The organism is Micromonospora sp. LOL_013 (assembly GCF_048060315.1).
Lineage (GTDB): Bacteria > Actinomycetota > Actinomycetes > Mycobacteriales > Micromonosporaceae > Micromonospora_E.
Map to the genome: position 1 here is coordinate 1 of NZ_JBHMIQ010000033.1, position 57,671 is coordinate 57,671.

General features: G+C 70.5%; 47 protein-coding genes (1 of these 47 running past the window's edge). 26 read left to right on the plus strand and 21 right to left on the minus strand.

Annotated elements, in window-relative coordinates; genetic code table 11:
- Positions 1 to 577: 577 nt before the first annotated feature.
- Both ACFHWS_RS20980 and ACFHWS_RS20985 read right to left on the minus strand, forming a co-directional pair.
- On the minus strand, positions 578 to 1,186 hold the full coding sequence (locus tag ACFHWS_RS20980) for a hypothetical protein (protein WP_416556626.1): 609 nt from the start codon (positions 1,184 to 1,186) through the stop codon (positions 578 to 580).
- Positions 1,183 to 2,100, minus strand: coding sequence for a type 1 glutamine amidotransferase (locus ACFHWS_RS20985; RefSeq protein ID WP_416568849.1), 918 nt, complete (start codon positions 2,098 to 2,100; stop codon positions 1,183 to 1,185). The genes ACFHWS_RS20980 and ACFHWS_RS20985 overlap by 4 nt, the downstream gene beginning before the upstream one ends.
- A 104-nt stretch (positions 2,101 to 2,204) precedes the next feature.
- On the opposite strand from ACFHWS_RS20985, the gene ACFHWS_RS20990 reads away from it, so the two are divergent.
- The 9 genes from ACFHWS_RS20990 (at position 2,205) to ACFHWS_RS21030 (ending at position 12,640) form a co-directional block, all read left to right on the plus strand.
- Positions 2,205 to 3,563 carry a condensation domain-containing protein gene (locus ACFHWS_RS20990; protein WP_416556628.1) on the plus strand — a complete coding sequence of 453 codons (1,359 nt, stop codon included), beginning with the start codon at positions 2,205 to 2,207 and terminating at the stop codon, positions 3,561 to 3,563.
- Between the two features lie 75 nt (positions 3,564 to 3,638).
- Complete coding sequence (locus ACFHWS_RS20995; RefSeq protein WP_416568850.1) at positions 3,639 to 4,766, plus strand: LLM class flavin-dependent oxidoreductase; 1,128 nt, start codon at positions 3,639 to 3,641, stop codon at positions 4,764 to 4,766.
- Between the two features lie 5 nt (positions 4,767 to 4,771).
- Positions 4,772 to 5,437, plus strand: coding sequence for an FMN reductase (locus tag ACFHWS_RS21000; RefSeq protein ID WP_416568851.1), 666 nt, complete (start codon positions 4,772 to 4,774; stop codon positions 5,435 to 5,437).
- Between the two features lie 96 nt (positions 5,438 to 5,533).
- A complete protein-coding gene (locus tag ACFHWS_RS21005) occupies positions 5,534 to 7,150 on the plus strand; it encodes a peptidase (RefSeq protein ID WP_416568852.1) in 1,617 nt (538 codons plus the stop codon).
- A gap of 474 nt (positions 7,151 to 7,624) precedes the next feature.
- Positions 7,625 to 8,257, plus strand: coding sequence for an ABC transporter ATP-binding protein (locus ACFHWS_RS21010; RefSeq protein WP_416568879.1), 633 nt, complete (start codon positions 7,625 to 7,627; stop codon positions 8,255 to 8,257).
- 1 nt (position 8,258) lies between these two features.
- Complete coding sequence (locus ACFHWS_RS21015; RefSeq protein ID WP_416556632.1) at positions 8,259 to 9,794, plus strand: DUF6297 family protein; 1,536 nt, start codon at positions 8,259 to 8,261, stop codon at positions 9,792 to 9,794.
- A gap of 199 nt (positions 9,795 to 9,993) precedes the next feature.
- Positions 9,994 to 10,404 carry an ArsR/SmtB family transcription factor gene (locus ACFHWS_RS21020; RefSeq protein WP_416556633.1) on the plus strand — a complete coding sequence of 137 codons (411 nt, stop codon included), beginning with the start codon at positions 9,994 to 9,996 and terminating at the stop codon, positions 10,402 to 10,404.
- A 298-nt stretch (positions 10,405 to 10,702) separates the two neighbouring features.
- Entirely contained in the window at positions 10,703 to 11,200 is a 498-nt protein-coding gene (locus tag ACFHWS_RS21025; protein ID WP_416556634.1) for a hypothetical protein, read from the plus strand.
- A gap of 144 nt (positions 11,201 to 11,344) precedes the next feature.
- Complete coding sequence (locus ACFHWS_RS21030) at positions 11,345 to 12,640, plus strand: serine hydrolase domain-containing protein (protein WP_416556635.1); 1,296 nt, start codon at positions 11,345 to 11,347, stop codon at positions 12,638 to 12,640.
- Between the two features lie 101 nt (positions 12,641 to 12,741).
- On the opposite strand, the gene ACFHWS_RS21035 is transcribed toward ACFHWS_RS21030, so the two are convergent.
- The 7 genes from ACFHWS_RS21035 to ACFHWS_RS21065 all read right to left on the minus strand — a co-directional run bounded on the left by ACFHWS_RS21035 (position 12,742) and on the right by ACFHWS_RS21065 (position 21,277).
- Positions 12,742 to 13,431 (minus strand): class I SAM-dependent methyltransferase, encoded by a 690-nt coding sequence (locus ACFHWS_RS21035; RefSeq protein ID WP_416556680.1) that lies wholly within the window; start codon positions 13,429 to 13,431, stop codon positions 12,742 to 12,744.
- A gap of 53 nt (positions 13,432 to 13,484) precedes the next feature.
- Positions 13,485 to 13,688 carry a cold-shock protein gene (locus ACFHWS_RS21040; protein ID WP_123604240.1) on the minus strand — a complete coding sequence of 68 codons (204 nt, stop codon included), beginning with the start codon at positions 13,686 to 13,688 and terminating at the stop codon, positions 13,485 to 13,487.
- A 241-nt stretch (positions 13,689 to 13,929) separates the two neighbouring features.
- Positions 13,930 to 16,887 (minus strand): DUF5682 family protein, encoded by a 2,958-nt coding sequence (locus ACFHWS_RS21045; RefSeq protein WP_416568880.1) that lies wholly within the window; start codon positions 16,885 to 16,887, stop codon positions 13,930 to 13,932.
- A gap of 11 nt (positions 16,888 to 16,898) precedes the next feature.
- Positions 16,899 to 18,014 (minus strand): ATP-binding protein, encoded by a 1,116-nt coding sequence (locus ACFHWS_RS21050; protein WP_281552650.1) that lies wholly within the window; start codon positions 18,012 to 18,014, stop codon positions 16,899 to 16,901.
- 52 nt (positions 18,015 to 18,066) lie between these two features.
- Positions 18,067 to 19,377 (minus strand): vWA domain-containing protein, encoded by a 1,311-nt coding sequence (locus tag ACFHWS_RS21055; protein ID WP_416568853.1) that lies wholly within the window; start codon positions 19,375 to 19,377, stop codon positions 18,067 to 18,069.
- Positions 19,374 to 20,798, minus strand: a complete 1,425-nt coding sequence (locus ACFHWS_RS21060; protein ID WP_416556638.1) for a hypothetical protein — start codon at positions 20,796 to 20,798, stop codon at positions 19,374 to 19,376. Before ACFHWS_RS21060 ends, ACFHWS_RS21055 begins: the two co-directional genes overlap by 4 nt.
- Positions 20,798 to 21,277, minus strand: a complete 480-nt coding sequence (locus tag ACFHWS_RS21065) for a hypothetical protein (RefSeq protein WP_416568881.1) — start codon at positions 21,275 to 21,277, stop codon at positions 20,798 to 20,800. The genes ACFHWS_RS21060 and ACFHWS_RS21065 overlap by 1 nt, the downstream gene beginning before the upstream one ends.
- 247 nt (positions 21,278 to 21,524) lie before the next feature.
- On the opposite strand from ACFHWS_RS21065, the gene ACFHWS_RS21070 reads away from it, so the two are divergent.
- The 3 genes from ACFHWS_RS21070 to ACFHWS_RS21080 all read left to right on the plus strand — a co-directional run bounded on the left by ACFHWS_RS21070 (position 21,525) and on the right by ACFHWS_RS21080 (position 23,461).
- Positions 21,525 to 22,010 (plus strand): helix-turn-helix domain-containing protein, encoded by a 486-nt coding sequence (locus ACFHWS_RS21070; RefSeq protein WP_282232730.1) that lies wholly within the window; start codon positions 21,525 to 21,527, stop codon positions 22,008 to 22,010.
- Positions 22,003 to 22,362, plus strand: coding sequence for a DUF4180 domain-containing protein (locus tag ACFHWS_RS21075; protein WP_416568854.1), 360 nt, complete (start codon positions 22,003 to 22,005; stop codon positions 22,360 to 22,362). Before ACFHWS_RS21070 ends, ACFHWS_RS21075 begins: the two co-directional genes overlap by 8 nt.
- Positions 22,363 to 23,095: 733 nt before the next feature.
- The gene (locus ACFHWS_RS21080; RefSeq protein ID WP_416556639.1) at positions 23,096 to 23,461 is read left to right on the plus strand and encodes a hypothetical protein; all 366 of its coding nucleotides are present in this window, start codon (positions 23,096 to 23,098) and stop codon (positions 23,459 to 23,461) included.
- 660 nt (positions 23,462 to 24,121) lie between these two features.
- Here the strand turns inward: ACFHWS_RS21080 and ACFHWS_RS21085 are convergent.
- Entirely contained in the window at positions 24,122 to 25,378 is a 1,257-nt protein-coding gene (locus ACFHWS_RS21085) for an XRE family transcriptional regulator (protein WP_416556640.1), read from the minus strand.
- Between the two features lie 347 nt (positions 25,379 to 25,725).
- Here ACFHWS_RS21085 and ACFHWS_RS21090 point away from each other — a divergent pair, with 347 nt between their 5' ends.
- From ACFHWS_RS21090 to ACFHWS_RS21100, 3 genes are all read left to right on the plus strand, one after another.
- Complete coding sequence (locus ACFHWS_RS21090; protein ID WP_282232507.1) at positions 25,726 to 25,983, plus strand: hypothetical protein; 258 nt, start codon at positions 25,726 to 25,728, stop codon at positions 25,981 to 25,983.
- A gap of 85 nt (positions 25,984 to 26,068) precedes the next feature.
- On the plus strand, positions 26,069 to 26,482 hold the full coding sequence (locus ACFHWS_RS21095) for a DivIVA domain-containing protein (protein ID WP_416568855.1): 414 nt from the start codon (positions 26,069 to 26,071) through the stop codon (positions 26,480 to 26,482).
- A complete protein-coding gene (locus tag ACFHWS_RS21100) occupies positions 26,479 to 28,257 on the plus strand; it encodes a hypothetical protein (protein ID WP_416568856.1) in 1,779 nt (592 codons plus the stop codon). Before ACFHWS_RS21095 ends, ACFHWS_RS21100 begins: the two co-directional genes overlap by 4 nt.
- Positions 28,258 to 28,297: 40 nt before the next feature.
- Here ACFHWS_RS21100 and ACFHWS_RS21105 read toward each other — a convergent pair whose 3' ends face one another.
- A complete protein-coding gene (locus ACFHWS_RS21105; protein ID WP_416568857.1) occupies positions 28,298 to 29,038 on the minus strand; it encodes a VIT1/CCC1 transporter family protein in 741 nt (246 codons plus the stop codon).
- A gap of 178 nt (positions 29,039 to 29,216) precedes the next feature.
- Between ACFHWS_RS21105 and ACFHWS_RS21110 the strand changes: the two genes are divergently transcribed.
- On the plus strand, positions 29,217 to 29,672 hold the full coding sequence (locus tag ACFHWS_RS21110; protein WP_281552660.1) for a hypothetical protein: 456 nt from the start codon (positions 29,217 to 29,219) through the stop codon (positions 29,670 to 29,672).
- Between the two features lie 48 nt (positions 29,673 to 29,720).
- On the opposite strand, the gene ACFHWS_RS21115 is transcribed toward ACFHWS_RS21110, so the two are convergent.
- Positions 29,721 to 31,487, minus strand: coding sequence for a glycoside hydrolase family 3 N-terminal domain-containing protein (locus tag ACFHWS_RS21115; RefSeq protein ID WP_416568858.1), 1,767 nt, complete (start codon positions 31,485 to 31,487; stop codon positions 29,721 to 29,723).
- Between the two features lie 93 nt (positions 31,488 to 31,580).
- Here ACFHWS_RS21115 and ACFHWS_RS21120 point away from each other — a divergent pair, with 93 nt between their 5' ends.
- Positions 31,581 to 32,888, plus strand: coding sequence for a glycosyltransferase (locus ACFHWS_RS21120; RefSeq protein WP_282232718.1), 1,308 nt, complete (start codon positions 31,581 to 31,583; stop codon positions 32,886 to 32,888).
- On the opposite strand, the gene ACFHWS_RS21125 is transcribed toward ACFHWS_RS21120, so the two are convergent.
- Both ACFHWS_RS21125 and ACFHWS_RS21130 read right to left on the minus strand, forming a co-directional pair.
- Entirely contained in the window at positions 32,821 to 34,635 is a 1,815-nt protein-coding gene (locus tag ACFHWS_RS21125) for a glycoside hydrolase family 15 protein (protein ID WP_416568859.1), read from the minus strand. The genes ACFHWS_RS21120 and ACFHWS_RS21125 overlap by 68 nt on opposite strands.
- Before the next feature lie 65 nt (positions 34,636 to 34,700).
- The gene (locus ACFHWS_RS21130) at positions 34,701 to 36,347 is read right to left on the minus strand and encodes an RNA polymerase sigma factor (protein WP_416568860.1); all 1,647 of its coding nucleotides are present in this window, start codon (positions 36,345 to 36,347) and stop codon (positions 34,701 to 34,703) included.
- A 387-nt stretch (positions 36,348 to 36,734) separates the two neighbouring features.
- On the opposite strand from ACFHWS_RS21130, the gene ACFHWS_RS21135 reads away from it, so the two are divergent.
- On the plus strand, positions 36,735 to 37,280 hold the full coding sequence (locus ACFHWS_RS21135) for a peptidase inhibitor family I36 protein (protein WP_416568861.1): 546 nt from the start codon (positions 36,735 to 36,737) through the stop codon (positions 37,278 to 37,280).
- Between the two features lie 205 nt (positions 37,281 to 37,485).
- Positions 37,486 to 38,265, plus strand: a complete 780-nt coding sequence (locus ACFHWS_RS21140; RefSeq protein WP_416568862.1) for a S1 family peptidase — start codon at positions 37,486 to 37,488, stop codon at positions 38,263 to 38,265.
- A gap of 59 nt (positions 38,266 to 38,324) precedes the next feature.
- Here the strand turns inward: ACFHWS_RS21140 and ACFHWS_RS21145 are convergent, their stop codons facing one another.
- The 4 genes from ACFHWS_RS21145 to ACFHWS_RS21160 all read right to left on the minus strand — a co-directional run bounded on the left by ACFHWS_RS21145 (position 38,325) and on the right by ACFHWS_RS21160 (position 42,789).
- Positions 38,325 to 40,877, minus strand: coding sequence for a SpoIIE family protein phosphatase (locus ACFHWS_RS21145; RefSeq protein WP_416556650.1), 2,553 nt, complete (start codon positions 40,875 to 40,877; stop codon positions 38,325 to 38,327).
- A gap of 84 nt (positions 40,878 to 40,961) precedes the next feature.
- The gene (locus ACFHWS_RS21150) at positions 40,962 to 42,272 is read right to left on the minus strand and encodes a low temperature requirement protein A (RefSeq protein ID WP_416568863.1); all 1,311 of its coding nucleotides are present in this window, start codon (positions 42,270 to 42,272) and stop codon (positions 40,962 to 40,964) included.
- 50 nt (positions 42,273 to 42,322) lie between these two features.
- Entirely contained in the window at positions 42,323 to 42,523 is a 201-nt protein-coding gene (locus ACFHWS_RS21155) for a phosphatidylethanolamine-binding protein (protein ID WP_282232710.1), read from the minus strand.
- Positions 42,524 to 42,621: 98 nt separating this feature from the next.
- Positions 42,622 to 42,789: a hypothetical protein gene (locus ACFHWS_RS21160; RefSeq protein WP_416556686.1), complete on the minus strand. Its 168-nt coding sequence runs from the start codon at positions 42,787 to 42,789 to the stop codon at positions 42,622 to 42,624.
- A gap of 194 nt (positions 42,790 to 42,983) precedes the next feature.
- Between ACFHWS_RS21160 and ACFHWS_RS21165 the strand changes: the two genes are divergently transcribed.
- Entirely contained in the window at positions 42,984 to 43,193 is a 210-nt protein-coding gene (locus ACFHWS_RS21165) for a heavy-metal-associated domain-containing protein (RefSeq protein ID WP_416556652.1), read from the plus strand.
- On the opposite strand, the gene ACFHWS_RS21170 is transcribed toward ACFHWS_RS21165, so the two are convergent.
- Both ACFHWS_RS21170 and ACFHWS_RS21175 read right to left on the minus strand, forming a co-directional pair.
- On the minus strand, positions 43,183 to 45,474 hold the full coding sequence (locus ACFHWS_RS21170; RefSeq protein ID WP_416556653.1) for a heavy metal translocating P-type ATPase: 2,292 nt from the start codon (positions 45,472 to 45,474) through the stop codon (positions 43,183 to 43,185). The genes ACFHWS_RS21165 and ACFHWS_RS21170 overlap by 11 nt on opposite strands.
- Positions 45,475 to 45,561: 87 nt before the next feature.
- On the minus strand, positions 45,562 to 45,855 hold the full coding sequence (locus ACFHWS_RS21175) for a metal-sensitive transcriptional regulator (RefSeq protein ID WP_278172303.1): 294 nt from the start codon (positions 45,853 to 45,855) through the stop codon (positions 45,562 to 45,564).
- Positions 45,856 to 45,960: 105 nt separating this feature from the next.
- On the opposite strand from ACFHWS_RS21175, the gene ACFHWS_RS21180 reads away from it, so the two are divergent.
- Both ACFHWS_RS21180 and ACFHWS_RS21185 read left to right on the plus strand, forming a co-directional pair.
- On the plus strand, positions 45,961 to 46,560 hold the full coding sequence (locus tag ACFHWS_RS21180) for a redoxin domain-containing protein (RefSeq protein ID WP_416556654.1): 600 nt from the start codon (positions 45,961 to 45,963) through the stop codon (positions 46,558 to 46,560).
- Between the two features lie 22 nt (positions 46,561 to 46,582).
- Positions 46,583 to 47,443 carry a cytochrome c biogenesis protein CcdA gene (locus tag ACFHWS_RS21185; RefSeq protein WP_416556655.1) on the plus strand — a complete coding sequence of 287 codons (861 nt, stop codon included), beginning with the start codon at positions 46,583 to 46,585 and terminating at the stop codon, positions 47,441 to 47,443.
- A gap of 35 nt (positions 47,444 to 47,478) precedes the next feature.
- Here ACFHWS_RS21185 and ACFHWS_RS21190 read toward each other — a convergent pair whose 3' ends face one another.
- Positions 47,479 to 48,261: an AfsR/SARP family transcriptional regulator gene (locus ACFHWS_RS21190; protein WP_416568864.1), complete on the minus strand. Its 783-nt coding sequence runs from the start codon at positions 48,259 to 48,261 to the stop codon at positions 47,479 to 47,481.
- A 595-nt stretch (positions 48,262 to 48,856) separates the two neighbouring features.
- Here ACFHWS_RS21190 and ACFHWS_RS21195 point away from each other — a divergent pair.
- The 4 genes in view from ACFHWS_RS21195 to ACFHWS_RS21210 are tightly spaced (at most 59 nt apart) and all read left to right on the plus strand, a layout consistent with a single transcriptional unit that may run on beyond the window.
- On the plus strand, positions 48,857 to 49,729 hold the full coding sequence (locus ACFHWS_RS21195) for a TauD/TfdA dioxygenase family protein (RefSeq protein WP_416568865.1): 873 nt from the start codon (positions 48,857 to 48,859) through the stop codon (positions 49,727 to 49,729).
- 59 nt (positions 49,730 to 49,788) lie between these two features.
- Complete coding sequence (locus ACFHWS_RS21200) at positions 49,789 to 50,988, plus strand: cytochrome P450 family protein (protein ID WP_416568866.1); 1,200 nt, start codon at positions 49,789 to 49,791, stop codon at positions 50,986 to 50,988.
- A gap of 27 nt (positions 50,989 to 51,015) precedes the next feature.
- Positions 51,016 to 51,585 (plus strand): FcoT family thioesterase, encoded by a 570-nt coding sequence (locus ACFHWS_RS21205; RefSeq protein ID WP_416568867.1) that lies wholly within the window; start codon positions 51,016 to 51,018, stop codon positions 51,583 to 51,585.
- 14 nt (positions 51,586 to 51,599) lie between these two features.
- Positions 51,600 to 57,671, plus strand: the 5' portion of a protein-coding gene (locus tag ACFHWS_RS21210; RefSeq protein ID WP_416568868.1) for an SDR family NAD(P)-dependent oxidoreductase. It continues 726 nt past the right edge of the window; the window shows 6,072 of its 6,798 coding nt (coding positions 1-6,072); the start codon lies at positions 51,600 to 51,602; the stop codon falls past the right edge of the window.

The window sequence follows — 57,671 nt, forward strand, 5'->3', positions numbered from 1 at the left end:
GGGCCGTCTCATTTATCGGGGGGTCCACTGTGGGTTATCGGGGCCCTGCTGAATAAGCCTCAGTGGTGGCGCTTACGGTGGCGGACGACGTGTAGCTCACCGATGCGGTGATGCTGGCGACCTTCTCGACTGACCTGGTTTGGCTACCTGAGCCACCTGTCGGAATCGAGAAGTATTGGGCGTGCGTCACGGTGCGGGTCGAGGATGTTGACGTGAAACTTACGTCGTAAGAGTATGGACTGCATTCCGTCGGGACCAACTCGGTGTCGATGTCTGACGAATAGGCCTGGGTGGGACTGGATGGACCCGCTAATGCTGTGGCGGCTGTCAGTGTGAGGGCTGCTGAGAATGCGACCAACCTTTTGCCTGCTGACACGCTGCCTCCAGCTGGGTGGGGTGATGCAGAAGATGTGCTCGTGGGTTTATTTTAAGTCATCTGGGATGCGTTGTCGAGTTCATAGTAAATTAACATTCACGTTCATGGTCGTCCTGATCTGATTTCCCAAGAGAAGACCGGCCGCCGACCAGCAGAGCCCGGCGGTTGAGCCGAACTGCGCCAGCCTTCCACCACTCATGATCAGCGTCGGTTGACCTGCAGGAGGGCGGTGTAGGTGTCGCGGAGGGCGGTGAGGCGGTCGCGGCGGAACCGGCCCGGTTCGCGTCGTCGCATCCGTCGTCCGGTGTCGCTGGTGATGGCGTCGGCCGGCACCTCGTCGACGTCGGCCGGGATGAACTTCAGCACCTCGTCGAGCGCGGCGATCGCCCGGGACAGGGCAGCCGTGGCACGCCGCCGCTGAGCGGGGTCGAGCGTGACCGGGTCGGCAGCAGCAGGCCCGGCAACAGCAGGCCCGGCGGTGGCGAAGTCGGCGGGGACCAGGGCGGCGTACCGGTCGGCGACGGCAAGCCACTCGCCGGGGTCGATGAGCTGCGACGGCTCCGGGCCACCGTACGAGAAAGCAGCGCCGGCCGGCGGGCGCACCGGCTCGGCGGGCAGCCGGAACAGGAACTCCCGTGCGGTGGCACAGCCGGCACAGCTGCGGTGGTAGCGGGTGGCCAGGTCGCCGTCGGTGAGCGCGACGACCTCGACCTGCGGCTCGAACTGCGTTTCACCGCAGTCGCACGAACGCAGCTCGACGTAGAGGCGTGCTTCGGCGCTGCTGCGCGCCGCCGGCAGAATGACGCTCACAGCACACCGCCGACCGCTGCCGGCACCCCGCCCTGAGCACCAACATCAACACTGGCAACTACACCGGCATCGGTGGACGGCGTACCGGTCGAAGCGGTGTCAGGCCGGACACCCGGGCGGACGTGGTACCGCAGCCAGTTGGCGACCAGCCGCCGCGAGGTCGCGACGATCTGCGCCTCACGGGCGTACAGGGTGGCGGTGAAGGCGTCAAGGTCGGCGTCGTCCGGGCCGATCCAGCCTTCGCGTACCAGCGCGCCGCGTCGGCTGCGGGCCAGCGCCGAAATGATGCTCGCGGTGATCTCGGGGTGGGCCTGGATCGTCCGTACGGTTGGACCGATGGCCAGCGCCTCGTTGCGGTAGGCCCGGCTGTACGCCAACTCGACGACCGCCCCTTCGGGGGCCCGCGCCGGCACCTGCTCGACCACGTCGACGTGCGAGGTGAACAGGTTGAACTCGTCGGGCAGCCCGGTGAACAGCGGCTCACCCCGGCCGGCCGGGGTGAGCCGTACCGTGTCGACGCCGAACCGGCGGCCGTGCCCGCCGATCGCCGCCCGCCCGCCGACCGACTCGGCGCGGGCCTGATGCGACCAGCAGATGTGCAGCTCGGGTACGCCGGCCCGAGCGGCGGCGCGGAAGAACTCCTTGGTCCGGGTGATCCACGGCAGCTTCTCGTACGCGGAGTGCCCGGAGCCGCCGCCGATGACCGCGTCGGCCTCGATGGTGTCGGGCAGTGGCTGACCGTCGGCGACGTCGACGGTGACGATCTGCGCCGGATCCAGCCCGGTGGCGGCGGCTATCCACTGGGGATAGCCGGGGAGGCCGAGGGCGGTCAGTGCAGCGTGTTCCTGGGTGTTGACGAAGAGCAGGCGGATCCGGTCCCGGACCCGGTGGGCGGTGCGTGCGTGGTGGGGCACCTGCCGGAGACTACCGCCCAGGCGGAGATCATCGGCCGATCGGTCGAAGGAAAGCGCTTCCTCGACCCTGTCGGGAAACGGCACACTCGCTGATACTGGTCGACGTGGTGACCGAACTGTCGACCGTGGGCCGGCGTACCGTGTCGTTCGTCGCGCCGGATCCGGCGCGCACCGCCCCGATCACCTGGGGCCAGCGGGCACTGTGGATGGCGCTCCGGCGGCACGGCACCAGCCAGACGATGTTCGCCCTGAAACGGCACGTCCCCGTGCCCCGCCGGGTACGCTCCGACCCCGAGCGGGTGTACGCGGCGATCGCCGCCCTGATGGTGCGGCACACCTCGCTGCGTACCCGGCTGGAGCTGGCCGGCGACGACCCTCGCCAGCTGGTCGCCGGCCGGGGAGACCTACCGGTGCTGGTGGTGCCGGCCGGATCGGCGGAACCGGTGGCGGTGGCACAGCGGGTCGCCGACGAGTTGGCGGCGGAGCCGTTCGCACACGCCGACGACTGGCCGCAGCGCGTCGCCGTGGTGACCCGCGACGGCGTACCGCACCAGGTGGTGGTGGTGTTCAGCCACACCACGGTCGACTTCCGGGCGGCCGAGCTGGTGCTGCGTGACCTGCGGCTGCTGCTGGCCCGGGGCCGGATCGACAACGCACCCGGCCCGCAGTCGGCGGACGTCGCCGACCTGGAGCAGCGGGAAAGCCACCGGCGGCGGTCGGCGCGGGCGGCGGCGTACTGGGTGGAGGTGACCCGCCGGTTGTCGCGTGACACCCGGATGCCGCAGCGGGTGCCGGCCACCCCGCGTTTCCGGCGGGGCGTGCTGACGTCGGCGGCGGCGGACACCGCGACCAGGATGCTCGCCGTACGGCATCGGACGACCACCTCGACGGTGCTGCTCGCGGCGGCGGCGCTGGTGGTCGGCGAATGCTCCGGCAACGACCTGGTCGGCATGCACACGATGGTCAACAACCGGATGCTGGACGGCTATCCGGAGGCGATCGCCAAGCTCAACCAGCTGGCCCTGGTGCCGGTCGACCTGACCGGCGACCGCCGGATGGCGTACCTGCTGCCCCGGGTGTGGCGGGCGGCGCTCGACGGGTACCGGCACGCCTACTACGACCCGCAGACGTTGAGTGACGCGTTCGGCGCGGCTGGTCTGCCGTACGCGACCGGGGTGAGCCCGCACTGCTATCTGAACGACATCCGGCTGTCGGCGGACAGCGACCTGTTCGGCCGCGACGTCGACGAGGCGACGGTACGCGGCGCGATGGCCGGCACCACGTTCCGGCTGGCCGAGCGGATCGAGCGGTTCACCTGGCGGACCCGGATCGAGATCGTCGACCGGCCGGACGGGCTGGGGCTGGGGCTGACCGCCGACACCACCTACTTCTCGACCGACGACATCGAGCGGTTCCTGCGGGCGCTGGAGGCCCACCTCATCGACGGCGCGTTCGCGGAATAGTTGACGCAGCAACTATGTTTGGCCGGGTAGTCCGAGGGAATTCCAACCGGCCCTCGCCGCGAGGAGGAGCAGACCATGCAGTTCGGCGTCTTCAGCGTCGGTGACGTCACCGTCGACCCGACCAACGGTCGGGAGCCGACCGAGCGTGAGCGGATCAAGGCCATGGTCGCCATCGCGCTCAAGGCCGAAGAGGTCGGCCTGGACGTCTTCGCCACCGGCGAGCACCACAACCCGCCGTTCGTGCCGTCGTCGCCGACCACCATGCTCGGCTACGTCGCGGCGAAGACCGAGCGGCTGCTGCTGTCCACCGCGACCACGCTGATCACCACCAACGACCCGGTGAAGATCGCCGAGGACTACGCGATGCTGCAGCACCTCGCCGACGGCCGGGTCGACCTGATGATGGGGCGCGGCAACACCGGCCCCGTCTACCCGTGGTTCGGCCAGGACATCCGCAACGGTATCCCGCTGACCATCGAGAACTACGACCTGCTGCGCCGGCTGTGGCGCGAGGACGTCGTCAACTGGCAGGGCAAGTTCCGTACCCCGCTGCAGAGTTTCACCTCGACGCCGCGCCCGCTCGACGGCGTACCGCCGTTCGTCTGGCACGGCTCGATCCGCAGCCCGGAGGTCGCCGAGCAGGCCGCCTACTACGGCGACGGCTTCTTCGCCAACCACATCTTCTGGCCGAAGGAGCACACCCAGCGGATGGTCGGGCTCTACCGGGAGCGGTTCGCCCATTACGGCCACGGCTCCGCCGACCAGGCGATCGTTGGCCTCGGCGGGCAGGTGTTCATGCGCCGCAACTCGCAGGACGCGGTGCGCGAGTTCCGGCCGTACTTCGACAACGCCCCGGTGTACGGGCACGGTCCGTCGTTGGAGGACTTCAGCTCGCAGACGCCGCTGACCGTCGGCAGCCCGCAGCAGGTCATCGACCGTACGCTGACCTTCCGCGAGTACGTCGGCGACTACCAGCGGCAGCTGTTCCTGGTCGATCACGCCGGTCTGCCGTTGAAGACGGTGCTGGAGCAGTTGGACATGCTCGGCGAGGAGGTCGTGCCGGTGCTGCGGCGCGAGTTCGCGGTGGGCCGGCCGGCACACGTGCCGGACGCACCCACCCACGCCTCCCTGGTCGCCGCCGCGGACGGCAGCACAGCAGACAGTACGGCTGACGCGGACTCGGCCGCGCCGGCTTCGGTGTGACGGCGATGACCACGAGCACCGGCCGCCGTCGGCTGGCGGTCGTCACCGCCGGCGTACGGCAGCCGTCGACCAGCCGGCTGCTCGCCGACCAGCTCGCCGCGGCGGTCCGCGACGAGCTGGCCGGCCTCGGCGGGCAGCTGGAGACGACGGTGATCGAGGTACGCGACCATGCCCACGAGGTGGTCGACAACACGCTGACCGGTTTCCCGGCACCGACGTTGAAGCAGGCGTTGGACGCGGTGGCGGCCGCCGACGGACTGGTCGCGGTCAGTCCGGTGTTCAACGCCGCGTACAGCGGGCTGTTCAAGGCCTTCTTCGACGTACTGCCGGAGGGTGCGCTGCTCGACAAGCCGGTCCTGATCGGTGCCACCGGCGGCACCGCCCGGCATTCGCTCACGTTGGAGCATGCCCTGCGGCCGATGTTCGCCTACCTGCGTGCGGTGGTGCTGCCGACCGCCGTCTTCGCCGGCCCCGAGGACTGGGCCGGGGAGAAGGTCGGCGACCAGGCCGCAGACAGCGGTGGCCAGGTCGGGGCGCTGCGCGGGCGGATCTCCCGGGCCGGTCGGGAGCTCGCCGCCGAGATGCACCGCCGGGAGCCGGTACGGGTGGCCGATCCGTTCGCGTTGACCACCGATTTCGAGCAGCTGCGGATGAACTCGAAGCGCGGGTGAAATCTCGGCCGCAATTGGTCCCGGTGGTGTGATTGGGGTGGCGGACTTCGTGGACTGTCGATAGAGTCCGGCTCCTGCCACGTCCACAGGAGAATCATGATGCTGAACGCAGCCGGCTGGCGCCGGTTCGGAGCCGGCACCCTGCTCGCCGGTGCCCTCGTCGTTGCCGCGGCCGCTCCGGCCGCTGCCCAGAATCCGGGGCCGGACCTGTTCGTCTCGTTCGACCGGGAGCCGGTCGCCGAGGTGGACCACTCCGGCGTCACCCTCGGCATGTACGTCTACAACTACGGCGATGCGCCGGCGAGCGACGTGACCATCGTCGTCGACGCCACCGGCGTCGACGACGCGGTGCAGCTGGCCGAGGGCTACCACCCCGGCTGCGAGATCGCCGACCGGGTCGTCAGCTGCGCGTACGGTGCCCTCGCCGTCGGACTGACCGACCACCTCTACCCGGTGCGGCTGGTCAGCCGGGCCGGTGCCCCGCCGGGTGACGCCGGCACAATGACCGTCACCATCAGCTCGGTCGAGCAGGACGCCAACCCGGCCGACAACACCGAGACCTTCCCGGTGACCGTACTGGCCTCCGGCCCTGACCTGGTCGCCATGGTCGACGACATCAACAGCGCAGCGGATCCGGTCGGGCCGGGCGACACCGCCCCGCTGTACGCTGCGGTGCTCAACGAGGGTGACAGCACCGCCGACAGCTACACGATCGGGCTGGGCCTGCCGACCGGAGTCGGCTTCGTCGACCAGTACACCGACTGTGACTACACCTCCTACTGGCCGAACGACCAGCAGGTGGAGGGGTACGCGTACGGCCCGAGTCGGGTCATCTGCGCACTGACCATCCCGCTGGCGCCGGGGGAGACCCTGTTCCTCGTCGACGAGCAGGGCGAGTCGCTGTTCGACCTGTACTTCGGCAACAACCTGGCCGGTCCGGGTGAGACGAGTGGGTCGTTCGAGGCGCGGCTCGGCGGTGGCGGCGGGTCGCCGATGCGGGCGTCGACGGCAGGCGGGAAGTCGATCAACGAGGCGCTGGCGAAGGCCCAGGCGTCGGCCGGCTCTTCGGCGGCGGCGCTGCTCGAGGAGATTGACACTGAGGACAACGTCGACTACTTCGCCGTACACACCAAGCCGAACACGTTCGACATCGCGGTGACGGCCGAGCCGGTGACCGGTGCGCCGGGCGAGACCGTCGACCTGACCTTCACCGTCGTCAACAACGGGCCGTCCGACGGCGGCGGTCCGGGTGTGACCGTCACCGCGCCGTCGGGCACCGTCCTGCTGCCGTCCGACTGGTGCTACACCGAGGGCGAGCCGGGCACCCGACTGCCCGAGTCACCGGCGCTGCGGTGCAACTTCGAGAGCCTCTTCCCGGCCACCGCGTCCGGCGGCGGGCGGATCACCCACACCCTCCAACTCAAGATCAAATCAACGCCGGGTACGGACGGGACGATCGTCGCCGAGAGCGTCGGTCCGTCGACCGAGTCCGACCCGTCGAACAACACCGTCGCCATCGTCTTCACCGGTGCGGGCGACGGCCCGGACGATGGTCCGGGCGGCGGCGGGGCCGGTAGCGGCGACGAACTGCCGATCACCGGCGCCTCGACCGGGATTATCGCGGCCGTCGGCGGCGCGGTGGTGCTGTTCGGTCTGCTGCTCTTCGCCGCTGGGCGACAGCGCGCGACAGTCACCGTCTCCTCCGCAGAATGACGCCGCATCGTCCGACGGTAGCTGGCTGGGTCGTCCGCAAGTGGGATCTCCCGCGCCTGAGTAAGATCCGTCTGGCTGGACCGGCCGGGAAATCTAGAGCCTCGTAAACAGGGCAGTCTGGCACCCCAGCATGTGATCGAACATCATCGGTGTATAGCCTCCCCTGTTCAGAGGGGATTTGACTGATCGAGGCGATGAAAGAAAGGTGCACCCGAACTGCGAGGATGTGGGTGTTGAGTCCATGTCCACAGCAGAGTCGGGTGCACCTTTCCGGTGAGTAAGATTAGCGGGTGGGATCAGCGGCTGGTCGTCGACTCGGGCGGGAAGGGCCTGGTCGGTCACGCGGGTGCGGTCCTGCTGCGCAGATGCGCTGATCGGACCAGTCTGACCAGCGGGTTGAACAAGGCCCTGCCGCGGGCGATGCGATGCGAATTCTACGGCGGAATGCGGAGTCCTGATCTTGAGATTGCTGCGATGACCTCGGCTGTGAACATCCGGCAGGTGACTGTCACCTACGGCTCGACGCTGGTGCTGGACGGTATCGACCTACGGGTTCCCGAGGGCGCCGCCGTCGCGCTTGTCGGTGAGAACGGTGCCGGCAAGTCCACCCTGCTGCGCTGCATCACCGGCCTTCAGGAGCCGTCCGCCGGCGACATCTCCGTCTTCGAAGCAGCGCCCGGACGCGGCGCGGACTTCTGGCGGCAGGTCGCCACCACGGTGGAGTCGCACAGCTGGTATCAGGGCCTGACCGTGCGCGAGCACCTCGACCTGGTCCGGGTGGTGAACGGCGGCGACCCTGGTGACGGGCACATCGACGAACTCTGCACGACCCTCGGCCTGACCGGGCTCTGCGACAGCCTGCCCATCACGCTCTCCTCCGGCCAGCGCCAGCGTTTCCTGCTTGCCGCGACGCTCGTACGGCCCAGCCGGCTGCTCGTCCTCGACGAGCCCGAGCAGCGTCTCGACACACGGATCAAGCGTGCGATCGCTACGCACCTGCGGTCGTACGTAAGGGCTGGCGGCACGCTGATCATGGCGAGCCACGACGACGGGTTCCGGGTTGGCGTCGGCGCGGACGAAATCGTGCTTACCCGCCCGGAGAGCTGAGGTGACCGCGATCGAGGCCCCGGTCCGGCGCGGCGCCCCCGCTGCCGTCGATGCCCGCCGCTGGATTCGCCGCCGCCGCATCGCCGCCGAGGGCCGCGCAGACATCGGCACGGTCTACGCGGTGGCCCTCGCTCTACTGATGGCCGTCGTGCTCCTTGGACAGCCGTTAGTTCGCGTCGTATGGCCGTTGGACGCGCCCGACAGGGACTTGGCGCTGACTCCGATCCTCGGGGCGGTGGCCGTCTTCGCCGCGTTCGTCGTCGTACTGCGTCAGCTCGGTCCGTTGGTGGTCAGCCGTAGCGACGCCACCTGGCTGCTGCCGGCTCCGCTCCCCCGACGTACCCTGCTCGCACCGGCGCTCACACTGACCATCGCCGCCGCGCTTGTCGTCGGTGCCGTCACCGGTATCGCCGTGACCGGGCACATCGCCGCCCGCCCGGCCGGGCTCCTGGTGCTGGGGGCCGCCGCCATCACCGGCATGGCGGCCGCGGTCCTCGCGACGCTGCTCGCGCTTGCTTGCCAACTGCGGCCCTCCCTCGCCCGGCTCGCTGACGGCATCGGCATCGCGATCGGCGCAGGCTGCCTTGTCCTGGCCGCCGCGCTGCGTACCACTGGCAACCACCGCCTGCCCTCCCCGCTCATACCGCCCGTGGTAGTGCTTGCTGCTGGTGCCGCAGCCTTGGCTGTCGGGCTGATCGCGGTAGTGCTGACCTGGCGAGGGCTGGAGAATTGGCCGATCGCGCCGATCGCCGAGGCGTCGATCAACGCAGGTGCGTACGCCGATGTCGTCTATGCGGTCGAACCCTCCTACCTGACTGAGATGAGCGCCCGCCGCTTCTGGCGCAGCCGCACCCGTATACGGACGACGCGCCTGCTGCCTGCCCGCCGGGTTCCGCCGCTCATCGCCCAGGATCTGATCATCCTACGACGCAAGGCAGCGCGGCTGTGGTGGCCGGTCGGCGCGGCCGCCGTCCCGGTCTACCTCGCCGATGGTCCCGCCTGGCTCCTTCTCGGCGTGGTCCTGATCGGCGCGCTCGCCGCCGCCGGCCTCACTGCGGAATCCATCCACGGCGACGCCTCGAACCCGGCGATGCTGCGGCTGCTCGGTACAACAGGCCGCCAGATGACCGTTCAGCGGCTCGTGGTTCCCGCTATCGTCGCAGGTGTATGGCTCGCCGTCACCCTGGCCGCACTACAGGCCGCCGGCTCGCTCGTCGGACCGTGGTGGGCGCTCGGTCTGCTGGCCGGCCCGGCCGTCGCGGTGGGCGCCTTCCAACGGGCGAAGGCGAGCGCCGTCTCGATCGGCACCATCCTGGTCGACACACCGTTCGGGGCGTTCCCCGCCGGCATGCTGCTGTGGCTCCTCAACGGCATCGACGTCCTAGCCGTCCTGACTTTGCCGGTCTCGGCCGGCCTCGTGATGCTGCAGGCACCAGAGGCGCCTGGCTGGCATTGGCTGCTCGCGCAGGCGGTTGTTTCGGCGCTGGGGTGTGTCCTCCTGGTGCGGAGATCCGGCAGCGCCGTTGGTTCACTCTGACCGCCGAAGTCGGTGCGAAATTTCCTGGTCCCACTATGGCCTCTCGAGCAGTTTGACTGTCACCATCGGTGCCGACCGTGGTCGTAGTGGACCGGAACCTACGCGAGCGCGCACGATTAGAGTATGGAGTCGATCGACCTTCGCATCTGGGAGCTCGAGCAACGGGTCGCCGACCTGACCGCCCGGCTGGATCTTGTCGATGCGCTTGCCGGCCGAGGTGGCCGACCGGCAAGCGCACCAGGGAGAGGGCGTCACCCTCCCGGGCAGAGTACGTCTGTCCAGCGGTGAGCAGTGCGACTTTCGGGACAGCGCCACCATGGAGGAACCTCTCGCCGCCGACTGGACGGAGATGGCTGGCCAGCTCGGTGCTCTCGGACATCCGGTGCGACTGCTGCTCTTGCGTCAGATCCTTGCCGGCGTCCGGCACTCCGCAGATTTGGCTGTCGAGGCCGGACTCGGCACGACCAGTCAGCTATACTATCACCTGCGCCAGCTGATCAGCGCCGGCTGGCTGCACACGCCTTCCCGTGGTGTGTACGCAGCGCGTAACCCCCGTGTCGTGGCGCTGTTGGTCATCCTGGCGGAAATCCGCTGTGCGGCGCGTTCGTGACCGGGCCGGTCGCTCTCGTCGGACCGTCCCCCCGTCAGATCGTTCGTGAGTAGGGGTTGTTGCTGGTCAACAGGTACCAGTACCGGACCGGCTGTCAGTGGGCGTACCTGCCATACGACCTGCCGCCGAAGTCGGCCCCGGGTGGTCGCCTGCGTCCCGGCACAGGCGCAGGCACGGGCGTCAACGGCAGGCGGGAAGTCGATCAACGGGGCGCTGGCGAAGGCTCAGGCGTCGGCGGGCCGCTCGGCGGCATCGCTCCTCGAAAAGATCGACACCGAGGAGATCGACACCGAGGACAATGTCGACCACTTCGCCGTGGACACCAACCAGGCCGAACGCGTTCGACATCGCGGTCACGGCCGCGCCGGTGACCGGTGCGCCGGGCGAGACCGTCGACCTGACCTTAACCGTGGTCAACAACGGGCCGTCCGACGGCGGCGGTCCGGGCGTGACCGTCATCGCTCCGTCGGGCGCCGTCCTGCTGCCGTCGGACTGGTGCCACACCGAGGGCGAGCCGGGGACGCGACTGCCCGAGTCGGCGGCGCTGCGGTGCAACTTCGAGAGCCTCTTCCCGGCCACCGCGTCCGGCGGCGGGCGGATCACCCACACCCTCCAACTCATGATCAAATCGACGCCGGGTACGGACGGAACGATCGTCGCCGAGAGCATCGGGCCGTCCACCGAGTCCGACCCGTCGAACAACACCGTCCCGATCGTCTTCACCGGCGCCGGCGACGGCCCGGACGTTTGCGTCGGAGCGGTCGCGGTGGCGCTCGGTGTCGCGCACTGCTGCTGACCGTACGGCGGGGGGCCACGGTGACCATCTCCGCTCCAGAGTGACCACCGCCGGCGGGCAGGAGACCGGGTCGTCCGCCAGCGGGAGCCGGCTCTCGCACCTGAGCACGATGCGTCACACCGGCCAGGCCGTCAACCTGTAAGTATGTCTAGCCTTTTCAGGACGCTCCGGGTCGCCGCTACCAGCGTGACGTTGGTGGCGGCGATCGCCGTCGTGCCGGCTTCTGCCGCGGCACGACCCAGCCCCTCCGCCGGTCCGTCCACCGGTGGATCCACGTCGGGCGGCTCGTCCGGCGGCGCTATCGACCGCGCCGAGCTGCAGTCCGTACTCGAGGACGTGCCGGAAGCCGGCGTACCCGGCGTCCTGGCCGCCGTCCGCGACGGCCGGCACGAGTGGCAGGCCGCCGCCGGCCACGCGTACGCCACGAAACCCCGCCCGATGCAGCCCCGGATGCGCCACCGGATCGGCAGCATCACCAAGACGTTCGTCGCCACCACGGTGCTGCAGTTGGTTGACGAAGGCCGGCTCGGGCTCGACGACCCGATTGGGCAGTGGCTGCCCGAGACGGTGCCCGGCGAGGTCGGCGAGCAGGTCACCGTACGGATGCTGCTCAACCACACCAGTGGCATCGGCAACTACACCAACGCGATGATCACCTCGCACGCCGCCATCAGCCAGATGCAGGTCACCACGTACCCGCCGGCGGATCTGGTGGCGACGGGCCTGGCGATGCCGCCGACCAACGCGCCCGGCGCGATGTTCAGCTACTCCAACACCAACTACATCCTCGCCGGCCTGCTGATCGAGGCGGTCACCGGCAACGACCCCGTCGTCGAGGTGCAGCGACGCATCCTGCGACCGCTGCGGCTGCACGGTACCTACTTCCCCGGCGTCGACCCGACGATCCGCGGCCCGCACGGTGGCGCCTACCTCGCGTCGTACGGTGTGCGGGACCTCGGCGAGTTCAACATGAGCTGGGTGTGGACCGCCGGCGAGATGATCGCCACCACCGCCGACCTGAACACGTTCTACCGGGCGCTGCTCGGCGGTGAACTGCTCGACGCGGACACCCTCGACGAGATGCTCACCACGGTCCCGTTCGACCCGTCCACACCGCAGTTCGGCGGCTACGGGCTCGGTATCTACTCGGCGCCGCTGCCGTGCGGCGAGTTCTGGGGGCACGACGGCGCGGTGCTCGGCCACCTGACGATCTCGCTGCACAGCCGGGACGGTGCGCGCCAGCTCTCCACCGGCATCAACCTCAGCCACTACGAGGTCGGGTTCCCGGACGCGCACCCGGTCGACATCGCCTGGCAGACACTGCTGCTGACCGCGCTCTGCCCGACCGACGCGTCGGCGAGCCGGTCCACCGGTGCGGCCCAGCTGCCGCCCAGCGTCACCCGGCTGCCCGGCAACGCGGGGCCGGTACCGGTCGGATAGCCGTACGGCGACCGCTGGCCGTGGTCCCGGTTGCGCCGTCCGGCGCGCCGGGACCACGCGGCGGCCCTGCATCGCTTCCGCGCTCACTTGCTGACTTCAAGTCAGCGATGCGGCAGGAGGGTCAGTACCTGGGTACGGTCGAGCAACGAGTCCTCGGCGGCGCCTGCGTTCAGCTGGTGGTAGCTGACGACCGGTTCGAGCCGGTCGAAGGTGCAGTGGCCCCTGCCCGGGTCACCCACCAGCACCTGCACGCCCCGGTCGGCGAGCCGGCCGAGGAATGGCAGCACCCGGGTGGCGAGTTCGGCGTTGTACAACGCGTCGCCGGCCAGCACCAGGTCCACCTCGGTCACGGTGCCGTCGAGCAGGTCGTCGACGGTGGTGGTGAGCCGGGCGTCGTTGACCACGGCGTTGAGCGCTATCGCCGTCGCGGCGTACGGATCGATGTCGTTTGCGGTGACCGTCGCGGCACCAGCCATCGCCGCCGCGATGGCGACCAGCCCGGAGCCGGAGGCGACATCGAGCACCCGCCGCCCGGCGACCACGTCGGTGTTGTCGAGCAGGTAGCGGGCCAGTGCCTGACCGCCGGCCCACGCCGAGGCCCAGTACGGCGGCGGTAGCCGCCGGCCGGCGGCGGCTTCCAACCGGGCCCAGAGCAGGGTCGGATCGTCGGCGAGGAACAGCTGGATCTCCGCCGCGAGCGGCACCCTGGTCAGTCGGAGCTGGTCCGCTCCGCCGCTGTCGGCGCCGGCGGCGTCGTCGAAGAGTTGCCGTTGCAGGGGATCCGGTGCCAGCCCGCCCTGGGACGACGCCGTCAACGGTCGCGTCCCAAGGGACGGGGACAACCTCAGATCACCCGGATGTTCGCCGCCTGCAGGCCCTTCTGGCCCTGCTCGACGTCGAACTCCACCCGCTGGTTCTCTTCGAGGGTACGGAATCCGCTGGACGCGATCGCGGTGAAGTGGGCGAAGACGTCAGCTTCTCCGCTGTCCTGGGTGATGAAGCCGAAACCCTTGTCAGCGTTGAACCACTTCACGGTGCCGATTGCCATGTCTGCTCCTAGCCGGTGACGGGTCCGCGACGTGCGGACCTCTGCTGCCGCACTCATCAATCTCCGTCCGGAGAGACCGGCAGAATCTGCCAATGCCCGGCTGCTGCCGGCTGCGATCAGGCAGACGGCATGAAGAAATCAACTGCAACGCGGCAAACCTAGCATGTCGAGGGGTACGAGTGCCCCGCCCTCGCCGGTGCCGGCGGTGTACCGCCGGCACCGGCGCCCCCCCGGGTCACTGTCAACCGGCGGCGGGGACCAGTCCGACGTGGGCGGCGACCCCAGCCGCGCTCGTCGGGAACCTCTCCAACAGGTCGGCCACCGCCGGCTCCCCGGCGGCCGGTGGCGCGGCGGCTGCGCCACCGACCGGGTCGGCGGCGCAGCCCAGCAGGTCCGCCACCGCCACAGCGGCCAGTGGGAACTCGGCCAGCAGCTCCGGTGCCGGCCCGGACATCGCGTACCGGGCGGACTCCGCCGCAGGTGCCGCGCCGTCGCCCGCCGAGCCGGTCCGCGCGGCGATTGGGGCGACCGCGGCCCACGGCGGGGTCCAGGAGTCCAGCGCCGGCAGCGAGGCCGGGAAGGTACGGCCGGCCTCCCGGACCAGGATGGGCACCAACTCGCCGGCCTGCTCCCGCAGCGTGGTGATCAGCATCGGCAGCCAGGGCAGCAGCACCGGGTCGGGCAGCTGACCGAACGCCGCCGACAGCACCTCCACCACGAACGGTGTCAACGTCGGCACCGGCTCCAACGCCTGCACGAACCCGCTCAGGTAGTGCGGGAACGTCCCGACGGTGAGCGGGCTGGCCAGCAGATCGGCGCACCGCTCGCGCAGCTCGGCCAGCGGCAGCTGACCGAGCTGGGACTGCGCCGCCCAGTGCAACGCGATCTTCGCCGGTGCCTCCGGATGCGACTGGCGGACCGCCAGCTCCAGCTGGGTCCGGTCGCAACCCAACGCCATGGCGACGCTCTCCATGGTCATCAGGAAGCCCAGCATCGCCGCCACCTGCCGCAGCCCGGTCTCGTCGTCGACGAACGCGGTCGGCAGCAGGGTGCAGTAATGGGCGTACCCGGTGCTGACGAAGTCCTGGCACCAGGCCGGCAGCTCCGGCTCACCGCTGGTGCGGTAGTACGCCAGCAGCTGCCGGATCCGCTGCAACACCTCCGGTGCCCCGTCGGCGGTGCGTTCGGCGGCGAGTAACTGCACGGCACGGGCACCGAGCTCGTCGGTGAGCCGCCGGTTCTGCAGGAACAGCAGCGACTCCTCCACCGCGCCGAGGGCGTGCGCCGCCGTGGCCTGGGGATCCCAGGCCGCCCGGCGCAGCCGCTGCTCGAGCACCTGCTCGATGGTCACGCCCTCGTAGCCGAGCTCGATGATCGACCGCTGGTGGCGACCGATCGCGACGTCCCAGCTCTCCTGGACCGACTTTTCGCCGAGCCGCCGCTCGCCCATGATCGGCCGGACCACCTCCGGTGGCAGCAGCCGTCGCAGCATCCACAGCAGATCGGAGCAGGGTCGCAGCTCCGGCTGGCCGTGCAGGTCCAGCAGCGCCCGCTGGACGGTACGCCGCTTCGGGTCCAACCCGATGGGTGCCAGCCGGTCGTAGACGTCCCGGGCCAGCGGCGGCATCGCGTCGTAGCCGACCCGACCGATCCGGTCACCGCCGAACATGATCTCGCAGAGCCGGCGTACGTCACGCCGGCCCGGCACCACGTCCTTCTCGATGCAGGTGACCGCGGCGTCGGCGAAGTCGTACGGGGTGGGCCGGCGCCGGTTGCGCATCCCGGCCAGCAGCACCGCCGTCTCGAAGATGGCGATCGCGTCGGCGGTGCTGGCCAGGTAGCCGTTGCGCCGGGCCAGCCGGACGATGTCGACCGACCAGCCGCGCAACTCGGCCTCGTCGAGCTCACCGGGCCGGCTCGGGGCGGCCAGGAAGCCGCTGAGTCGGTCGTCACCGGGGGCCGCGGCCCCCGCCGTACCGCCGGCGGTCGGCCGCGCCGCCTTCTTCGTCTTGCGGGCCGAACTCTTACGGCCGCCCTGCTGCCCGGCCAGCTGGTACGGGGTGACCTTGCTGCCGGTCAGCGCCTTGCGCCAGGTGCTGGCGGCGATCGACACCGTGCCGCCGGCCAGCCCGAACTGTGCCTCGATCGCCGAGTGGCTGGACGGGATCAGCCCGTACCGCCACTTGGTGCCGGTCGGCGCGGTGATCTCGAACGGCGCGGTCGACCGTACGCCGAACTGCTCGACCCGGCTGGCGGCGTGGAACGCGCCGCAGACGTACAGGCAGTCGGCCGGGTCGGCACCGTAGGCGGCGAGATGGTCGCGCATCCGGGTCCACATGTAGCGTTCCCGGTCCTCGTCGCGGTCGAGTCGCGCCGCGTCGCTCGGCCGCAGCCGCCGGAACAGACTGCCGATCATGACCATGACCTGCCGGTACGTGTCGTGGTCGGCGCCGATCAGCGGCTGCTCGACGTACTGGTCCCACCATTCCGACCAGTGCCGCACCTTGCCGTGGTGCAGCAGGTACGCCTCCAACTCGGCGAACCCGGGGCGTAGGTCGCCGATGCCGACACCGACGGCGTCGCCGTGCAGCGCCTTCTCGTCGTCCTCGCCGCCGGCCTGGCCCTGCTGGTCCTGCCGTGCCGGTTCGTCGTCGCCGTCCGCCGGGGCGGCCGGGTCCGTCCGGTCGTCGGACTGCCACTGGAAGACGTGGTCGGTGGAGCGGTCCACCAGCAGCAGCTCCACCCCCGGCGTCTCCAGCGCGTACGCGATCGCCTGATATTCGGCGGACGCTTCGGTGATCGGCGCGATCACGCTCAACGGCCCCGACCCGGCGGGGAAGCCGTCCAGGTCGCTGGCGAAGGCCTGCAACGCCACCGGAAGCTCGCAGTTGCGCAGCTCGGTCAGCAGCGGCTGCATGTCCTCGCACAGCTCCAGGTAGATCACCTTGGGCTGTTTGTCGCGCAGCCGGCGGGCCATCGCCAACGCCGACGACGGGGAGTGGTGGCAGACCGGAAAGATCTCCAACTCCTCGCCGAGCGCGTGGTCGACGTCGTCGACCAGGCCGGCGAGGATGCCGGTCAGCGCGTCGGGCGAGTGGGCGAACGCCGTCGCGGCGTCCGCCAACTGCTCCCGCAACGCCCCGAACCGGCTGTCCGACGAGCCACCCGCGACCGGCGCACCCGTGACCGGCTCGCTCATGACGGGCTCGCTCATGACAGGGTCGCGATGCTCTGCCGGCCGCCTTCGAGGAAGGCCGGCCACTCGCCGCCGTCGGCCTTGCTGCGTGGCTCGATCACCCCGTGCCAGAACTTGTTCAGGATCGCCAGGTCCTCCGGGCTGCGCCGGGCCAGCGAACCGACCATGGAGCTGGCCAGCGTCTCGGCGCGCAGCGTCCGGTCGCCGAAGAACTGGCTGTGCAGGATCGCGTCCTCCAGCACACCGATCTGCTCGGCGGTGGACAGCGCCGACTCCAGCTTCTCGTCGTCGCTGGTCGCCGACGCGGCGGCCTTACGCAGGTCGGCGAAGCTCTGCAGCAGCACGTCCAGCAGGGTGGGCGGCACCTCCAGCTCGATCTGGTGGCGACGCAGCAGCTCGGTGGTGCGGAACCGGACGATCTCCGCTTCGCTGCGCCGGTTGGTGATCACCGGGATCCGGACGAAGTTGAACCGCCGCTTGAGCGCCGACGACAGGTCGTTGACGCCCCGGTCGCGGCTGTTCGCGGTGGCGATGATGGAGAAACCGGGCTGGGCGAAGACAATGTTGTCCGAGTCCAGCTCGGGAATGGAGACGTACTTCTCGGACAGGATCGAGATCAGTGCGTCCTGCACGTCGCTGGTGGAGCGGGTCAGCTCCTCGAACCGGCCGATGACGCCCTGCTCCATCGCGGTCATGATCGGCGACGGGATCATCGACTGCCGGGACTGGCCCTTGGCGATCACCATCGACACGTTCCACGAGTACTTGATGTGGTCCTCGGTGGTGCCGGCGGTGCCCTGCACCACCAGGGTCGAGTTGCGGCAGATCGCGGCCGCGAGCAGCTCGGCCAGCCAGCTCTTGCCGGTGCCCGGGTCGCCGATCAGCAGCAGCCCCCGGTCGGAGGCGAGGGTGACGATGCTGCGTTCGACGAAGCTGCGGTCACCGAACCACTTCTGCGGGACCTCGCGGTCGAGGCCGTCGGCGCGTTCCGAGCCGAGGATGAACAGACGCACCATCTTGGGGCTCAGCCGCCACGAGTACGGCTTCGGGCTGTCGTCGATCGATTCGAGCCAGTCGAGCTCCTCGGCGTACTTGATCTCGGCGGGGGCGCGCAGCATCTCTGCGGTCATGGTGCGGTTTCTCCTAGTCGAAGGGTGCTCGTACGGCGCTTGGAAAGGGGGGTCAGGTGAAGAAGTTCTTGAGTTCGACGACGAGCTTGCGGACGTGCCCGGACAGCACCGGGGTGCCCTGGTCCTTGAGCCGCTGCCGGAACCACGGGTTGACGCTCTGCTGGCCGCCGCTGGAGACCGAGCCGACCGGGATCAGCCTGGCTCCGCTGCGGTGCACCGCCTGCAGCCCGTCGAAGACCTCCTGCGACTTCCACTCGTAGAAGTCGGAGATCCACACCAGTACCGTGTTGCGCGGGTCGGCGATCTTCGGCCGGGCCAGCTCCAACGCGGCCATGCCGTCGGTGCCGCCACCGAGCTGGGTGCGCAGCAGCACCTCGAACGGGTCGTGCACCCACGGCGTCAGGTCCAGCGCCCGGGTGTCGTACGCGACCAGATGCACGTCCACCTTGGGCAACCCGGCGAAGATCGAGGCCAGGATGGTGCAGTTGACCATCGCGTCGACCATCGAGCCGGACTGGTCGACCACGACGATCATGCGGGCCGGGGTGGTCCGCTTCGCGGTCTGCTTGTAGTACAGCCGGTCGACGTAGAGCCGCTCGTCGGCCGGACTCCAGTTCGGCAGGTTCTTCCAGATGGTGCGGTTCAGGTCGAGGTTGCGGAACACCCGCTTCGGCGGGACCGACCGGTCGATGGTGCCGACGCTGGTCTGCTGCACCTGGGTCTTGAGCACCTCGGCGACCTCGTCGACGAACCGGCGGATCAGCGCCTTGGCGTTGGCCAGCGCCACCCCGGACAGGTTCGACTTGTCCCGCAGCAGCTGCTCGATCAGCGACATGCTCGGGGTGAGCTGGCGGGCCAGCGCCGGATCGGCCAGCACTTCGCGCAGCCGCATCCGGCGTACCAGGTCGGCTTCGATGGTGCCGAGCACCCCGTCGCGGCGCCCCGGCGTGGCACCGCAGGCCTGCTGGTACCAGCCGGCGTCGGCCTGCCAGCCGGCCAGCTGACCGGCCGACACGTCACCGCTGCCGGTGGCGAAGACGTTGAGCAGCAGCTTCGACGCCAGCGCCGCCCGGCGTACCTCGTCGGCCCCGACCTGCACCGACGCCTCGCCGGCGCTCTCGTCCTCAGCCGGCGGCACGAGCAGGCCGGGCAGCTCGTCGGCCAGTTCCGGAAACCGCTGCACGACGGTGTCGATGGAGACCGCCGGGTCGAGCAGCGCGGCCGGCAGCCCCAGCTCGTCGACCACCGCCATGCTGGTGCGTTCCAGCGCGGCCTGCTCCTGCCCGTCGAACAGCCGGGCCAGCAGCCGCCAGTAGAGCACCTGGCGCCGGTTCTCGTGATAGTTGATCATCGAATCGGTCATTTGCGCAGCAACCGTCCCGCCCGCTCCCGGAGCATCGCGACGCTGTCGCCGGAGCGGGCCACCGCCTTGGCGACCTTGGGGTCGGTCGGCCCCTGCGCCCAGTCGCCGGTGTGCAGGTCGACCTGCTTGCGCTTCACCGTCGCCTGCATGCCGATCGGCTGCACCGACCAGCCGGGGCCGGCCGCCGCGTCACCGTCCCAGCGCAGCAGCCCGATGCAGGCCGACGACTTGGCCAGCAGCTCGGTGGTGATCGGCCCGCAGCCGGGCAGCCGGTCGACATCGACGGCGACCCGGGTGCCGTCGACCTCGAAGCCGAGCCCGGCGTCGTCGGTGACCACCGTGTAGCCCTCCAGCAGCACCGGCTCGGCGATGGCGACCGGGTGCCGGTCCAGCGGCGGTACGGCCGGGGCGAGCGCCTCACCGAGCTGCACCCGGGCGACGGCGAACGGGTCGGTCGGCTCGCCGGGTCGGGCCTGGTCGTCGCGCCAGAGCAGGTCGCCGCCGGGCAGCAGCGGCAGGTCGGTGACGTCCAGGCTGAGCCGGCCGGCCAGGGCGGCGAGCAGCACCGGATGGTCGGCGAGCAGCTGCCACACCACCGGGCCGACGATCGTGTCGACCTTGGCGGCGGACACGTTGACCCGGACCAGCCGGGACCGGTCGGCGTCGCCGGCACCGCCGGCGGCCTCCAGCACCGCGTGCACCTGCAGCTGTACGGCGGTGGCGTGCTCCTGCACGTCGGCGCCGACGATCAGCAGTCGGCCGGAGACCGTCTCCGGCGCTGCCGGCCCGCCCTGCGGGCTGGTCAACAGCATGGCGCGGGTCCACAGGTCGGCCCAGCGGCGCGCCGGAATCCGCTCCATGGTGGCCACCGGGCTGGTGTAGCGCAGCTCGTTGGCGAGCCCGTCGAGCAGCACCGCGATCCGGCGTCGGGCCGGGTCGGCGAGCAGCGCGGTCAGTGCCTGCTGGCTGGCCGACACCAGATCGTGGTCGACGTTGCGCCAGCCGGCGAGGGCCAGCTCGGCCAGCCAGGAACGGGCCGCCAACAGTCGTCCGTCGGCCGGGGCGGCGGCCGTGGCCGGTGCCGACCACTGCGCCCGGTCGCGGCCGAGCGTGCCGTCGAGCCGGTCCCGCAGCGCGTCGTGCACCGCGCCCACCACCGCCGTACGGGCGGCGGCCAGCAGCAGCAACTGCTCCTCGCCGACCGAGCCGGCGGTCACCTTGTCGACGGCTTCGGCCGCCGCCGCGCCGAGCGGGGTGGCCGAGACCGCGCCGGCCAGCTCGGCCAGGGCCGCCGTACCCTTCGGGTCGAGTCGGCCGAAGCCGCCGGTCATCGCCTGGTCGAACCGGTCGACCACGGCGAGTGCCTCGGCGACCCCGGCCGGTACGCCGTCGCGCAGGTCGTCGAGCTGTGCCCCGCGCATCAGCGGGCCCCCGCCCCGGCCGGGAACCAGCTCAACTCGGGCAGCGGCTCGACCGCCCCCGGCAGGTCCAGATAGGACAGGTGGTGCAGGAACCGGCTGAACACGGCCGCCGCCGGCGACGCGCCGGCGAGGGTGGTCCGGCCGATCGCCCAGAAGATCTCGCTGCCGTTGGTCACCTCGTCGTTGGTCTCCAGGCGCAGGAAGCGGGTGACCCGGTCGCCGCCGTACTGCACGATGGCCTCGTCGGCGAGCGCGGTCAGGTGGTTGCACGCGTAGTCGCCGCCGCGCAGCCCGCCGCACGGCCGGTTGTTGTTGGTGCTGCAGCTGACCTCGTAGCTGCCGGCGGCGACCGACGACACGTACACCCGCCCGATGTCCGAGCCGCTGGACACGACGCCCTGCAGGCGTCCGTCCGCCATCTCGACGAAGGGGACCTTCGCCAGCTTGCGGGGTCGTGCGGTGGGCACCACCCGTACCATGCTTCGCCGCTGCCAGGCGGCGTCGTCCGCGTCCACTGGGTTGCCCTCCAGGGGTGTCGACCGCAGCCGTCGTCAGCCGTCATCTCAGACGGCGGGGCTGCGGACCGGTGATCCGTACCCGAGAAGTTGTATCGCCCCGGTGCGACAAACCGGGGTGGCGGGCGGTGACCGGTCCGGATCGTGGTCGGTGGCCGGCCGATGCGCTAAACTTCCCTGCCGTACGCGAAAAAGATGCTGATGGGGAAGAATGGCGAAGTCTTGGCTGTCGGTGGAGGAAGTCGCAGCGCAGCTTGACCTGCATGTGCGTACGGTGCGTAGTTACATCCGGGACGGACGGCTGCCGGCCGTACGGATCGGCAAGCAGTACCGGATCGCACCGGCCGACCTGGACGCGTTCACCGGCCGCCCGGCCGGGGCCGCCGGCTCCGCCGAGCCGGCCGACCCGGTGGTCGAGGTCTCCGCGGTGGTCGACATCGACGGCTTGACGTCCGCCGACGCCGACCGGCTGAGCACCCTGCTGGTCGCCGGGGCGCAGGGCGGCAGCCGGGCGTCGGCCGCGCCGCCGCTGCGGCTGCAGACCGGGTACGACCCGGCGCGAGACCGGCTGAAGATCGTCGTCTTCGGTGGCCCGGACGCGGTCGCGGAGATCCTGTCCACGATCGACGCGGTGACGCGCGCGGGCAGCGGAATGTTCCGGACGGACAACAGAGACGGGGTACGCGGTGATGGCTGACGAGATCGTCGAACTGGCCGGCGTACCGGTGCTGGTCTGCGCCGCCGACGGGCCGACAATCGCCAGCGAGCAGGATGCGCTGGACGTGATCGGCCAGACGTTCGCCGGTGCCGAGATCGTGGCGGTCCCGGTCGCGCGGCTGGACGAACGCTTCTTCGCGCTGCGCAGCGGGCTGGCCGGCGGCATCATGCAGAAGTTCGTCAACTACCGGCTGCGGCTGGTCGTGGTCGGCGACATCACCGGCCACACCGCCGGCAGTACGGCACTGCGTGACCTGGTCGTCGAGTCGAACCGGGGCAACCAGGTCTGGTTCGTCGACGACCTCGACACCCTCGCCGCCCGCCTCACCTGAGCCGGGCGGTTGAGCCGGGCGATCGGATGCGCTTGGTCTGACGCATCCTCGGCGTGTCAAGTCGAACAGCCGCTGTGGATCATCAGCAGGCGAGGGTGGGCGACTACATGTACTGAGCGGCGGCCTGCTCGCCTTCCTGGTAGCGCTTCCTCGTATCAGTTACGAAGGAGGCAACCGCCCGGATGAGGTCCCTCAACTCTTGGTCTCGCCGCAACTTCGCTATCTGCCTACTGGCTATCTGGCCTGTTCTGTGGATCGCGATACGCGCTACGAGGCCCGACAAAGACCAGGTTGCCGGTTGTCGATAGACCGGTCCGCCGAGGTGGGTACGGGCAAGCGCACCAGCCGGGTTCGGGCCAGGTCCGGAGTCTGGCCGCCCACCTGCCGGAGGTGCAGGTCGGTGGCGTTGCGTGACGGGTGTTGCCGAGCCAACTGTTGCCTCGGCTTCCCCTCATGCCGATGTGCGGAACCTCTGTCCGTCAAGTCTCGGTATGCCATCGAGTGGAGGGCTCAGGCACGTAATTCGCGCGAATAACGTTCCTGAGCCCTCCACTCGACGCAACGGCAGCAGCGGCCCGGCGTCCGCACGTGCCGATCAACACACCGATCACCCAGAGTCACCAGCCCGCAGTCAGGTTCCGATAGAGCCGTATGCCCATGTCGCGCATGACCTTCTCGCGTACGCCGGCAACTCGCCGCCCGGCCCGACTCCGCGTACCTCCCGTTCGACCTGGTGGTACGCGACGACGCGTCTCCCCGCGATGTGCTGCGAACAGTCACCGGCGCAGGACGATTGTTGTGCGCCATGCTGGCCGCATCCGACCCGTCGGTACGGGGCTGGCACTGGGGACCGACCGACGCAAGCGGCTTCGCGGCACTGGGCGTGAACGAGACGCTGGTGCACACCTACGACATCGCCGAAGGGCTCGGCATCCACTGGCATCCGCCGAGATCACTTTGCAGCGCCGTGCTGACCCGGATCTTTCCTCACGCCCCAGCCGGCGATCCGGTCCAGGTGCTCCTGTGGTCCACCGGGCGCACTGACCTCCCCGGCCGTCCTCGACCCACCTCCTGGGTCTTGAATGCGGCGATCGAATAGTCCACTTGCCGCACATCGTCACTCATGCCGCAATCCAGGAGCCGGGTCACCTCCACCGTTACTCATCGTGAGTAGCGGATGTTGCGGGCTTCGACGTACACCGTCCAGTCACAGGCGGCCTAACGTGCCCATGTGTTCGCGTCGTTCTTGCAGCGACCGCCCCTGGTCGTCGCCTCCATCAGGGTCCTCGATGAACAGATCAGGCCAGGCTGACGAGACCTCGGACGCCGACCGGCCAGGATGCGATGGGGACCGGTGAGTGGGGTCTGAGAGTATGTTCGCCTCGTGGAAGTCTCTGGGGACTTTGCGAGGCTCGTCGAGGACCAAGCTTCGTCCGCCCATCCCGCTGCCGCGATGGCGCGGGAGTTCGGACTGCTCGGTGTCTACGGCACTCTGGGGATCTCCTTCCTCATGTCGGAGTCGGGCGAGGTGCTCATCGACGAAGACGACGGTAGCTTGCGCCCCGCCGATGCCAACGAGCACGAGTTCGCCCACGTCCAGGCAGCGCGCCGCTATCCGGAGTTGAGACATCTCATGCCGGACCGGCCGCCCTCCGCTTCGACCTGCCAGCTGTGTGCAGGATCCGGCGAGGCTGTCTTCGGAGATGGGCGAAACCGGATCTGTTGCCCTGACTGCAACACCCGTGGATGGATTCCTGGGCTACCGGGGGCCTGCTGGGCTGCTGAGTACTCGTAGCTCGTCCAGGAAGGCTAGCGCCTCAGGGTGCTTCGGGTACTGCTCCTGCAACAGTTGCCCTAGCTCTCGGGAGCACATGAGGAGTGACGGTAGGGATTTGCGGTCGCCCGACAGCGCTTGTCGGCCGTACGCCACTGCCTCCTGAATTTCCCCTCTCCGCGCCGCTACCACGCCTAGCGTCAAACGAGCCTCGGCGTTCCTCATGGGCTTCCGTTCGGCACCGTCTGGGTCGGTGGAAGACCGTATGACTTCGTAAGCGTAAATCTCGGCGAGCTGATCTTCTCTGGCCAACCGGTAGCAGTCCATCGCGTAAAAGTCGAACTTCGACGGGTCAACCACAAAATGGTGGTCGGTATCCTCTGGGTAGGGCAGTGATTCTAGGAGTGACCGGCCCCGATCAAGTGCCGTCTCTACTTTTCTGCGGTCTCCGATACGTGCCCATGCCTTGGCCTGCTGCGCTGCTAGCTGCACAGCAACGCTTTGACCGGGGACCTTTGTCACCCCTATCTCAGCGGCGGCTATCGTTCCCCGGTAGTCACCCTGTGTTAGTGCGTACCATGCGCGCATCTCGTGCGCCCACCCGACAACTGCAGCGTCGCCCGCCTCCTCGCCGAGGGCCAGCGCCGCCTTACGGGTGCTTTCCGCTTCCCGCCGTAGCCCTAGGTCGTATTCGACACACCCGACGAGCAAGGCAACCAGACCAGCAAGCGATAGAACCTCTTTGTGCTGCGCGAGCGTTAAACGGCGATCCATGAGACTCATGAGGCGTCGAAGCCACGCCTTTCCCTCGACATAGAGCTGATACGGGGGAGCGTAGGGGTACTCACAGCAGAGTCGATCGGCCGCAATGCGAAGTGCGTCAAGCATGGCTGCCGAGACATCCGAGGCGCGAATGCGAGAGAGAATCTCCAGGGTTTCCAGGCCACTGTCTGCCAGCAGGTCCGCTTCGATATTTGCCCCACCCTGGCGAGGGAAGAACGCTGCCGTGACGGTACCGTAGGTCTTGGCAATCAGCGTCTTGTAAAAGACGTCGGGCTCGGAGCTACCAGCTTCCCACCGCTTCCAGTTGCGCAACAGGGCGTTGTCGGAGGGCAGTGGTTCGGATGCGTGTGCCCTGAGCGCCCGTACCGCGTCACTCTGGGACCACCCCCGGGCAGTTCGCTCCGAGCGAAGCCGCTGCGCCCACGCCGGCCGGGAGTCTTCCTCAAGCTCATCCCTCATGGCTTCGAGTATCCACTACCCAGGGGTGATATGGCAGGGGACTCTGCCCTGTCACCGCCGTGACACCTGCCGCCTATCAAGATCGAGTGGGATCGTTGCTCTATGGACATCTGATTGTCAACCAGAAGGCGCGGAAGATCTGGCTTGGTACCAGGTGAGTTGGTGCTAAACACGGCGGCGGCCCATTGGCCGCCCCGGCCAATGGGAAGGGTTGATCATGGTGGCGCTTGGTGCTCTGACTTCCGGAATCCTGCTCGGGTTCTTCGTGGGGTTGTTCAGTTTCAAGGTTAAGTCGCGGTGGTGTCCCGACTGCGGTCGGACGACGGTGCCGGCGGCTGATCGGTAGCGTGCCGGCCGACCGGTCACCGGCCGATCCCCGCCCCGGCGACGAGTTGATCATCGATGGTCGGGCGAGTGTGCAGTTCGCGGCCGGGCGCGGTTTCCGGTTTCGGGTGACGACAGTAGACAAGCGCTGGACGTACGACGGCTGGGTCTGGCTCACCGGCTATGTGTTGGCAGCCGACGGTGAAGCCCGTGAACGGCGGGAGATCTTCGTCCAGCGTGACGGTCTCCGCTGGGCGCCCCGCCCGCACCGGCACCGCTGACCAAGGCAGCGGCAGCGCTACGTGAGCCGCGCGCCCTTTACCCGTACCTCTGAAGGTTTCGATTGTGTGAAAGGTGGTTCCTGCTGTGCGTAGGTTCTTTGACCTGTTCCGCCGGGCTCCGGTGCGGAGCCGGCGTAACCGGCGGTTGCTCGCTGAGATCGCCCGCCACGACCGGCGGCCGACCGAGACTGCGGCTGGGCCGCGCCGGCCGGTGCGGCCTGCTCCGAACGCTGCCGGTCACTTGTACGGGCGGGCGGTGCGGCCGTCGATCAGCCCTGGCCTGGTCCGGGAGCGCGCGTTCGGCGACCGTGTCCGGCGTGGCTGCGACCCGGTGGAGGTGCGGGCGTTTCTGCATCTGGTCGCCGACGAGTTGACCGCGCTGCGCGCCGAACTTGGCTCCACCCGCGAGGAGAACGCCCGGCTCAAGCAGGCGTTGCGGGACTGGCAGTCGCAGCAGTTCGAGCAGTCGCACCGGTTCGGGGCGGGGGTGGCGGCGTGAACGGCGTCGACAAGGTGCCGGCCGGCTCTCTGCACGTGGTCGGGGTCGGCGTGGACCGGCGGCGGGCGCAACGGGTGTTCACCGTGGCGAACCTTGACACCGGGCAGGTGGCGTCGACCAGCCTGGTGCCGGGCTCGTTCACGCCTTTGCCGACGCCGGGTGGGACGTGGTGGTTGCCGTACGCGCCGATCGTCACCGACCTCGCCCAGCGTGCCGGGGTGGCCGCCGCGACGTTGCGTGACCCGGATTTCCCCGACGAGCCGGGTCGGCTGCCGTCGTCGGGGTTGACGCTGCCCCGGCAGTGGCAGCCCGGCGTACCCGAGCGGGATCGGCTGCGGTGGGAGGCGGTGGCGCTGGCCGAGCGGCCCGCCGTGCCGTGGCTGGTGCTGATCGGCCGCAGCGTCGAGCCGCCGCCACCGGGCGACCCGGGCCGGCTGCTCGGTCGGCTGTGTGCGCTCGCCGACCAGTTGCACGTCGACCTGGTCCTCGAAGTCCGGCCCAGCTCCATCGGGCGTGGGCTGAGCTGGGACGTCCGGTTCGAGCACGCCGGCGGTGCGGTGCCCGACTACCAGCACCGGTGGATCGCCGATCTGCCGACCGCGCTCGCCACCATCCCCGCCGAACGGGCGGTGACCGGTCTGACCGTCGCCAACCCGCTGCTGCCCGCCCACTACCTCACCGAGGCTGCCCTCACCGGGCGTGCGGTGCCGGTCGGGTTGGACGGGCACCCCGGCGGCCACGACCTCGACCAGGTCGAACGCCGCATGATCGCCGACGCTGAACAGCACGGCGGCGCGCAGGCCATCTGGCGTAACCGGCACTGGTGGCACACCAGCCTGCGACCCGCCGACACCCCCGGCACATTCGTCCGCGGCTGGGAACCGCCGGCACCGAAACACTGGGGCGAGGCGATCCCCGCCCACCCCTGCACCCGGTGCGCCGACCGGCCCGACCCGCCGTACTGCCTGGACTGCTACGGCACCCGCCAGGTGCGACGCGGCGCGGTGCTCACCGTCACCGACCTGCGTGGCCGGACCGTGCACCGCAACTGGCGACCCGACGACACCAACCAACCGCCACCCACACCGGTGCCCGCCGACCGGCCGTCCGGCACCACCGTCTGGCAACTACCCGACCACTACCAGATCGGGACGCTCGCGGCGCAGTTCGGCGTCGAGCCGACCGACCTGACCGACATCGACGGCGAACACAGCATCGACCAGCACCTGCGCAACGGTGTCAGCCAGGTCCCCCACGGCGGCGGCGACCCAGTCGGCGCGTACCTCGGTGAAGTCGGCGCCACCCACGACGGCGCCCGGATCATGGTCCTCGCCAACGGTTGGCCCGGCCCCACCCTCGACGAACTCGCCGCCCTGGTTCGCGGCCTCGGCCTCGCCCTCGACATCACCGTCATCGACCACCGCAACACCATCGGCCGACCCGAACTGTCCCAAGGTCACTCCTGGTCGGTCCGGGTCGTCGACCCGGCCACACGCTTGGCCGTCGACCCCGTCCCCACCAGCGCCGCCCTGCCCGAAGCCGTCGCACTCTGCTACCGCTACCTGCACGGCGCACTGCGCGCCGCCATCCCCACCGACCAGGAGAAGCCGATCCCCGTCCCACAACACGCCGCGGCGGCCGGCACTCTCCCCGACACCACAACCCACATCACGCAGGTACGCCGCCACGCCGCCACCCAACCCGGCCAGCCCGTCACCGTCCGACTCCACCCCGACGGCACCCACACCCTCACGGACCATCCGAGGAGGTGTTGATCGCAGCGGAAGTTCGTCGGCGGCGTGGTCGAAGGTCGGCTCAGAGCACCGTCGCGCCGACGAACTGCCCGATGGCGAAGGTGACGGCCATGGCCAGGGCACCACCGGCAACGAGTCTGACCACCGCCCGCCCCACGTTGGCAGAGCCCAGTCTCGCGCTCACCGCACCCGTCACCGCGAGTGTGAGCAGCACGACGGCGAACGTCACGGCCACCCGCGCGTCGGGTGGTGGCAGCAGGATCGCGATCAGCGGCAGCAGTGACCCGAGGGTGAAGGCGATCGCCGAGGCGGCGGCTGCGTGCCAGGGGTTGGTCAGCGAATCCGGGTCGATCCGCAACTCGACGTCGGCGTGCGCGGCGAAGGCGTCCTTCGCGGTCAGTTCCTCCGCTACCAGCCGGGCGGTTCCGACGGTCAGGCCCTTCGCGACGTAGAGCGCGGTCAGCTCGTCCAACTCCTGCTCGGGGAACCGTTCGAGCTCGGTGCGCTCCTTCGCCAGCAGCGCCCGTTCGCTGTCACGCTGGCTGCTCACCGACACGTACTCACCCAGGGCCATGGAGACGGCGCCCGCCGCCACCCCCGCGACGCCCGCTGTCAGGACGGGGCCGGTGGCGATGGTCGCGCCGGCCACCCCCACGACGAGACCGGCCGTCGACACGATGCCGTCGTTGGCGCCGAGCACCCCGGCCCGCAGCCAGTTCAACCGGGTGGAGATCCCGTTGCCGTGCGGTTCACCCACGTGAATCGCGCTGGGCCGGCCGGCTCCCGTACCTTCGGCTTTCATTCAGATCACCTGCCTCCGCCACCGTACGGCGGGGCGTCCTGCCACGGCAACGAAGCCAAGCCTGCGCTACCCGTGGAGGCACGGTGCAGAGGATCCTGCTGTCACCACAGTGACTGGGCCGACCGCCTGGGATACCGGCACCGAGTTAGCTCGCCCGAGCATTGGGTACGCCGACGAAATGCGGCGAATCTGGAGTGGGCTGCTGGCCGGTGCCGCCGGCACCAGCGCCCTCAACATGGTCACCTACCTCGACATGGCCGGCCGGGCCCGGCCGGCGAGCAGCACCCCGCAGCGCAGCGTCGGTCGGCTCGCCGAGACACTGCACGTCGACCTCGGCGACGACGAGACCGCCAGCAACCGCCGGGACGGGCTCGGGCCGCTGCTCGGCTACGCGACCGGCCTCGGCGCCGGCGCGCTGTACGCCGTGGCCGGCCCCCGCCGGGCACCGGTCTGGGCGGCAACCGGCCTGCTCGCCATGCTGGCGATGGCCGGCTCGGACGCGCCGATGACCCTGCTCAAGGTCACCGACCCGCGGCAGTGGAGCGCTGCCGACTGGGCGTCGGACATCGTGCCGCACCTGGCGTACGGCCTGGTCGCCGCCGCCGTGCTGCACCGCCTCCGGGCCCGCGACTGACCTGCCCGGCAACCCCCTGACCTGCCCGGCCACCCCTGAACTTCCCGGTCAGAACGTCAGCCCGTGGCCGTACCGGAACAACGGGTCCGGGTCGTCGAACGGGGCGTCCGGCTGCCCGGTGAGTACGGCCCGTTGACTGGCCGGCAGATCGACCGGTAGCCGGCCGGTCGGTGCCGGCTCCCCGGCGAGTACGTCGACCAGCGCGGTGTCCTCGACGCCGAAGCTGACCAGCAGCGTGCCGACCCGGTCGGCGAGCGGGGTGAGCACCGCCGGCCGGTCCAGGTAGACGTCCACGACGGTCGGCACCGCCGCCGCGACCGCCAGCACCCGGTCCAGCGCACCCGCCGGGAACTCCAGCGGCCCGGCGTGGAAGTACGCCTCCACCGGGCCGGGCCGCCGCTCGTACGGTGCGGCCAGCCGCAGCACCGCCACGTCCGCCTGACCCGGCTCCGACACCACCGTCCACCTGCCCCGCAGCGCGGCACGCAGCGGGCCCTCGGCGTACACCCGCAGGCCGGGGGCGAGCGGCAACCGGGCCGGGCTGTCCGGCGGGGCCTGACGCAGCAGCGTCACGCAGGCCCGTTGGGCGGCCAGCCCGGCGGCGCGGGCCGGCGGGCCACCGACCAGCTGCGAGGCGTGCTCCGGGTCGACGTAGCGGTGCCCGAACAGGCCGAGCCGCAGCTTGTCGTGCAGGATGCGGCGGGCCGACTCGTCGATCCGGTCCTCGGTGACCTGGCCGCTGCGGACCAGGTCGACCACCAGGTCCGGGCGGGCCTCGCCGCCGAACTGGTCCACCCCGGCGTGCAGCGCGGCACGCAGTCGCTGCGCCGGTTCGAGATGTTCGACGCCCCAGGCGCGGGCCGGTCGGCGTTCGCCCCGGAAACAGGCATCGGTCAGTACGCCCCAGTCGGCGCAGATCACCCCGGTGAAGCCGAGTTGCTCACGCAGCAGCCCGGTCACCACCTCGTGGTTGAAGGCGAACGCCACCGGCGGCAGTTCGGTGCCGACCGGCAGCCCGTAGCCGAGCATCACCTGCGCGGCACCGGCCCGGACGGCCGCCACGAACGGCGCCAGGTGGGCGGCGAGACGACCACCCGGGTAGGCCTGCTCGGCGCCGTACCGGAAATGGGGGTCCTCGCCGGTGCGGACCGGGCCGCCGCCGGGGAAATGCTTGACCAGCGCGGCGACGCTGTCCGGTCCGAGCGTCGGACCCTGCAACCCGGACAGGTACGCCACCGTCAGCCGGCTGACCAGCTCCGGGTCCTCGCCGAAGGTGCCCAGCACCCGTGGCCAGCGCGGGTCCGTGGCGACGTCCGCCTGCGGGTGCAGCGCGGCCCGGATGCCGACCGCCAGGTACTCCCGCCGTACGGTGTCGGCGTGCCGGCGCACCAGCTCCGGGTCGCCGGTGGCGGCCAGCCCCAGCGGTTCCGGCCAGGTGGAGAAGGCTCCGGCCAGCGCCGCCGTGTTGGGGTTGGCGGACCGGGCGTGCCGGGGATCGGTGGAGACGGTCACCGGTACGCCGAGCCGGGTCGACGATGCCAGGTCCTGCAGCTGGTTGTGCCAGCGGGCCAGGTCGGCCGGTGCCGCGGTGCCGACCAGGTTGACGTGGTTGATCCGGCGGTGCAGGACGAGGTCCTCGGCGGCGAGCAGGCCGGCGTCCGGGTCGGCCGGCGCGAGGGTGCCGCCCGGACCGATGCCGATCATCGGGTGGAACAGCAGACCGGCTTTTTCCGCCAGGGTCATCCGGCCCAACAGGTCGTCCGCCTGCTGCTGCGATGGCCGTGATCGGGTGACGGTCGGCTGCTGGGTGGTCACCGGGCCGACGGTAACCGGGTGCGCGCCGTCTGGTAGGCGGTTCGGCCGGTATCCGGGGTGGTTTGTCGGGCCGGCCGGCGGGAAAGGTGCGGGATGCCGCGACGACGGGTGCTCGTGTTCAGCATCCCCAACGAGGGACACCTCAACATTCTCAAACGGCTGATCCGCCGGCACCGGGCCGAGGACAGCTTCCGCCTGGTGCTCGTCGACCGGCAGACCACCGTGCCCCGGCTGGGTGACCTGGCCGGGTCGACCGTCGCTCTGCCGGGTTGCCGCGAGTTCCGCAACACCCCGGCGGACCGGGTGTTCGACCGGGCGTACCGGTTGTTCGGCGAGTGCCTTGCGGTGGCCCGCGCCTACCGCCCCGACCTGGTGCTGTACGACTTCTGCGCGATCGAGGGCGCACTGGTCGCCCGCCGGCTGGGCGTGCCGGCGTGGTGCTCGGTGCCGGGGCTGGTCGGACCGATGACGGACGCCGGATATCTGCGGCACTGCCTGACGGCGTCGGCGAACACGGCGGCACTGGACGCTCTGGACCGGCGGTACGGCGTCACGCTCGACCCGGCCACGGTGGAACTCGTCTCGAACTGTCTGCACCTGCCGGCCGAGCAGAACATCCTCTGGTCGTACCGTGCGGTCACGCCGCCCGACTTCCGGGACAACCGCGCGGCGGTCGGCTACCGCTTCGCCGGCTACCTCTCCGACGGCTGGCCGTCCCGGAACCGGCCGGCCAGCCAGGACGGCCGGGGCACAGGCCGGCAGCGCCGGGGCACCGGACCGGCCCGGTCGGTCGTCTACCTGTCCTTCGGCACCGAGGTGCTGGACAACCTCTGGTACGCCGAGCCGGAACTGGTCGGCGCGCTGCGTCGGTGCGTCGCGGGTCTGGCCCGGCACTGGTCCTCGCCGGAGGTGACGGTGGTGTTCCCGACCCGGGGCCGCCGGATACTCGACCGGTACCCGGCGAACTGGGCGATCCGGCACGCCGTCGACCAGCAGCGGGTGCTCAGCCGGGCCGACGTGTTCGTCACCCACGGCGGCAGCAACAGCTTCCACGAGGCGATCATCGCCGGGGTGCCGATGGTCGTCGTGCCGTTCTTCGGCGATCAACCGCTGGTCGCCCGGCAGGCGGCCCGGCTCGGCATCGGGATCAACCTCGACGCGGGTGCCCGCACCGGGCGGGACGCCGCGTACCGGCTGTTGGATGTCGGCTGCGCCGACCGGATCGCCGCCGCGGTGTGGCGGGTTCTCGACGACCGGCGGTACCGGGCGAGCCTCGCCGGCCTGGACCTGACGGCAGTTGCCGCGTTGCCGCCGACGGACGACGACCGCCCGGTCACCCGCCGGGTGGGTCCGGTGGTCGCGACGCCTCCCCGGTCTGGGACAGCGTCCACGCCGCGTTGATCAGGCCGATGTGCGACAGCCCTTGCGGAAAGTTGCCGATCAGGCCACCGTCGCGGCGGTCCACCTCCTCGGCGAGCAGATTGAGATCGTTCGCACACGCGGTGGCCGCGTCGAAGACCTGGCGGGCCCGGTCGTGCCGGCCGGCCAGTGCGAGGGCCTCGGCCAGCCAGTAGGAGCAGATCAGAAAGGCTCCTTCGTCCTCGCCGCCGGTCCACCGCTGGACCAGTCCGTCGTGGGTCAGGTCCGCCTCGATGGCGTCGATCGTGGCGACCACCCTGGGGTCGGTGCCGGGCAGGAACCCCATGATTGGCATGATCAGAACGCCGGCGTCGAGGTGGTCGGAGCCGAACGCCCCGGTGAACGCCTGGCGCCGGTCGCTCCAGCCCTGGTCGAGGACCGCCGCGCGGGTCTGTTCCCGGGTCCGGCGCCAACGGTCGACGTCGCGCTCGGCGTGCAGCGCCGGCGCGAGCCCGACGGCCCGGTCCAGCGCCACCCAGCACATCAGCTTCGAGGTGAGGTAGTGGCGTTCGCCCTCCCTGCCCTCCCAGATCCCGGAGTCCGGCTGGGACCAGGTGCGGCAGGCCCGCTCGGCAAGGCCCCGGAGCAGGTGTACGGTGCCCGTCGCCAGCTCGCCGAGCTGGTCGCGCAGGATCCAGGCACCGTGCATCACCTCGCCGAGTACGTCGAGCTGCCGCTGCCGCCAGGCGTCGTTGCCGACCCGGACCGGCGTCGAGCCCTGGTAGCCGCGCAGGTGCTCCAGATCGTGCTCGGTCAGGTCCCGCTCGCCGCCCACCCCGAACATGATCGGCACCGGTTGCTCGGTGGGCAGCTCACCGACCGAGTCGGCGATCCAGTCGAAGAACCGGTGCGCCTCGTCCGGGCAGGCAGCCACCCACAGCGCCTGCATGGTGAACGCCCCGTCGCGCAGCCAGGCGTACCGGTAGTCCCAGTTCGCGCCGCCGCCGACCTCCTCGGGCAGCGAGGTGGTCGGCGCGGCCACCACCGCACCGGTCGGCTGATAGGTCAGCGCCTGCAGCACCAGCGCGCTGCGCCGTACCTGTTCCTGGTAGAGCCCCTGGTAGCTGTGGTGCTCGTCGGCCCAGGACCGCCAGCCGGCGACGGTGTCGTCCACGGTGTACCGCTGGTCGTCGGCCGGCGGCGCGGTGTCGTCGGCCAGCAGGTGCCGCAGCGCGAACCGTACGGTCTGCCCGGCGGTGCGGGTGAGCCGGCCGGCGATCCGGTCCACCCCGGCGGACAGCTCGGCCGGCAGCGGGTCGCCGGTCAGGACCAGCCGGTCACTGCCGCCGACCAGCTCGATCCGCCCGTCGTCGCCGGTGACCACCGGGACGACCCGGCCGTACTCGGGCCGGACCACCAGGTCGACGTCGATCTGCACGGTGCCGGAGAGGACGTCGACCCGGCGCAGCAGTACGTGCGGTGAGGTGTCGCCGATGCGGTGGCCGCGTTCGCCGGGGCCGAGGGCCAGCGCGTCGGTGAGCCGCAGCTCGCCGTTGGCGGTCCGAAAGTCGGTCTGCAGCACCATCGTGTCCGCCAGGTATCGGCGGGCGGTGCGGTGCCCGCCGACCGGGGTGATGGACCAGTGTCCGGCGCCGGGGTCGAGCAGCCGGGCGAAGACGCTCGGCGCGTCGAATCGGGCCGGGCACCACCAGTCGACGGAGCCGTCCGCGGACAGTAACGCCGCTCCCTGGCAGTCACTCAGGAGCCCGTAGCTGGCGATGTCGGGCATCGTCACCGGGTACCCGCCCGCCGCAGGTTCATGCCGGCCGTCCGGGGCGGGTACCCGGTGACGGTTCAGTCGGCCGGTTCGGCGCCGAGTCGACCGACCCGGCCGGAGCGCAGGAACACCAGGTAGTGGGTGACGGTGCCGGCCGCCGCGCGGTCGTCGGCGGGTAGGGCCACCCGCTCGTAGCTGAGCAGCCGACCGGTGGCGGTGTCGATCACGGCGGTGTCCCGCACCGGCCGGCCGTCCATCCCGCCGGTCGCGCTGACCGCGACGCCGGACCGGCCGGCGCGGTCCAGCACCGGACCGTGGGTGACCAGCTCGGCGTCGGCGAGGACGGCCAGGGCGGCGGCCCGCTGGGCCGGGGACAGGTCGTGGAACCGGTAGAGGCCGACGACAGCCCGCAGCGCGGCCTGCGGGCCTTCGTGCATCGGCTGTTCCTCGGCGAGCTGGCCGGCCAGCACCGTCCGGTCGGCGGCGGGATCGGGTACGGCGACACCGAGCGCGCCGGGCGGGTACTCGACCACCTCGGCGGGCCGGTCCGGTTCCGCCGGGTCGACCCGGGTCTCCTGCCCGGACCGGTCGGCGGCCCACCACAGTCGCCGGTCGTACGCTCCGCCGTCCTGCCCGGTGGCGGGATCGTCGCGCCACCAGGCCCGCAGGTGGACATAGGTGTAGCGGTCGGCGGTGGCCGGCTGGTCGGGAACCGGTTGATCCAGTGCTGGTTGGTCGACTGCTGGTTGGTCGAGTGAGTGGACGTGCCGGGCGATCGCCGCCAGCTGGTGGCGGGCCGGGGCGGTGCCCGCGCCGGCGGTCAGCGGCAGCGGCTGTTCCGGGTCGGCGAGGACCGGGTCGGTGGTGCCCGGTCCGGCCGGACCGGGCACGCTGTACGAGCGGACGACTTCGACCCCGACGATTAGCAGCACCACCAGAACGACCGCAGGGACCGCGACCCGCCACAGCCTGAGCCGCCACAGCCTGGGCCGCCACAGCCAGCGGGTCGATTCCTGCGCCGACCGGCGCTGATGCGCGAGGGCTATCAGGTTCGTGACGTCGATTTCGGGTGGCGGCGGAATCCGTCCCTGTCTGGGCAGCAGCGCCCGGACGGCCAGCTGCACCAGCTTGTCGCGGCGGAACTGGTCCTCGCCCGGCTCCTGGTTCATGGTCAGCCCTTCCCATGCCCGGCCGGCGTGCTCCGGGTACGCCGGCCCTGCACCCTTGTCCCGTAGCTTGTGCAACGCGCGGTGGGTCCGGTGCAGCGATCGCCGTACCGCTGCCGGGCTCATCCGCAACATGGCGGCGATGTCGGCCGTGCTGACGCCGTAGCTGGTCAGCAGCAGGCACTCCCGGTCCTTGACGCTGAGCCGTCGCACGAGCCGGGCCACGTCCTGCCGCAGGACGCCGGCGCCCAGGTCACCATCGTTGCTGACCACCAGGGTCAGCGTGGTGGTACGCCGGGCCTGCTGGCTGCGACGGTCCTTGCCCAGGCGTTTCTCGGCCAGTCGTCGGGCCACCCGGTAGAGCCACGCCCTCGGATGCTGAATCTGGTGACCGTCCGCACGGTGCAGCCATGCCCTGACGAACGTCTCCTGCAGAAGATCTTCGGCGACTCCGGTCTCCTCGAGGCGCTGAAACAGTACCGTCCACAGCAGCGCATGATGCTGACTCACCTGTTCCCCGAGCCAGGCATCGAGCTCTGCCGCATCTTCTGCATCCACAATGCTCCTCGGTGCTCGTTACGGTGACGTCGTCGCAATCGGAGCTGCCGGTTCCGGCATCCGTCTTATAAGAGGCGTCAGCGTGCCAGATCGTGCCTGTTGATTTTTGTTGATCATGGTCAATTGTTCCAGGATGTGGAACACGAGAAAGTCGCGCTTTGCGAGGTGGCAGTTGCTGGCCGAAAGTTGCAGCTCAGCCCGGGTCGGAGAGGCGCGATCGTGTCCACCTATCCATCGACGTAGATATGGCGATCTCGTCGGTCGATTGGCTACCGTCGGCGGTGTCGTGTTGTTGAGAAGTTCCTAACTGGGCACTGAGGGTGACGGCGACCTTGTCGGTACGCCCAACCCACTTCTGGACGCCACCCGGAGCAACTGGAGCCCGCCATGACGCCACGCACTCGGATCCGTCGCCGGACCCCACACCTGAGCCGGCGGTTGGTGCCCGCCGTGCTGGCCGTCGCCGTGCTGGCCACCGGCCTGCAGCCCGGCGTCGCCGCGGCCGGTCCCACCGCCGTTCAGTCGCAGATGGACGCCTACCTGGCGGCCCACCCCGGCGGCACCCAGATCGACGAGACCGACATCGCCTACTCCGGCGGGATGTTCATCGTCAGTGTGGTCCGCACCGCCGAAGCCGGGCCGCTCGCCGGTCCGGACTGCCCCGGCGGCTGGTTCTGCTTCTACGACGGCACCAACTACACCTATCCTCGGGGCCGGCTCAGCGACTGCGGATGGCAGGACCTCGGCCGCTGGGGGTGGCGCAACCGGACCGAGTCCGTGCACTACAACCTCAACTACGGCAGCACCACCTTCCTCGACGAGACCGGCTCGACCGACACCAAACTCTTTGTGGTCGACACGGCCCGCCGGACCGTGCCCGACGTGTCGCCGCACCGCAACCGGGCCGACTACGTCTACCGCGCGTGCAGCTGAGGTTCCGTGCGGTGACGGACTGCCGGTGAGCCGGTACCGCCACCGGGGCCGGGCGGGTAGATGTAGGGAAAAGTCCATGTCCGATGGTCAGCGGGTCGACCTAGCGTCGAGACGTCCAACGTCCAACGTCCGCTGCCCGCCGGCACCGGTACCGCCCAGCCTGCGACCCGGTCGTCCGGTGCGGCCATCCGACAAGGAACCAACTGTGTCCCGTACCCTCGCCTCCCGCCTGGCCACGGCGGCGCTCGCGCTGGCCGTGACGGCCGGCCTCGGCCTGGCCACCGCCGGGCCGGCCGGTGCCGTCGCCAACGGCACGATCGTCCCCGACGGCAAGTACCAGTTCTCGGTGAAGCTGACGATGACCGGCATCCCGACGGCCGACGGTGGCCGCCGCAACAGCGCCTGCTCCGGGGCCCTGATCCACCCGCAGTGGGTGGTCACCGCCGGGCACTGCTTCCGGACCTTCGACGGGGTACGGGTCGACCGCCCGGTCGCCGACCTGACCACCGCGACCGTCGGCCGGGCGGACCTCACCGGCGACGGCGGCCAGGCCGCCACCGTGATCGCGGTACGCCAGTCGTCCACCAACGACCTGGCGCTGGCAAAGCTGGACCAGCCGGTACGCGGCATCAAGCCGATCGCCCTGGCCCACCGGCCGCCGCAGGTCGGCGCAATCGTCCGGCTCACCGGATACGGCGCCGACAACTCGGTCGACCCGGTGCCGTCGACCGTGCTGCGCACCGGGCTGTTCGCCGTCACCGAGGTCGCCGACTCGACCATCGGCGTGACCGGCCGGTACCCGCACCCGGACACCAGCGCCTGCCCGTACGACTCCGGTGCCCCGTATTTCGTCGAGCGGGGTCGCCGCGGTCCGGCGCTGGTGTCGGTGGAGAGCTTCGGCCCGGACTGCCCGCACTCCGACGTCGAGACGACGTCGCGGGTCGACAACATCGCCGACTGGATTCGCCAGGCGATCCGGGGCTGACCACCGTCCCGGCCGGTCGACCACCCGCCCCGGTGGTCGACCAGCCGGGACGGCACCGGCTACCGCCCCGGCAGGGTGATGGTGACCCGGGTACCGGCGCCGGAAAGGTCGAGCACCAGCCGGCGGGCCATCCGGTTGATCAGGTCGAGCCCGCGCCCCCGGTCGGACCCGTCGTGCGAGTGTCCCCGCCAATGCCCCCGGTCGGTGACCTCGACCCGGACCTGCTGCCGGTCCAGCAGCATCACCCGCAACGCGACCGGGCCACCCGGACGCCCGTGGTAGGCGTGCTCCAACGAGTTGATCAGGGCCTCGTTGCAGGTGGCCAACAGCGCGTCGACCTGATCCGGCGTCAGGTCGTTGCCGGCGGACCAGTCCCGCAGCGCCCGGCGCGCGGCGGACAGGTCAGCGGGGGAGGACAGGGTCAGCCGCAGCACCGGGGAGCCGTCCGTGCCGGTGGGCAGCCCGTCCAGGTGGACGCAGGCCACCACCGTGTCGTCGGTGATTATCTGGCCGTCGGTCATCGCGTCCAACAGCCGGTCGCACCAGACCTGCGGCTCGGTGCCGGACAACCCGGCAGCGGCCCGGCCGAGCCGGTCCAACCCGGCGTCGATCACCTGGCCGCGCCGCTCGACTAGGCCGTCGGAATACCAGACCAGCATCGCCGAGTCGGGGACCGCGGTCTGGGCCTGGGTCCGTGGCTGCGCGGTCAGCCGGAGCGGTAGCGACCGGGCGTCGGTCAGGTAGCGGCTGGTCCCGCCGGCCACCAGCAGCGGCGGCAGGTGACCGGCGCAGGCGTAGCTGAGTATCCGGTCGGTGGGGCTGTACTCGGCGTACCCGACGGTCGCGAAATCGGCCCCGTCGATCGTCTGGCAGGCAGTGTCCAGTGCCTCCAGCACCTCCACCGGTGACGCACCGGTCTGCGCCACCGAGCGCAGCGACTGTTGCAGCCGGCCCATGGTGATCGCCGACGACAACCCGTGGCCGACGACATCCCCTACCGCGATACCCACCCGGTTGCCGGGCAGTTCGAACACGTCGTACCAGTCGCCGCCGACGTCGCGGCCGTGCTCCGCCGGCCGGTAGCACACGGCGGCCGTGACGCCCGGCAGGTCCGGCGAGATCTGCGGCAGCAACGCCCGTTGCAACTGGTGCGCGGCAGCGTGCTCGGATTCGTACATCGCTGCCCGGTCGACGGCCTGACCAGCGAGTTCGGCGAGGGTACGGGCGATCGAAACCACCTCCGGGGTGATCGCGTCGTCCCGGCGGAACGCGAACGCCAGCGCACCGAGGCACCGGTCACCGACCTTGACCGGCACCGCCAGCAGGCTGCGGGTGCCGGTCCGTGCGTGGGCATCGGCGAGTGCGGGGTAGCGCGCGTCCAGCGCCGCCCGGGTCGGCAGCTGGACCGGCCGGCTGGTCCGGATCACGTCAACGACCGGCAATCGGCCCGGCTCGTCGAGGGGGAGCGTGGCGAAGCCTCCGGCGATCTGTTCGGCGAGGGTCGCCGTCGGCCAGCTGCGGACCGAGCCGCCGGCCTGATCGGTGAGCGCCACCGCGCCGTGGTCGGCGACCAGACCGACGCCCCGGTCGACCAGCACCCGGATCACCTGGTCCGACGTGGCGGCGGTGGCCAGCCCGGCGGTGACGTCCTGCAGCGCCTGCAGCCGTCGGCGAGCAACCACTTCACGACGTGACTCGGCCTGCGCCCGGTCCCGCTCCGCCACCGCGATCGCCAGCGCCCAGGCGCCGAGTACCACCACCGCCAGGTAGACCTGCAGCGACGCCGCCTCCAGCCGGGGCTGATTCGCCAGCACCGACCACGGCCCGTGCCCGGCGGCGCTGAGCAGGTTCGCGGCGAACGCCATCACGAACCCGGCGGCCCCGATGGTCGCCACCCGGCCCCGGAAGCCGACCGCGAGCAGTACCGGCACCGGCAAATAGGACAGCGGCACCTCGCGGGGCCAGAAACCGATGACGGTCAGCGCTCCGGTGCCGGCCAAAGCCGTACCGCCCCGGACCATCCGCCACGGTCGGACCCGGCCACGGACCGCATCGAGACCGACCAGCGCGGCGCCGAGGGTGAGCACCGCGAGCCCGTCGCCGGCCCAGAACCGGCCCATCGCCGGCCACCAGGCGCCACCGGTGCCGACCGCGCTGGTCGTGGCCCCGATCACCGCGCCGACCAACGGGCCGAAGCCCACCGGGTAGAGCAGGAACGCCGCCGCGTCGCGGTACCGGGTCAGATCGATCCGGCCCGGTCGCAGCCATCGCAGCCCGGCGGCACCGACCAGCGGTTCGACGATGTTGGTCAGCGCGAAGCCGAGTGCGACCGGCGGGCCGATCCCCTGCCACAGGTCGATGCCGAACTCGGTGAGACCGACGGCACCGAGGATCCACGGCCAGTGTCGGCGGCGGGTCAGCACCAGCGCGCCGAGGGTCACCCCGGCCGGCGGAAAGAACACCGCGCCGACGGCCGAAGCGTGGAACAGCAGCCAGGCGCAGCCGGAGCCGAGCGCGTACGCGGCGGCGACGCAGAGCGCGATCAGCGCCGACCGGCCCAGCCGCCCGGTCCGGTGTCGCCAGCGTGCCGGCTCGCCGGCGACCTGTGTCAAAGCTGTCATCCTCCCCGGCCACGCACCAGGAGATCTACCTGGTTGCGCATCAGACGATAATGACAGCGTCGGGCGCCGTACGGCTCACTGGTGCCGTCGGCGCCAGTTGGTCTCCTCGCTCTCCAACGCCTGCTGTTGGGCGAGCTGGCTGCCGCGTAGCGACCGGCGGTGGCTGCCGCCGCGTAGGTTGTCCACCGCGGCCGCGGCGACGGCGATCAGGCTGAGCAGGGCGAGCGCGGCGAGCGGCGGCATGAACGGAGCCATCGGCAGCAGCGCGGTGACGACCAGGACGGGCAACACGCCGAGCGGATCCACGGATCGGACCGTCCGCGCCTGGAATGCGAGCAGGGCCAGCAGGTAGAGCACGACACCGCCGTACAGCACCCACAGGTGGACCGGATCGAGCACCGCCCGGTCCTGGTCGCCGGTGTCGCTGGCCAGGTAGGCGAGGACCTGTTTGATGCCCAGGGACAGCAGAATGACCCCGAGGACCATCGGGAAGTGCAGCAGGGTGTACGCGTCGCGGGCTAGTCGGAGCCGGGTGATGCCGTGGGTGCGGTGCAGCACATGTTCGGCCGCGATAGAGCGGGAGTCGAAGTACCACCACCAGAGGGCGCAGATCAACGCGATGCCGAGCACCACGCCGGCGACCAGGGGCAGCCTCAACGGTGTTCCTGCCAGAAGTTCGGCGCCGATCCCGATCGAGATGACCGACTCGCCGAGAGCGATCAGCACGATCTGGGCGTGCCGTTCCGCCCAATGCCCGGCCGAGACGACGGCGAGGGCCCTGGTCCGGATCACCACCGCGTAGGCGATAGCGACGGCAAGTCCCCACAATGTGACAAAGGCGGTTATCCGGGCATTCCCGGTGAACTGTCGCGGCAGGAGCGCGGCCACCACCAGCAACCCGCAACTGAGGAGCAGCGCTGGTGCGCTGCGCCACCACATCTCACGCAACGAAGGATGGTTCCGCGCGGCATGCCGCAGCGCCACCATCTCCAACGTCCAGATTATGAAATAGCAGGCTGGGAATACGAGTTGCCCGGGGATGGAAAGCGGAGCCGATGGCGGCGTCTCCGCGACCTTGTCGTCGGTGCCGGGCAAGGTCGCGACGGAGACGAAGACCGCCGCCATGATCGCAAAACCGATGACCGGCATGATGCCCTGGTCGGCCCGCAGGTTGTTGCCGAGGACGGCGAACCGTGACCAGGCCAGCCAGAGCGCGGCGAGCAGCAGAATGAAGCCCAACAGGACCAAGGCGTCGAGGTCCTCTGCCACAAGTGTGTTCAGGTGGATGAAGGCGAAGACGAAGACCAGGTCAAAGAAGAGCTCCAACCGGGTGACTTTGGCACCGGGCGCCGCCGGCTGGACCCGGGACCGCCCTCCGTCACTCACCCCACCATGATGCGGAACTGACCGAATCCCATGGCATTTTTGGACCTATTTCATGACGATCGGCGTTCCCCTTTCGGGCCGAGACCCCGTTCGGTACGCAGCACGCCTTGGCGGTCAGCCTGCTCCTGCAGAATCTCGTTGGCGAGCTCGTCGGCACCCGCGTCGTTCGCCGTACCCGAGTTCTCCAAGTCCTTGCGTAGCCGGGCGCGCTGGTTGTCGTACCCCTTGCTGCCTGGTCGTTTCCCCGACATCGTGCCTCCTCGCGGTGACCTGTCCGACTCGGTGTGGCCGTTTGATCGGGCGGGTACCCGCTTCGGCACCGGGTACCCGCCGCAGGACCGGGTATCAGCTACGGGACCGGGAACTCGATCAGGTAGACCGGCGTGCCGACCCGGGTCGTGTCGGCCGGCTGACGTCCGCCCGCCGCGTCGACACCGCCTGGGACACCGCCGAAGTTCGCCGTCGACCGGCACTCGTCCTGCCCGGTCGGGTTGCTGCGCAGCGGCAGGTTGGACAACGTCCGCCAGAAGTTGACCAGGGCGATGCAGTCGCCGGGGAATGAACTGTTTCTACCCGCTGGATCGGTCTTTGGCTATGGGGCGCTGGCCGGTCGCCGGCCGACGGTGGTGCCGGATCCGCCAACATACGCATTCCCGGTAGGGGTAAGCTCGCGGTCGAGTCGGATCGGAACCAGTCGCGAGGGAGAGACAGATGGCGGTCAGCACCTACACCGTGCAGGGGATGACCTGCAGCCACTGCGTCGGTTCGGTGTCCACCGAGATCGGCGGGATCGCCGGGGTTACCGAGGTGGACGTCGACCTGGCCACCGGCCGGGTCACCGTCACCAGCGAACAGCCGGTCAGCGACCAGGCGATGGCCGCCGCTGTCGAGGAGGCCGGCTACGAGCTGGTCACCGGCTGAGCACGACCGGCCGGAACCGGCGCAGCCGCAGACTGTTGGCGACCACGAACGCCGACGACATCGCCATCGCCGCACCCGCGATCATCGGGTTGAGCAGGCCCGCCGCCGCCAACGGCAGCGCCGCGACGTTGTAGGCGAACGCCCAGAACAGGTTGCCCTGGATCGTCCGCAGGGTGCGGCGGGACAGCCGGACGGCGTCAACGGCGGCGGTCAGGTCGCCCCGTACCAGGGTGAGATCGGCGGCCTCGATGGCGGCGTCGGTGCCGGTCCCCATCGCCAGGCCGAGATCGGCCTGGGCCAGGGCGGCGGCGTCGTTCACCCCGTCACCGACCATCGCGACCACCCGACCGTCGGCCTGCAGCCGTTTGACCGCGTCCACCTTCTCGGCGGGCAACACCCCGGCAATCACCTCGTCGACCCCGACCTCGGCGGCGACCGCCCGGGCGACGGTGACGTTGTCCCCGGTGAGCAGGACCGGGGTGAGCCCGAGCCGACGCAGCGCGGCGATCGCCGGCCGGCTGGTCGGCTTGACCCGGTCGGCGACGGCCAGCACGCCCCGGGCCCGACCGTCCCAGCCGACCATGACCACGGTCCGGCCGGCGGCCTCGGCGCCGGTCATCCTGCCGGCCAGCGCCGCGTCCACGGTCAGGCCCTCGTCGGTCAGCAGCGCCGGCCGACCGACCAGCACGGTACGTCCGTCGACGGTGCCCCGTACGCCCAGTCCGTGCCGGCCGGCGAAGTCGGTCACCGGCGGTAGCGGCCCGACCCGTTCGGCGGCGGCCCCGGCGACCGCCCGGCCGATCGGATGCTCCGATCCGGCCTCGACCGCACCGGCCAGCCGGAGCAGTTCGTCGGGATCTGGGTCGGTGCCGTCGACCAGCACGTCGACCAGCGTCATGGTGCCGGTGGTGACCGTGCCGGTCTTGTCCAGCAGCACGGTGTCCACCCGGCGGGTGGACTCCAGCACCTCCGGGCCTCTGATCAGCACGCCGAGCTGGGCGCCGCGCCCGGTGCCGACCAGCAGCGCCGTCGGGGTGGCCAGGCCGAGCGCGCAGGGGCAGGCGATGATCAGTACGGCGACTGCGGCGGTGAACGCCACGGTGGCCCCGCCCCCGGTGGCGAGCCAGTAGCCGAGGGTGCCGACGGCGAGCGCGATGACGATCGGCACGAAGACGCCGGAGATCCGGTCGGCCAGCCGCTGCGCCGCCGCCTTGCCGGCCTGCGCCTGCTCCACCAGCCGGGCCATCTGGGCGAGCTGGGTCTCGGCGCCGACCCGGGTGGCCGTCACCACCAGGCGGCCGCCGGCGTTGACGGTGGCGCCGACCACCGGGTCACCGGGAGCGACCTCGACCGGCACGGACTCGCCGGTGACCATGCTGGCGTCGACCGCCGAGGAGCCCTCGGTCACCACACCGTCGGTGGCGATCTTCTCGCCGGGCCGGACGACGAACCGGTCACCCACCGCGAGCTGGTCGACCGGAATCCGGCTCTCCGCGCCGTCGCGCAGCACGGCGACATCCCGGGCACCCAGTTCGAGCAGGGCCCGCAGCGCCGCGCCGGCCCGGCGCTTGGCCCGGCTCTCGAAGTAGCGGCCGAGCAGGATGAAAACGGTCACCCCGGCGGCGACCTCAAGATAGATGTTGGCGGCGGCCATGCCCCGGTCGACGGACAGGCTGAACGGGTGGGTCATGCCGGGGGTGCCGGCGGTGCCGAAGAACAGCGCCCACAGCGACCAGCCGAGGGCGGCGAGGGTCCCCATCGACACCAGGGTGTCCATGGTCGCCGCGCCGTGCCGCAGATTCGTCCAGGCGGCCCGGTGGAACGGCAGGCCGCCGTAGAGCACCACCGGGACGGTCAGCGCCAGGCTGACCCACTGCCAGTAGGTGAACTGCCAGGCGGGCACCATCGCCAGGGCCACCACCGGCACGCTGAGCGCCAGTGCGACCCAGAGCCGGGTACGCAGCGAACGGAGGTCGTCGGAGACGGCTGGCCGGTCGGTGCCCGCCGAGCCGTCGGCGTCCCGATCCGTCGGCGGCGGAGCGGGCAGCCGGGCGGTGTAGCCGGTACGGCGTACGACGTCGACCAGCTCACCGGCGGTCACGGTCGGACTCTCGACGGTGACGCTGGCCTTCTCGGTGGCGAAGTTCACCGTCGCGGTCACCCCGTCGATCCGGTTGAGCTTCTTCTCGATCCTTGCCGCACAGGACGAGCAGGTCATCCCACTGATGCTCAGCTCGATCCGGGTCGCCGTCGTGGCCCGGCCCGCTCTGGTGCTGCTCATGCCGTCCTCCTCGCCTGCGGTGATGGCGGGACCTACCATACCCCTAGGGGGTAGATCGTCACGGGTTGGGCAGCGGGTGTGACGAGGTCAACCTCGCTTCATCAGCCGACCGACCGCCGCCATCATCTCGGCGGCCATTTCGTCCGCCCGGCCCTCGGCGGAGCCCTCCTGCATACAGTGCCGGGCGTGCCCGTCCAACAGGCCGAGGGCGACCTTGTCCAGAGCTGCCTGGATGGCGGAGATCTGGGTCAGCACGTCGATGCAGTACCGGTCGTCGTCGACCATCCGCTCGATGCCGCGCACCTGTCCCTCGATGCGGCGCAGCCGAGCCTGGAGCTGGTCCTTGGACGCGGTGTAGCCGCGGGTGGTCTGGCTGGTCATCCTCGTAGGCTAGCAACCCCCAGGGGGTATCTGCGGAAAATGAGCCGGCGGGCAGGTACGGTTACCGGACAATCGTCGGACGGCGGATGGCGGGACGGAGCAGACATGATGCGGATGCGGTCGATGATCATCAGCCTCGTCGTCGCCGGCTCGGTGGCGTTGGCCGGCTGCGGCACTTCGGCTGACGGGGACGGCACGCCGCCGTCCGGCGGGACCGGTACCAGCACACCAGCCGGGGACACTGACCCCGAAACCGGCGCAGACACCGACAATGGTGCCGGTACCGACGGTGGCGGTGTCAGCGCCAGCTATGCCTTCACCGCAGACACCCTGGCCGGTGACACCTTCGACGGGCGCAGCCTGGCCGGGAAACCGGCGGTGCTGTGGTTCTGGGCACCGTGGTGTCCCACCTGTCTCGGCCAGGCCGCCCGAGTCAACTCGTTGGCCGCCGACTACGCCGACACCGCAGGCGTGGTTGGCGTGGCCGGGCTCGACGGGGTGCCGGCCATGCACGACTTCGTCGAGCTGGCCGAGCTGTCCGGCTTTCCGCAACTGGCCGACGAGCAGGGCGCGGTGTGGCGGCACTTCGAGATCACCGCGCAGAGCACCTTCGTCGTCCTCGACGCCGATGGCGAAGTCGTCGACAAGGGGCATGTCGACGTCGACGCGCTACCCGGCATGCTCGACCGGCTGATCGCCGGCTAGCCGACCTCCGCCACCCAATCCGATGACCGACGCACCCCTCGCACTCGCCCTGGCGGCAGGCACCCTCGCCGCGGTCAACCCATGCGGGTTCGCGCTGCTGCCCGCGTACCTCTCCTTCCTGGTGAGTGGCGACGACGCGGCCGCCACCGGTCGGGGGGCCGCCGTCGGTCGGGCACTGACCACGACGGCGGCGATGACCACCGGGTTCGTCGTCGTCTTCGGGGTGTTCGGCCTGGTCGTGGCGCCGGCAGCCGGGGCGGTGCAGCGCCACCTGCCGTGGCTGACCATCGGCATCGGGCTGCTGCTGATCGGGCTCGGCGGGGTGCTGCTGGCCGGCCGGCAGCTGCCCGGCATCGGCATGATGCCGTCCCGTGCCCCGGCCACCAGCCGGTCACTACTGTCCATGGTGGCGTTCGGGATGGCATACGCCGCCGCGTCGCTGTCCTGCACGATCGCTCCATTTCTGGCGATCGTGGCGGCCAGCTTCCGCGCCGGTTCGGTCGCCTCCGGAGTGGCCCTGTTCGTGGCGTACGCCGCCGGTATGGGGCTGACCGTCGCGGTCGCGGCCGTCACCGTCGCGCTGGCCCGCGACGGGCTGCTGCGGCGGGTACGCCGCGCGGCTCCGCTGCTGTCCCGCGTCGGCGGCGCGTTGCTGGTGGCCGCCGGCGGTTACGTCGCCTGGTACGGCTGGTACGAGATCCGGCTGCTGCGCGGCGGGTCGGGCGGGGACCCGCTGATCGACGGTGCCGGCCAGGTCCAGCGGTGGCTGGCCGCCACGCTCGACCAGGCGGGGGCGGCCGTCCTGGCCACGGTCCTGATCGTGCTACTGGCCGGTGCCGGCCTGCTCCGGCTGGCCCGGTCCCGTCGTCGGGGCCGCAGGTAGCCGTCCGCCGGAGTCAGAACGCGTGCGGATCCCTGTCAGGACGCGTGCAGGTACGACGGGTCGTCGAGCCATTCCCGGCGGTCCAGGATCGCCCGGTGGAGTCGTTGCACCAGCAGGTTCGGCTCCAGGCCGAGACCTTCGACGAGGTTGGCCCGCAGCCGGTTGTAGACCATCAGTGACTCGGCAGTCCGGCCACTCCGGTACAGGGCGAGCATGAGCAGGTAGTGCAGCCGTTCGGACATCGGGTATTCACCGACGGACCGGTAGAGGTCGGCGACGACGTACCCGTGCCGGCGCAGTATGAGCGCGGTCTCGAAGTAGCGTTCCTGGGTGGCGACCCGCCGCTCGGTGATCACGTGCGCGGTCGCGGCAAGCACCGGCAGGTCCCGCAGGTCGGCGAGGGGCGGGCCCTGCCACAGGGCGAGCGCCTCGCCGAGCAGGGTGGCGCTGCCGGGCAGGTCGCCGATCGACTCCGCCTGCTGGGCCCGGGTAGTCAGCTCGTCGAACGTTCGCAGGTCGAAGGCGTACTGGTTCAGGTTGAGCAGGTAGCCGGGTGGACGGGTGGCGAGATCGTCGGACGCCAACCCGGCCGCCTTGAGGTGCTGACGCAACCGGCAGACGTAGACGTGCAGTGCGGTGAGCGCGGTGCGTGGCGGGTCGCCGGCCCAGATGGTGTCGATCAGCTGGTCGGTGGACACAGTCCGGCCGGAGTGTACGGCCAGGTACGCTAGTAGAGAGCGGACCTTCAACGCCTGCGGGGTCATCACGACTCCGTCAGATGTCTCCAGTCGCAGCGGTCCGAGAATGCAGAGTTTCATGACAGCTGCCTTCGCGAAGAAATGAATCAGGGCGGCGCCACGGTGGAAAACTGACGCACTGAGGTCTGCTGTTCCGAATCGTTGTTGTGATTGGGTCGCCGAGCCCTCGGGCCCCCGTATGTGCCCGCCCCAGGCTACCACCGCCACCACAGCAGGTCGATGTACAACATCTATCTTGACCGATGTCCAGCGATGCGCAAAGGTGTTAATTCTCGGTCAACGTGTCCATACTTCGCCATTCTGTCCATTGGCTGACATCACCGCGCTGCGTGGCCGGTCCGACCGGTGTCCAGCGGGTCTCCGACCCGCGTCGATCGGCTGTCGCGATGGTGCTGCATGCCAGCTGGCCTGGGGTGGCCCGGTTGCGCCAGCGTGAGCCAGGGTGGGCTCTCTGCCGTCTCCTGGCCGGCGGGCCGTGCGGGTCGAGGTCGCTCCGGTCCGTGCCCGCGTCCTACCTGATGAAACGTGCTGCGTGAGCCGATAGATAATAGATGATTATTAATCATCTCTTAATCGCGGTTTTAGTGGCCCGGGATACGATGGCCGCAGAATGCGAGGGCCTGGCCATGTTAACGCAAGCCGTAGGAGGCTGTCCATGCTCGTGTCCGAACCCAGTGGCGGGCGGATAGGTGTCACGGTCACCGGTTTCGAGGTCTCCAAATCGTCAGCCGACGACGTCGCGACCATCAAGAGGCTCGTCTACGAGAAAAAAATTGTCGTGCTGAAGAACCAGAGCCTGTCGCCGAGCGAGTTCGTCGCGCTCGGCCGCCGGCTCGGCCAGCCAGAGACCTACTACGAGCCGATGTACCACCACCCCGAGGAGCGGGAAATCTTCGTCTCCTCGAACGTCAGCGAGGGAGACAAGCAGATCGGGGTGCCGAAGACCGGGAAGTTCTGGCACGCCGACTACCAGTTCATGCCCAAGCCGTTCGGCATCACGCTGATCTACCCGCAGGTCATCCCGACCAGGAACCGCGGCACCTACTACATCGACATGGGTGAGGCGTACGCCCGCCTGCCGGAGGACCTGCGGCAGGCGCTGTCCGGCACCCGGTCCCGGCACAGCGTCCGGCGGTTCTTCAAGATCCGGCCCTCCGACGTGTACCGGCCGCTCGGCGAGGTGATCGAGGAGGTCGAGGCGAAGACCCCGGGCGTCAGTCACCCCACGGTCTTCCGGCACCCGGTCACCGGCGAGGACGTCCTCTACAACAGTGAGGGATTCACCTACGCGATCGAAGGTGACGACGGCACGTTGCTGCAGCGGGTGTTCGAGGAGACCGGCCAGCTCGATCCGAACTTCAGCCACCCGAACATCCACCTGCAGATCCCCGAGCGGGGCGACCTGCTGATCTGGGACAACCGGTCGCTGATCCACCGGGCACTGCACACCACCACCCCGGAACCGACCGTGTCGTACCGGGTCACGGTGCACGACGACCACCCGTTCCACGACGGCGTCGCCCGCTGATCCCACCACTGCCCCGCCGGCTGTCCCGAACGACCGGCTTTCCCGAACGAAAGGCCGCCATGGTTTCCCGCTGTCCGGTGCACAACCTGCCGACACCGTTCGACTCCGACTTCCACACCGATCCGTACCCCGTCTACCGGGGACTGCACAGCGAGGGTCCGGTCCACCGGGTCTGCCTGCCGGACAACAGCAAGATCTGGCTGATCACCCGCTACGAGGAGGCCAGTGAGGCGCTCAAGGACCGCCGGCTGGTGCGTAATCGCCGGCACGCCGGACCGGAGTACGAGAACGATCTGCTACCCGAGGTCGTCCGGTTCGGCAACCTGCACATGGAGGACGGGGACATCCACACCCGGCTCCGACGCTTCATGAACTTCGCCTTCACCCCCAAACGGGTCGAGGCGATGGTGCCGCGTATCCAGCAGGTCGTCGACGACCTGCTGGACGAGTTCGAGCGCAACGGCGGCGGGGACATCATGTCCGGCCTCGCCGCCCCACTGCCGATCACCATGACCAGCGACATCCTCGGGGTACCGGAGCGGAACCGGGCCAACTTCCGGGAGTGGAGCGACGCCATGCTCGGCGACGATCCCGCCGCCGGCCGAGCCGCCGCCGGCCAGTTGCTCCAGTTCGTGCTGGAACTGATCGAGCTCAAGAAGCGGGAGCCCGCCGACGATCTCATCTCCTACTGGCTCAACGCAAAGGACACCGAGGGTGAGCCGCTCACCGAGCAGGAGATGACCGGGATGACGTTCTTCCTGCTGCTCGGCGGATACGACACCACCGTGGGGCAGATCGGCGCCTCCACCCTCGCCTTGATCAACTACCCGGACAAGGCCGAGGAGCTGCGCAACGACCCCGGGCTGATCGTCAACGGCGTCGAGGAACTGATGCGTTTCGACGGGTCGACCCACAGCGGTATCCGCCGGTTCGCTCTCGAGGACGTGACCATCGCCGGCACCAACATCCCCGCCGGCGATACCGTGATCATCTCGCTGGGCGCGGCCAACCGGGACCCGCTGCGCTACGACGATCCCGACGAGATCGTCCTCGACCGCGAGCAGATTCAGCAGCTCGGATTCGGCCGCGGCCCGCACCACTGCCCGGGCAAGGAACTCGCCCGGCACGAACTGCGCATCGCCCTCGGCGAGCTGGTCCGGCGCTTCCCGAACCTGACCTGCGCGGCGCCGACGGAGCAGATCGAGTGGCGTCCCTCCTGGTTGATCCGGGTGCCCCGGTCGCTGCCGGTCACCGTCTGATCCACATTCGCCACGACCGGAGACCACGTGCAGACCAGTCACCGCGTACCCGCCGCCGCGGCCGCGTACCCGAACGATCCGGAGTTGCTCGCGCTGGTGCTGCGGCCGTACCGGCCGAACTGCAAGTACCTGCTGTCGGCCGAGCTCACCGTGCACGGTGAGCCGGTCGACGGCGGGCTGCTGACGGCCAACTGCGGGTTCGAGATCCCGGAGTCGTGCTACATCGACGACACCGGCCACTTCAACTCGGTCGAGTTCAACATCTGCTACAACCAGATGCTCTACTACACGGTCGCCAAGGCGGTGCGGGACAAGGCTGTCCGCCCGTTCACACACTGGACCATGGACGACTACTGGCAGCGGCAGCTCGCCGACTTCCTCATCACCAACTTCCAGAGCACGTTCCGGCGGGCGATGCGTGGGCGGCGGTTCTCCGGCGAGCTGGAGATCGTCGAGATCGCCGAATGGGGCGGGAGCGACCTACGGGATCCGCTGCTGGTGCTGCACACCCGGTGCCGTTACTGGGACGAGCGCGGCGGCACCTGTTCCGGCGAAGTCCGGGTCGCCATCGCCAATCCACCCCCGACCGGACAATGACGCGGAGGAACCCCGTGGCTGCAGACCTGGTCGAGCGGCTGCGTGCCGTACCGCCCTTCGAACGTTGGGCGGTGCTGCGCGCCGAGGTGCTCGCCGAATTCCGTACCACCCTGCTGATGTCCGCCGACGACGAGTTGCCGGTCGACGCCAACTACTTCGAGCTGGGCCTGACCTCGCTCGGCGTCACCGAGATCAAGCAGCGTCTGGAACGGCGTCTCGGCCGGGCGGTGGAGGCCGTCTCGCTGTTCAGCCATCCCACCGTGGCGGACCTGTTGGACAACCTGGTCGTCGACCTGCCGGAGCTGTTCGCCGACCCCGACGGTCCCGCCGGTGCCGGCGCGCCGCCGGATCGACCGGCGGCCGCTGTGCAGACTGATTTCCGGTCGGCAACCGACCAGCAGGCGCTGCTACGCGAGCTGCTGCTGGAGAAGTACGAGCCGATCGCGATCGTCGGCATCGGGCTGCGGATGCCCGGCGACAACGACACCCCGGCCGGGTTCGCCGAATTCCTACGCCGCGGCGGCTCCGGCACGGTTCCCATCCCGGCGGACCGCTGGGACGTCGACGCGTACAGCTCCGCCGAAGGCGGACCCGGCAAGGTCCGGACCCGGGCCGGCGGCTTCGTGTCAGGGTACGACCAGTTCGATCCCCGGTTCTTCAACATCTCCCCCAAAGAGGCCCAGTACATGGACCCGCAGCAGCGGCTGGTGCTGGAGACGGGGTGGGAGGCACTGGAGCACGCCGGCATCGACCCGACCGGGCTGCGCGGCGGTGACGGTGGCGTGTACGTCGGTGTCAGCTGCGTCGACTACACGTTGGAGGTCGAGGCGCTGCGGTACGAGGAACTCGACGGGTACGTCGGAACCGGCACCGCGCACAGCGTCGTACCCGGACGGCTGTCGTACTTCCTCGGCTGGCGCGGACCGAGCCTGGCGGTCGACACCGCCTGCTCGGCGTCGCTGGTCGCCCTGCACCTGGCGGTGACCGGGCTGCGCCGCCGCGAATGCGGCATCGCTCTGGTCGGCGGGGTGAACTCGATCCACCATCCGCGCAACCACATCGTCTTCACCCAGGCCGGCATGCTCTCCCCGGACGGCTTGTGCAAGACGTTCGACGACGGTGCCGACGGCTACAGCCGTAGCGAGGCTTGCGGGATGGTGGTCCTCAAACGGCTGTCCGACGCGCGCCGCGACGGCGACCGGGTGCTGGCGCTGGTACGCGGGTCGGCGGTGCGCCAGGACGGCGAGAGCGGCGGCCTGACCGTGCCCAACGGGTCCGCGCAGGAGATGGTCATCCGGTCCGCGCTGGCCGCCGCCATGGTCGAACCGGCGGACATCGGCTACATCGAGGCGCACGGCACCGGCACCTCGTTGGGCGACCCGATCGAGATGGGCGCGATCCGTGCCGTGTTCGCCGACGGGCTGCGGGCCGATCCGCTGGTGGTGGGCTCGTTGAAGACCAACATCGGGCACGCCGAGGCCGCCGCCGGGATCGCCGGCGTGATCAAGACCGCGCTGCAGCTGCATCACGACGAGATCTACCCGCACCTGCACCTGGACCGGCCGTCCCGACACATTCCGTGGCAGGACGCCCCGGTCACCGTGCCGGACGGGTTGCGGCAGTGGCCGGCCGGCGCCCGCCGAGGGGTGGTCAACTCGTTCGGTTTCGCCGGCACGATCGCCTCGGCCGTGCTGGAGCAGGCACCACCCGTTGCGGCCACCGAACCGGAGCTGGCGGCCGGCCCGCCGCAGGTCTTCGCGATCTCCGCCCGCAGCGACCGGGCGCTGCGCAACCAGCTGGAACGCTACCGCGACCACCTCGCCGCCCACCCGGAGCAGCTGCTCGCCGACATCTGCCACACCGCGACCACCGGCCGGGCACACTTCCCGGTCAGGCTGGCCGCCGTGGTACACGACCGGCCGGATCTGGCTGGCCGGATCGACCAGTGGCTGTCTGCCGCCGACGGTGGCCGGGACCAGCCACGCCCGGGGAACGTCGCGTTCCTGTTCACCGGCCAGGGTTCCCAGTACGTCGGCATGGGAACCGCGCTGGCCGCGCGGTTCCCGCTCTTCGCCGGGCTGCTGCACGAGTGCGACGAGCTGTTCGCGCCGTACCTCGACCGGTCCATCCTGGAGGTCATCGCCGGGCACGGCAAGGATCCGGCCGAGCTGCACGAGACCCGCTACACCCAACCGGCGCTGTTCGCCCTGGAATACGCCGCCGCCGGACTCTGGCGCTCCTGGGGCGTGCAGCCGGACATCCTGATCGGGCACAGCGTCGGCGAGATCGTCGCAGCCACCGTGGCCGGCCTGTTCAGCCTGCCGGACGCGGTCCGGCTGGTGGCGGTCCGGGCCCGGCTGATGCAGGCGGTCACCGCGCCCGGCGGCATGGTGTCGGTGTCCCGGCCGGCCGAAGAGGTCGCCGACCTGCTGACCAGTCATCCGGATCTTGGCTTCGCCGCCTTCAACGCACTCGACCAGTGCGTGGTGTCCGGTGGTCGGGAATCCCTCACCAAGCTCACCGCCGCCCTGGCCGAGCGGGGCATCTCGGTCCGCGCGCTGCCGGTGTCGCACGCGTTCCACTCGCCGCTGATGGCAGAGGTGGCCGAGGAGTTCCGCGACGCCATCGCCGACATCCGGTTCGGTCCGCTGTCGCTGCCGCTGATCTCCAACCTGACCGGCGAGGTGGCCGACCACGCCGCCCTGACCACGGCCGACTACTGGGTCCGGCACATCGCCGAACCGGTCCGGTTCGCCGCCGGAATCCGGGCCATCGAGCAGCGCGGGACGCACACCTTCGTTGAGGTCGGACCAGCACCGACCCTGATCGGCCTGGGCCGACGCGGGGTGCGCCGGGCCGCCGACCACGTCTGGCTGCCCAGTATGCGCGCCGCAGACGACACCGGTGAGACGCTGCTCGGCGCGGTGGCCGCCGGATACGCCGCCGGCCTGCCGGTCGCCTGGGCGCAGGTCCGCCGGGGCGCGCCCGGTCAGCGGACCGACCTGCCGACGTACGGCTTCGACCGGCGCCGCTACTGGCTGCCGATCACCGGTGAACGGCACCTGCGGGCGGCGACCCCAACGGAGCCGGCCCGGGCCCATCCGCCGCTGCTCGGCCCCGAGGTGTCGACCCCGGATCAGCGGGCCGCCGGAATCCGCGAGTTCGCCACCCGGATCGGACCGGACCAGCCGGCGTACCTGGCCGACCATGTGATCCTCGGTCAGCCGGTGTTCCCGGCCGCCGGGTACGTGGAGATGCTGCTGGCCGCGCAGGACGCGGTGTACGGCGAGACCAGCCGGCCGTTGCTCGACGTCGACATCCGCGAGCCGCTGCTGCTCGACCACGAACGCCCGGTCGAGCTGCGGCTGCGGCTGCGCGGCGAGCCGACCGGCGGTGCCACGGTGGAGATCGTCAGCACCGAGCCGAGCGCTGCCGACCACGGCCTACGACGCTGCCACGCCACCGCCACCATCGCCGCCGCCGGCCCGCCATCCGACGAACTGGTCGAGGCCGGCTCGCGGATGGCCGAGGTGCACGCCGCCGCCGGCTACCCGGCGGCCGACCGGCCCGGCGCCGACCTCTACGCCGAGTACGCCGAGCTGGGCCTGGAGTACGGCCCGTCGTTCCAGCGGATCGAGTCGATCGGTCGGCTGGACGAGGCGACCGCGGTCTCGGCCATCCAGGGCTGGGACACGGGTGCGCTGGACCATTTGCCGCCGGCCGTACTCGACAACGTGATCCAGTCGCTCGGTCCGCTGATCGACGACGGACAGACGTACCTGCCGGTGCGGTTTCGGTCGCTGCGGCTGCTGCGCAAACCCAAGGGCGAGCGGCTGCGCGGGCTGGTCCGCCGTACCGGCGTGGAGCAGGCTCGCGACGGCGAGTTCACCGCCGACCTGGCCATGTTCGACGGCGACCAGCCGGTGTTCGTCGTCCGTGGACTGGCGTTTCGTCGCGTCACCCGGACCCGCGACGACGCGCGCGGCCTGTTCCACCAGGCCCGGTGGCTGAAGCGGTCGTTGCCCCGCCGGCCGACCGAGGTCGACCGGCGGATCCTGCTCGTCGGCGCCGCCGGACCAGACGAGGGCGTCGCACCTGCCGTCGGCGCCGCGCCGGGAGACGGCCGTACTGTGCCGGCCGGGGTGACGGTCACCGTGGCCCCGGACGCCGACCGGGCCGTCGCGATACTCGCCGAGCAGCCGACCGACGTCTGCTGGTTCTGGCAGGCCGAGGACGGCCCGCTGGACCTCGACCGGTTGCGCCGGGAAACCGAACACAACCTGTCCGGCCTGCTGCACCTGCTGGCCGGGCTGGACCGGGCCGGCTTCGGACGTGACCAGCGGTTGTGGCTGGTGACCAGCGGCGCGCAGCAACTGCCCGACGACCCGGTGACCGACCGGCAGTTGCCCGCCGCCACCGTGTGGGGGTTCGGGCTGTCGCTGTGGACAGAACACCCCGCGTACCGGGTGACCCTGCTGGACCTGCCGCCGGACGCCCCGGCCGGACCGGCCCTGCTCGACGAACTGCTCGCCGGATCCGACGAGTATCAGGTCGCGTACCGGGCCGGCGGACGGCACGTTCGCCGGATCCTGCCGGTACCGGCAGATATGCCCGGCGACGGAAACACCGAACTCGCCGCCCGGGAGTCCGAGGGGCTCGCCGGTCTGCGGATGGTGCCCACCGACGACCCCGCCCCGGTCGGCGACGAGATCCAGGTACGGATGCACGCCGCCGGCCTCAACTTCAAGGACGTGCTGAACGCACTCGGTCTGCTCCGCCAGCACGCCGACACCACCGGTACGCCGTACCAGCCGCTGCCGCTCGGCTTCGAAGGCGCCGGCACCGTCGTCGCGGCCGGACCGCAGGCACGGTTCGCGGTCGGCGACGCGGTGATGATCAGTCACCTCGGCTGCCTGCGTCGCCGGGTCACCGTGTCGTCGGAGCTGGCCGTCGGCAAGCCGGACAACCTGGACTACGCCGAAGCGGCGGGGATCCCGACCGCGTACGTCACCGCGCACTACGCGCTGCACGAACTAGCCGGGATGAAAGCCGGTGACCGGGTGCTGATCCACGCCGCGGCCGGCGGTGTCGGGCAGGCCGCGATGCAGCTTGCCCGGCTCGCCGGTGCGCAGGTGTACGCGACGGCCAGCCCGCACAAGCACGACCTGTTGCACGGCCAGGGTGCGGTGGCCGTTTTCAATTCCCGCACCCTCGACTTCGCTGACGAGGTGCTGGCCGCCACCGGCGGGGCCGGCGTCGACATCGTGCTGAACAGCCTGAACAAGGAGTACATCCCGGAGGGCATCCGGGTCCTCGCCGCGGGCGGGCGGTTCGTCGAGCTCGGCAAGCTCGGTGCGTGGACCGCCGAACAGGTCCGGGCGGTACGGCCCGACGTGGCGTACCACCACTTCGACCTGAGCGAGTTCGCCCCGGAGCGGCTGCGCCAGATCAACCACGGCATCCTCACCGACCTCGCCGACCGGCTGGCCCGGGGCGAACTGCGACCGCTGCCCACCACCCGGTACGAGCTGGACGAGGTCGAGGAGGCGTTCAGCCTGCTCAGCCGGGGCGGCAACGTCGGCAAACTGGTGCTCGTCCTGCCCGGGCCACGACCGCCGGCCCCGGCGCACGGCCCGGTCCGGCCGGACCGCACGTACCTGATCACCGGCGGGTTCGGCGCGCTCGGCCTGCTCACCGCCCGCAAGCTGATCGCGCTCGGTGCCCGGCACCTGGCGCTGGTCGGCCGCCGCGAGGTGCCCGACGCCGAACTGGCCGAGCTCGCCGAACGGCTCGGCGGGCGGGCGAGGCTGACCGCGCACCGGTGCGACCTGGCCGACCCGGCCGACGTGACCCGGCTGGCCGCCGCACTGCGCGCAGCGCGGCACCCGGTCGGCGGGATCCTGCACGCCGCCGGTGTCCTCGTCGACCGGCCGGTGGCCCGGATGACCTGGTCCGACGTGGCCACCGTGTTCGGCCCCAAGGTGTACGGCAGCTGGCTGCTGCACCACACCTTCGAGGCCGAACCGGAGCTGGACTTTTTCATCGGCTACTCGTCCGTCGCCTCGGTGCTCGGCAGCGCAGCCCAG

What these genes read in the sequence shown, in the direction of transcription:
- ACFHWS_RS21065 (WP_416568881.1), bottom strand. Translation starts at nt 21,277, where the DNA reads ATGGTACGGGTGGTGCCCACCGCACGACCCCGCAAGCTGGCGAAGGTC.
- ACFHWS_RS21185 (WP_416556655.1), top strand. Translation starts at nt 46,583, where the DNA reads ATGACCGACGCACCCCTCGCACTCGCCCTGGCGGCAGGCACCCTCGCC.
- ACFHWS_RS21075 (WP_416568854.1), top strand. Translation starts at nt 22,003, where the DNA reads ATGGCTGACGAGATCGTCGAACTGGCCGGCGTACCGGTGCTGGTCTGC.
- ACFHWS_RS21175 (WP_278172303.1), bottom strand. Translation starts at nt 45,855, where the DNA reads ATGACCAGCCAGACCACCCGCGGCTACACCGCGTCCAAGGACCAGCTC.
- ACFHWS_RS21105 (WP_416568857.1), bottom strand. Translation starts at nt 29,038, where the DNA reads ATGAAAGCCGAAGGTACGGGAGCCGGCCGGCCCAGCGCGATTCACGTG.
- ACFHWS_RS21000 (WP_416568851.1), top strand. Translation starts at nt 4,772, where the DNA reads ATGACCACGAGCACCGGCCGCCGTCGGCTGGCGGTCGTCACCGCCGGC.
- ACFHWS_RS21155 (WP_282232710.1), bottom strand. Translation starts at nt 42,523, where the DNA reads ATGTCGGGGAAACGACCAGGCAGCAAGGGGTACGACAACCAGCGCGCC.
- ACFHWS_RS21125 (WP_416568859.1), bottom strand. Translation starts at nt 34,635, where the DNA reads ATGCCCGACATCGCCAGCTACGGGCTCCTGAGTGACTGCCAGGGAGCG.
- ACFHWS_RS21010 (WP_416568879.1), top strand. Translation starts at nt 7,625, where the DNA reads ATGACCTCGGCTGTGAACATCCGGCAGGTGACTGTCACCTACGGCTCG.
- ACFHWS_RS21070 (WP_282232730.1), top strand. Translation starts at nt 21,525, where the DNA reads ATGGCGAAGTCTTGGCTGTCGGTGGAGGAAGTCGCAGCGCAGCTTGAC.
- ACFHWS_RS20995 (WP_416568850.1), top strand. Translation starts at nt 3,639, where the DNA reads ATGCAGTTCGGCGTCTTCAGCGTCGGTGACGTCACCGTCGACCCGACC.
- ACFHWS_RS21195 (WP_416568865.1), top strand. Translation starts at nt 48,857, where the DNA reads ATGCTCGTGTCCGAACCCAGTGGCGGGCGGATAGGTGTCACGGTCACC.
- ACFHWS_RS21120 (WP_282232718.1), top strand. Translation starts at nt 31,581, where the DNA reads ATGCCGCGACGACGGGTGCTCGTGTTCAGCATCCCCAACGAGGGACAC.
- ACFHWS_RS21200 (WP_416568866.1), top strand. Translation starts at nt 49,789, where the DNA reads ATGGTTTCCCGCTGTCCGGTGCACAACCTGCCGACACCGTTCGACTCC.
- ACFHWS_RS21025 (WP_416556634.1), top strand. Translation starts at nt 10,703, where the DNA reads ATGTCGACCACTTCGCCGTGGACACCAACCAGGCCGAACGCGTTCGAC.
- ACFHWS_RS21020 (WP_416556633.1), top strand. Translation starts at nt 9,994, where the DNA reads ATGCGCTTGCCGGCCGAGGTGGCCGACCGGCAAGCGCACCAGGGAGAG.
- ACFHWS_RS21050 (WP_281552650.1), bottom strand. Translation starts at nt 18,014, where the DNA reads ATGACCGCAGAGATGCTGCGCGCCCCCGCCGAGATCAAGTACGCCGAG.
- ACFHWS_RS21135 (WP_416568861.1), top strand. Translation starts at nt 36,735, where the DNA reads ATGACGCCACGCACTCGGATCCGTCGCCGGACCCCACACCTGAGCCGG.
- ACFHWS_RS21030 (WP_416556635.1), top strand. Translation starts at nt 11,345, where the DNA reads ATGTCTAGCCTTTTCAGGACGCTCCGGGTCGCCGCTACCAGCGTGACG.
- ACFHWS_RS21085 (WP_416556640.1), bottom strand. Translation starts at nt 25,378, where the DNA reads ATGAGGGATGAGCTTGAGGAAGACTCCCGGCCGGCGTGGGCGCAGCGG.
- ACFHWS_RS21060 (WP_416556638.1), bottom strand. Translation starts at nt 20,798, where the DNA reads ATGCGCGGGGCACAGCTCGACGACCTGCGCGACGGCGTACCGGCCGGG.
- ACFHWS_RS21055 (WP_416568853.1), bottom strand. Translation starts at nt 19,377, where the DNA reads ATGACCGATTCGATGATCAACTATCACGAGAACCGGCGCCAGGTGCTC.
- ACFHWS_RS21005 (WP_416568852.1), top strand. Translation starts at nt 5,534, where the DNA reads ATGATGCTGAACGCAGCCGGCTGGCGCCGGTTCGGAGCCGGCACCCTG.
- ACFHWS_RS21170 (WP_416556653.1), bottom strand. Translation starts at nt 45,474, where the DNA reads ATGAGCAGCACCAGAGCGGGCCGGGCCACGACGGCGACCCGGATCGAG.
- ACFHWS_RS21165 (WP_416556652.1), top strand. Translation starts at nt 42,984, where the DNA reads ATGGCGGTCAGCACCTACACCGTGCAGGGGATGACCTGCAGCCACTGC.
- ACFHWS_RS21180 (WP_416556654.1), top strand. Translation starts at nt 45,961, where the DNA reads ATGATGCGGATGCGGTCGATGATCATCAGCCTCGTCGTCGCCGGCTCG.
- ACFHWS_RS21045 (WP_416568880.1), bottom strand. Translation starts at nt 16,887, where the DNA reads ATGAGCGAGCCGGTCACGGGTGCGCCGGTCGCGGGTGGCTCGTCGGAC.
- ACFHWS_RS21190 (WP_416568864.1), bottom strand. Translation starts at nt 48,261, where the DNA reads ATGAAACTCTGCATTCTCGGACCGCTGCGACTGGAGACATCTGACGGA.
- ACFHWS_RS21110 (WP_281552660.1), top strand. Translation starts at nt 29,217, where the DNA reads ATGCGGCGAATCTGGAGTGGGCTGCTGGCCGGTGCCGCCGGCACCAGC.
- ACFHWS_RS21040 (WP_123604240.1), bottom strand. Translation starts at nt 13,688, where the DNA reads ATGGCAATCGGCACCGTGAAGTGGTTCAACGCTGACAAGGGTTTCGGC.